This window comes from Erythrobacter sp. SN021 (assembly GCF_021864455.1).
This window is the reverse complement of sequence record NZ_JAKKUW010000007.1, coordinates 54,905-104,875: the sequence shown is the minus strand read 5'-3', so window position 1 is coordinate 104,875 and position 49,971 is coordinate 54,905. Positions and strand designations below refer to the sequence as shown.

At 62.0% G+C, this 49,971-nt stretch carries 56 protein-coding genes and 1 tRNA gene (1 of these 57 running past the window's edge); 29 read left to right on the top strand and 28 right to left on the bottom strand.

The window, feature by feature from the left end:
• The 5 genes from L5849_RS14555 to pspF form a co-directional block, all read right to left on the bottom strand.
• A partial coding sequence (locus tag L5849_RS14555; protein ID WP_236926143.1) for a translation initiation factor IF-2 associated domain-containing protein occupies positions 1–339 on the bottom strand: 339 nt, incomplete at its 3' end.
• Between the two features lie 21 nt (positions 340–360).
• A complete protein-coding gene (locus L5849_RS14550) occupies positions 361–1,086 on the bottom strand; it encodes a DUF448 domain-containing protein (RefSeq protein ID WP_236926142.1) in 726 nt (241 codons plus the stop codon).
• Entirely contained in the window at positions 1,067–2,731 is a 1,665-nt protein-coding gene (gene nusA / locus L5849_RS14545) for a transcription termination factor NusA (protein WP_115417380.1), read from the bottom strand. Before nusA ends, L5849_RS14550 begins: the two co-directional genes overlap by 20 nt.
• Positions 2,731–3,309, bottom strand: a complete 579-nt coding sequence (gene rimP, locus L5849_RS14540) for a ribosome maturation protein RimP (RefSeq protein ID WP_115417382.1) — start codon at positions 3,307–3,309, stop codon at positions 2,731–2,733. The genes nusA and rimP overlap by 1 nt, the downstream gene beginning before the upstream one ends.
• A gap of 136 nt (positions 3,310–3,445) precedes the next feature.
• Positions 3,446–4,474: a phage shock protein operon transcriptional activator gene (pspF, locus tag L5849_RS14535; protein WP_115417384.1), complete on the bottom strand. Its 1,029-nt coding sequence runs from the start codon at positions 4,472–4,474 to the stop codon at positions 3,446–3,448.
• A gap of 167 nt (positions 4,475–4,641) precedes the next feature.
• Here pspF and L5849_RS14530 point away from each other — a divergent pair, with 167 nt between their 5' ends.
• From L5849_RS14530 to L5849_RS14470, 13 genes are all read left to right on the top strand, one after another.
• Positions 4,642–4,794 carry a hypothetical protein gene (locus L5849_RS14530; RefSeq protein ID WP_174223752.1) on the top strand — a complete coding sequence of 51 codons (153 nt, stop codon included), beginning with the start codon at positions 4,642–4,644 and terminating at the stop codon, positions 4,792–4,794.
• A gap of 2 nt (positions 4,795–4,796) precedes the next feature.
• Positions 4,797–5,687, top strand: a complete 891-nt coding sequence (gene pspA, locus L5849_RS14525; protein ID WP_370459236.1) for a phage shock protein PspA — start codon at positions 4,797–4,799, stop codon at positions 5,685–5,687.
• Positions 5,688–5,691: 4 nt separating this feature from the next.
• Positions 5,692–5,988, top strand: coding sequence for an envelope stress response membrane protein PspB (gene pspB, locus L5849_RS14520; protein WP_236926141.1), 297 nt, complete (start codon positions 5,692–5,694; stop codon positions 5,986–5,988).
• On the top strand, positions 5,985–6,362 hold the full coding sequence (pspC, locus tag L5849_RS14515; RefSeq protein WP_236926140.1) for an envelope stress response membrane protein PspC: 378 nt from the start codon (positions 5,985–5,987) through the stop codon (positions 6,360–6,362). The genes pspB and pspC overlap by 4 nt, the downstream gene beginning before the upstream one ends.
• Before the next feature lie 23 nt (positions 6,363–6,385).
• Complete coding sequence (locus tag L5849_RS14510) at positions 6,386–6,694, top strand: hypothetical protein (protein WP_236926139.1); 309 nt, start codon at positions 6,386–6,388, stop codon at positions 6,692–6,694.
• Positions 6,694–7,002: a hypothetical protein gene (locus L5849_RS14505; protein ID WP_236926138.1), complete on the top strand. Its 309-nt coding sequence runs from the start codon at positions 6,694–6,696 to the stop codon at positions 7,000–7,002. The genes L5849_RS14510 and L5849_RS14505 overlap by 1 nt, the downstream gene beginning before the upstream one ends.
• Positions 7,002–7,313, top strand: a complete 312-nt coding sequence (locus L5849_RS14500) for a hypothetical protein (protein WP_236926137.1) — start codon at positions 7,002–7,004, stop codon at positions 7,311–7,313. The genes L5849_RS14505 and L5849_RS14500 overlap by 1 nt, the downstream gene beginning before the upstream one ends.
• Positions 7,310–7,582: a hypothetical protein gene (locus tag L5849_RS14495; RefSeq protein WP_115417394.1), complete on the top strand. Its 273-nt coding sequence runs from the start codon at positions 7,310–7,312 to the stop codon at positions 7,580–7,582. The genes L5849_RS14500 and L5849_RS14495 overlap by 4 nt, the downstream gene beginning before the upstream one ends.
• A gap of 31 nt (positions 7,583–7,613) precedes the next feature.
• Positions 7,614–7,853: a hypothetical protein gene (locus L5849_RS14490; RefSeq protein WP_115417395.1), complete on the top strand. Its 240-nt coding sequence runs from the start codon at positions 7,614–7,616 to the stop codon at positions 7,851–7,853.
• Positions 7,850–8,026: a hypothetical protein gene (locus tag L5849_RS14485; protein ID WP_236926136.1), complete on the top strand. Its 177-nt coding sequence runs from the start codon at positions 7,850–7,852 to the stop codon at positions 8,024–8,026. Before L5849_RS14490 ends, L5849_RS14485 begins: the two co-directional genes overlap by 4 nt.
• 41 nt (positions 8,027–8,067) lie before the next feature.
• Positions 8,068–8,475, top strand: coding sequence for a SufE family protein (locus L5849_RS14480; RefSeq protein WP_236926135.1), 408 nt, complete (start codon positions 8,068–8,070; stop codon positions 8,473–8,475).
• A gap of 1 nt (position 8,476) precedes the next feature.
• Positions 8,477–8,827: a YbaN family protein gene (locus L5849_RS14475; RefSeq protein WP_236926134.1), complete on the top strand. Its 351-nt coding sequence runs from the start codon at positions 8,477–8,479 to the stop codon at positions 8,825–8,827.
• 72 nt (positions 8,828–8,899) lie between these two features.
• Entirely contained in the window at positions 8,900–9,058 is a 159-nt protein-coding gene (locus tag L5849_RS14470; protein ID WP_115417400.1) for a YqaE/Pmp3 family membrane protein, read from the top strand.
• 27 nt (positions 9,059–9,085) lie between these two features.
• Here the strand turns inward: L5849_RS14470 and L5849_RS14465 are convergent, their stop codons facing one another.
• The 3 genes from L5849_RS14465 to L5849_RS14455 form a co-directional block, all read right to left on the bottom strand.
• Positions 9,086–9,415, bottom strand: a complete 330-nt coding sequence (locus tag L5849_RS14465; RefSeq protein WP_236926133.1) for a hypothetical protein — start codon at positions 9,413–9,415, stop codon at positions 9,086–9,088.
• 85 nt (positions 9,416–9,500) lie between these two features.
• A complete protein-coding gene (locus L5849_RS14460; protein ID WP_115417973.1) occupies positions 9,501–10,019 on the bottom strand; it encodes a sterol desaturase family protein in 519 nt (172 codons plus the stop codon).
• 50 nt (positions 10,020–10,069) lie between these two features.
• Positions 10,070–10,495, bottom strand: coding sequence for a thioesterase family protein (locus L5849_RS14455; RefSeq protein ID WP_115417403.1), 426 nt, complete (start codon positions 10,493–10,495; stop codon positions 10,070–10,072).
• 91 nt (positions 10,496–10,586) lie between these two features.
• Here L5849_RS14455 and leuC point away from each other — a divergent pair, with 91 nt between their 5' ends.
• The 9 genes from leuC (at position 10,587) to L5849_RS14410 (ending at position 16,929) form a co-directional block, all read left to right on the top strand.
• Positions 10,587–12,038, top strand: coding sequence for a 3-isopropylmalate dehydratase large subunit (gene leuC, locus L5849_RS14450; RefSeq protein ID WP_236926132.1), 1,452 nt, complete (start codon positions 10,587–10,589; stop codon positions 12,036–12,038).
• 13 nt (positions 12,039–12,051) lie between these two features.
• On the top strand, positions 12,052–12,210 hold the full coding sequence (locus tag L5849_RS14445) for an isopropylmalate isomerase (protein WP_115417406.1): 159 nt from the start codon (positions 12,052–12,054) through the stop codon (positions 12,208–12,210).
• A 26-nt stretch (positions 12,211–12,236) separates the two neighbouring features.
• The gene (locus tag L5849_RS14440) at positions 12,237–13,073 is read left to right on the top strand and encodes an N-acyl homoserine lactonase family protein (RefSeq protein ID WP_236926131.1); all 837 of its coding nucleotides are present in this window, start codon (positions 12,237–12,239) and stop codon (positions 13,071–13,073) included.
• Entirely contained in the window at positions 13,073–13,678 is a 606-nt protein-coding gene (gene leuD, locus L5849_RS14435; protein ID WP_236926130.1) for a 3-isopropylmalate dehydratase small subunit, read from the top strand. Before L5849_RS14440 ends, leuD begins: the two co-directional genes overlap by 1 nt.
• Positions 13,675–14,673, top strand: a complete 999-nt coding sequence (locus L5849_RS14430) for an NADPH:quinone oxidoreductase family protein (protein WP_236926129.1) — start codon at positions 13,675–13,677, stop codon at positions 14,671–14,673. The genes leuD and L5849_RS14430 overlap by 4 nt, the downstream gene beginning before the upstream one ends.
• 147 nt (positions 14,674–14,820) lie before the next feature.
• Complete coding sequence (locus tag L5849_RS14425; protein WP_115417412.1) at positions 14,821–15,147, top strand: DUF1476 domain-containing protein; 327 nt, start codon at positions 14,821–14,823, stop codon at positions 15,145–15,147.
• A 4-nt stretch (positions 15,148–15,151) separates the two neighbouring features.
• A complete protein-coding gene (locus L5849_RS14420) occupies positions 15,152–15,385 on the top strand; it encodes a BolA/IbaG family iron-sulfur metabolism protein (RefSeq protein WP_115417414.1) in 234 nt (77 codons plus the stop codon).
• A 37-nt stretch (positions 15,386–15,422) separates the two neighbouring features.
• Positions 15,423–15,752 carry a Grx4 family monothiol glutaredoxin gene (gene grxD, locus L5849_RS14415; protein ID WP_115417415.1) on the top strand — a complete coding sequence of 110 codons (330 nt, stop codon included), beginning with the start codon at positions 15,423–15,425 and terminating at the stop codon, positions 15,750–15,752.
• A 394-nt stretch (positions 15,753–16,146) separates the two neighbouring features.
• Positions 16,147–16,929 carry an NUDIX domain-containing protein gene (locus tag L5849_RS14410; protein WP_236926128.1) on the top strand — a complete coding sequence of 261 codons (783 nt, stop codon included), beginning with the start codon at positions 16,147–16,149 and terminating at the stop codon, positions 16,927–16,929.
• 19 nt (positions 16,930–16,948) lie between these two features.
• On the opposite strand, the gene L5849_RS14405 is transcribed toward L5849_RS14410, so the two are convergent.
• Positions 16,949–18,112, bottom strand: coding sequence for a CaiB/BaiF CoA-transferase family protein (locus L5849_RS14405; RefSeq protein WP_236926127.1), 1,164 nt, complete (start codon positions 18,110–18,112; stop codon positions 16,949–16,951).
• A gap of 120 nt (positions 18,113–18,232) precedes the next feature.
• On the opposite strand from L5849_RS14405, the gene L5849_RS14400 reads away from it, so the two are divergent.
• The 3 genes from L5849_RS14400 (at position 18,233) to L5849_RS14390 (ending at position 23,070) form a co-directional block, all read left to right on the top strand.
• Complete coding sequence (locus tag L5849_RS14400; protein ID WP_236926126.1) at positions 18,233–19,411, top strand: iron-containing alcohol dehydrogenase; 1,179 nt, start codon at positions 18,233–18,235, stop codon at positions 19,409–19,411.
• Between the two features lie 9 nt (positions 19,412–19,420).
• Entirely contained in the window at positions 19,421–21,046 is a 1,626-nt protein-coding gene (locus L5849_RS14395) for an AMP-binding protein (protein ID WP_236926125.1), read from the top strand.
• 62 nt (positions 21,047–21,108) lie between these two features.
• Positions 21,109–23,070, top strand: coding sequence for an NAD(P)/FAD-dependent oxidoreductase (locus L5849_RS14390; RefSeq protein ID WP_236926124.1), 1,962 nt, complete (start codon positions 21,109–21,111; stop codon positions 23,068–23,070).
• Between the two features lie 167 nt (positions 23,071–23,237).
• Here the strand turns inward: L5849_RS14390 and L5849_RS14385 are convergent, their stop codons facing one another.
• The 4 genes from L5849_RS14385 to L5849_RS14370 form a co-directional block, all read right to left on the bottom strand.
• A complete protein-coding gene (locus L5849_RS14385) occupies positions 23,238–24,137 on the bottom strand; it encodes an MBL fold metallo-hydrolase (protein WP_115417420.1) in 900 nt (299 codons plus the stop codon).
• Between the two features lie 16 nt (positions 24,138–24,153).
• Positions 24,154–26,439 (bottom strand): TonB-dependent receptor, encoded by a 2,286-nt coding sequence (locus L5849_RS14380; protein WP_236926123.1) that lies wholly within the window; start codon positions 26,437–26,439, stop codon positions 24,154–24,156.
• A gap of 90 nt (positions 26,440–26,529) precedes the next feature.
• The gene (locus L5849_RS14375; RefSeq protein ID WP_236926122.1) at positions 26,530–27,114 is read right to left on the bottom strand and encodes a TetR/AcrR family transcriptional regulator; all 585 of its coding nucleotides are present in this window, start codon (positions 27,112–27,114) and stop codon (positions 26,530–26,532) included.
• Between the two features lie 386 nt (positions 27,115–27,500).
• Positions 27,501–27,577 (bottom strand) — tRNA-Arg (locus L5849_RS14370).
• Between the two features lie 61 nt (positions 27,578–27,638).
• On the opposite strand from L5849_RS14370, the gene L5849_RS14365 reads away from it, so the two are divergent.
• Complete coding sequence (locus L5849_RS14365) at positions 27,639–28,367, top strand: queuosine precursor transporter (RefSeq protein ID WP_236926121.1); 729 nt, start codon at positions 27,639–27,641, stop codon at positions 28,365–28,367.
• Between the two features lie 52 nt (positions 28,368–28,419).
• On the opposite strand, the gene L5849_RS14360 is transcribed toward L5849_RS14365, so the two are convergent.
• The 10 genes from L5849_RS14360 to L5849_RS14315 form a co-directional block, all read right to left on the bottom strand.
• On the bottom strand, positions 28,420–31,425 hold the full coding sequence (locus L5849_RS14360) for a TonB-dependent receptor (RefSeq protein WP_236926120.1): 3,006 nt from the start codon (positions 31,423–31,425) through the stop codon (positions 28,420–28,422).
• Positions 31,426–31,628: 203 nt separating this feature from the next.
• The gene (virB11, locus tag L5849_RS14355) at positions 31,629–32,654 is read right to left on the bottom strand and encodes a P-type DNA transfer ATPase VirB11 (protein WP_255704561.1); all 1,026 of its coding nucleotides are present in this window, start codon (positions 32,652–32,654) and stop codon (positions 31,629–31,631) included.
• A gap of 14 nt (positions 32,655–32,668) precedes the next feature.
• Positions 32,669–33,787: a TrbI/VirB10 family protein gene (locus tag L5849_RS14350; protein WP_236926119.1), complete on the bottom strand. Its 1,119-nt coding sequence runs from the start codon at positions 33,785–33,787 to the stop codon at positions 32,669–32,671.
• A gap of 15 nt (positions 33,788–33,802) precedes the next feature.
• Entirely contained in the window at positions 33,803–34,576 is a 774-nt protein-coding gene (locus tag L5849_RS14345) for a TrbG/VirB9 family P-type conjugative transfer protein (RefSeq protein WP_115417430.1), read from the bottom strand.
• Positions 34,573–35,748, bottom strand: a complete 1,176-nt coding sequence (locus L5849_RS14340) for a type IV secretion system protein (protein WP_115417431.1) — start codon at positions 35,746–35,748, stop codon at positions 34,573–34,575. The genes L5849_RS14345 and L5849_RS14340 overlap by 4 nt, the downstream gene beginning before the upstream one ends.
• Positions 35,745–38,183, bottom strand: a complete 2,439-nt coding sequence (locus L5849_RS14335) for a VirB4 family type IV secretion/conjugal transfer ATPase (protein ID WP_236926118.1) — start codon at positions 38,181–38,183, stop codon at positions 35,745–35,747. The genes L5849_RS14340 and L5849_RS14335 overlap by 4 nt, the downstream gene beginning before the upstream one ends.
• Positions 38,173–38,457 (bottom strand): type IV secretion system protein VirB3, encoded by a 285-nt coding sequence (locus L5849_RS14330; protein ID WP_115417434.1) that lies wholly within the window; start codon positions 38,455–38,457, stop codon positions 38,173–38,175. Before L5849_RS14330 ends, L5849_RS14335 begins: the two co-directional genes overlap by 11 nt.
• A 1-nt stretch (position 38,458) precedes the next feature.
• A complete protein-coding gene (locus L5849_RS14325; RefSeq protein WP_255704558.1) occupies positions 38,459–38,761 on the bottom strand; it encodes a TrbC/VirB2 family protein in 303 nt (100 codons plus the stop codon).
• A gap of 4 nt (positions 38,762–38,765) precedes the next feature.
• Positions 38,766–39,395 carry a lytic transglycosylase domain-containing protein gene (locus L5849_RS14320; protein ID WP_236926117.1) on the bottom strand — a complete coding sequence of 210 codons (630 nt, stop codon included), beginning with the start codon at positions 39,393–39,395 and terminating at the stop codon, positions 38,766–38,768.
• A gap of 155 nt (positions 39,396–39,550) precedes the next feature.
• Positions 39,551–39,934: a hypothetical protein gene (locus L5849_RS14315; RefSeq protein ID WP_115417437.1), complete on the bottom strand. Its 384-nt coding sequence runs from the start codon at positions 39,932–39,934 to the stop codon at positions 39,551–39,553.
• A gap of 268 nt (positions 39,935–40,202) precedes the next feature.
• On the opposite strand from L5849_RS14315, the gene L5849_RS14310 reads away from it, so the two are divergent.
• From L5849_RS14310 to L5849_RS14300, 3 genes are all read left to right on the top strand, one after another.
• Positions 40,203–41,771, top strand: a complete 1,569-nt coding sequence (locus L5849_RS14310) for a hypothetical protein (RefSeq protein WP_236926116.1) — start codon at positions 40,203–40,205, stop codon at positions 41,769–41,771.
• Between the two features lie 124 nt (positions 41,772–41,895).
• Positions 41,896–44,643 carry a TonB-dependent receptor domain-containing protein gene (locus tag L5849_RS14305; protein WP_236926115.1) on the top strand — a complete coding sequence of 916 codons (2,748 nt, stop codon included), beginning with the start codon at positions 41,896–41,898 and terminating at the stop codon, positions 44,641–44,643.
• 209 nt (positions 44,644–44,852) lie between these two features.
• Complete coding sequence (locus L5849_RS14300; protein WP_236926114.1) at positions 44,853–46,001, top strand: AAA family ATPase; 1,149 nt, start codon at positions 44,853–44,855, stop codon at positions 45,999–46,001.
• A gap of 84 nt (positions 46,002–46,085) precedes the next feature.
• Here the strand turns inward: L5849_RS14300 and L5849_RS14295 are convergent, their stop codons facing one another.
• The 5 genes from L5849_RS14295 to L5849_RS14275 all read right to left on the bottom strand — a co-directional run.
• Positions 46,086–46,763, bottom strand: a complete 678-nt coding sequence (locus L5849_RS14295) for a response regulator transcription factor (protein ID WP_236926113.1) — start codon at positions 46,761–46,763, stop codon at positions 46,086–46,088.
• A 105-nt stretch (positions 46,764–46,868) separates the two neighbouring features.
• Positions 46,869–47,891, bottom strand: a complete 1,023-nt coding sequence (locus L5849_RS14290) for an aldo/keto reductase (RefSeq protein WP_115417444.1) — start codon at positions 47,889–47,891, stop codon at positions 46,869–46,871.
• Positions 47,892–48,030: 139 nt separating this feature from the next.
• The gene (locus tag L5849_RS14285; RefSeq protein ID WP_162814972.1) at positions 48,031–48,204 is read right to left on the bottom strand and encodes a hypothetical protein; all 174 of its coding nucleotides are present in this window, start codon (positions 48,202–48,204) and stop codon (positions 48,031–48,033) included.
• 72 nt (positions 48,205–48,276) lie between these two features.
• The gene (locus tag L5849_RS14280) at positions 48,277–49,086 is read right to left on the bottom strand and encodes a CPBP family intramembrane glutamic endopeptidase (RefSeq protein ID WP_236926112.1); all 810 of its coding nucleotides are present in this window, start codon (positions 49,084–49,086) and stop codon (positions 48,277–48,279) included.
• Positions 49,087–49,118: 32 nt separating this feature from the next.
• On the bottom strand, positions 49,119–49,971 hold the 3' portion of the coding sequence (locus L5849_RS14275; RefSeq protein ID WP_236926111.1) for a nitronate monooxygenase family protein. The gene runs 152 nt beyond the window's last position; the window shows 853 of its 1,005 coding nt (coding positions 153–1,005); its start codon lies beyond the right edge, outside the window; the stop codon is at positions 49,119–49,121.

Sequence of the window (49,971 nt, the reverse complement as noted above, 5' to 3'; positions counted from 1 at the left end):
CTCGCGCTTGCGCGCTTCCTCTGCGAGACGCAGGCGCTCTTCCTCGGCCTCGCGCTGGAGACGCGCGACGCGCTCTTGAGGGGTTTCTCCGGCAGGAGCCGCTTTCTTCGGCGGAGCCTTCTTGGCAACCGGCGCCGGAGTCGGCTCCGGAGCGGGCGGCGGAGGCGGCGGTGGGGGCGGAGGCGCGGCCTCGCCCGGCTTTACGAGCTTGCGGCGGCGCTTCACCTCGACCGCGACCTTGTTGGTGCGGCCGTGGCTGAAGGTCTGCTTGACCTCGCCCGGCTGCGCGCCCTTCAAGGTCAGCGGTTTACGGGCTGGTTTCTTGTCGTCGTCGCTCATTCTGGCTCGTTTCTCTTCGTCTCAATCGTTCAATTCGTCATCGGCGCGTGCGGAAACGCGCCCATCAGCGGCGGGCAGGTCGTGCCCCAAATAGTGCGTAAGGCGCGCAAAGGCCTTCATCACCCTCGCTGCCGCGGCTTCATCGGCAAGCGCCAGATGGACGACATTGTCGCGGCCCAATGCCACAGACAAAGCGTCCCGGTCCAGAGGCAGTTCGAGACCGCGTTCGCCCGACCCTTCCGATTGGCGCCCCACGCGCCAGGCCTGGTCGAGCTTCTTGCGCCCGTCCTCGCTCGCGTCGCGGGCGTGCAACAGGAGGGCGACCGCCCCGCCGCGCGCCGTTTCGGCGATGCGCTGGGTGCCCAAGATAAGACTTCCCACGCGCATTTCGAGACCCAGCCGGTCGAGCAGGACACGCGTGAGCGCATTCTCGATCAGCTCTGGCAGGTTTTCCGCCAGTTCGAGGTCGCTTGTTTTGAAGGCCCGCGAAAGCGCGCCCTTCAACCTGCCTTTGGCCTGGGCCTCGGCGAGTTCGTCGCGCGAAACCCCGATCCAGGCGCCGCGCCCGGGCGCCTTTTCCTGCGCATCGGGCAGCACCAGTCCAGCGGGCGAGGCCACCAATCGCACGAGCGTGTCGCGCGGGGCCGTCTCCCCGGAGAGGATGCAGCGCCTTTCAGGCTCCGTTTTACGGGGCCGTGGGGCTTCAGCGATGTCGGACGTCAGGCGCTCATTGGGTGGAGTCCGCATCGGCGGCCTCCTGCGTATCGGTCGTCTCGGCGGGGGCCGGAGCTTCCTCTTCGTCTTCGAACCAATGCGCGCGGGCAGCCATGATGATCTCGTTGCCCTGCTCTTCGGTCAGCCCGAATTCGCCCAGCACGCCGCCCTTGTCCTGCTCGCGCATGGGACGGTCGCGGCGCATCGGCGGGCCATCGGAATTGTTGCGGCGGCGCGGCGCTTCGCGCTTCTTCTGAATCAACTCGTCGGTTGCCAGATCGGCCACATCGTCGAGCGTTTTCAGGCCCGCCTTGCCGAGCACGACCAGCATCGCCTCGGTAAGATGCGGCAATTCGGCCAGATCGTCTTCGACCCCAAGTTCGCGGCGTGCCTCGCGGTGCGCAGCCTCCTGGCGGTCGATCGCTTCCTGCGCACGGCTCTGGAGTTCTTCGGCCAGTTCCTCGTCGAAACCTTCGATCCCGGCGAGTTCTTCCAGCTCGACATAGGCGACTTCTTCCAGCTCGGCGAAACCTTCGGCGACGAGTAGCTGCGAGAGCGTTTCATCGACGTCGAGTTCCTCTTCGAACATCTTCGAACGCTCGGCGAATTCCTTCTGGCGCTTCTCCGAGGCTTCTTCCTCGGTCATGATGTCGATCTGGTTGCCGGTCAGCTGGCTGGCGAGGCGCACGTTCTGGCCGCGGCGGCCGATGGCGAGGCTGAGCTGATCGTCGGGAACGACCACTTCGATGCGGCCGTCTTCCTCGTCGAGAACCACGCGGCTGACAGTGGCCGGCTGGAGCGCGTTCACGATAAAGGTCGCGCCATCTTCCGACCAGGGAATGATGTCGATCTTCTCGCCCTGCAGCTCCTGCACCACGGCCTGGACGCGGCTACCCTTCATGCCGACGCAGGCGCCGACGGGATCGATGCTGCTGTCATGGCTGATCACGCCGATCTTGGCGCGGCTGCCCGGATCGCGGGCGGCAGCCTTGATCTCGATGATGCCGTCGTAGATTTCGGGCACTTCCTGCGCGAACAGCTTCTTCATGAAGTCGGGATGCGCGCGGCTGAGGAAAATTTGCGGACCGCGATTGTTGCGTTCGACCTTGGTGATCAGCGCACGGACACGTTCGCCCACACGGGCGGCTTCGCGCGGGATCTGCTGATCGCGGCGGATGACGCCTTCGGCGCGGCCGAGATTGACGATCACATGGCCGAATTCGACCGACTTGATCACGCCGGTGATGACTTCGCCCGCGCGGTCCTTGAACTCTTCGTACTGGCGCTCGCGCTCGGCATCGCGGACCTTCTGGAAGATCACCTGCTTCGCGCTCTGCGCGTCGATGCGGCCCAGATCGACCGGCGGCAGCGGATCGACGATGAAGTCGCCGATCTTGGCGTCGTCCTGAAGCTTCTGCGCCTGTTTGAGGTCGACCTGCTTGAAGTAATCTTCCACTTCTTCGACCACTTCGACCACACGCCACAGGCGCAGATCGCCGGTCTGCGGGTCGAGCTTGGCGCGGATATCGTTTTCCGCGCCGTAACGGTTGCGGGCAGATTTCTGAATCGCCTCTTCCATCGCCTCGATGACGATCGCCTTGTCGATCATCTTTTCCGAAGCGACCGAGTTGGCGATCGCGAGGAGTTCAGCCTTGTTGGCGGAAATGGCACTGGCCATCAGTCGTCTGCCTTTTCTTCGTCAGGAATGTCGGGAGTTTCGACGATTTCGTCGGCACCGCTCGTATCGAGCGGCTGGGTGGCGGCAATAAGCGCGTCGGTCAAGACGAGCTTCGCCGAATGGATCTGATCGCGGGGGATGGATACCTCCCCCGCCTTTCGGTCGTCGATGGCGACCATATCGCCGTCGATGCCCTTCAATTCGCCGCGCATGTTACGCTGCCCGTCATAGCCCTTGACCATCGATATCTTGGCCTCGTGCCCTGCCCATGCAGCGAAGTCCTTCGCGCGGGTCAGCGGACGGTCGATGCCGGGGCTGGATACCTCGAGATGGTAAGCGCCTTCGATCAGCACCTCACCGGCTTCCTCGATCTCGTCGATCCGGTCGGATACACGGCGCGAAAGCGCGGCGCATTGCTCGATGACGAGCTGGCCGGTCGCCGGATCCTCGGCCATGATCTGCAACGCCTCGCCGCCGTCACCGGCTTCGGAGGGCATCATCTTGACGCGCACGAGCTCGAAGCCGAGCGCCTTTGCTTCGGGTTCGATCACTTCGGTCAAGCGTGCCAGATCGGCCATTCAATCTCCAGAATACGCGTTCAATGCGCCTACGGCGTTTCGTGCCGGCCCCTTGCGGCGCCAGCCCCTCCAGTGTCACGACAATGTCGGGATGGGAAGTCAGATAGGCGCGAGTCCCTCGAAAAGCAAGCGACGATCAGCCATCATCGGCGAGAGCATGCTTTTTGATGCAATGGCGTAGTTGGTCGTAAGTCAGCCCCAGCGCCTTGGCGGTCTGTCGCTGGTTCCAGCGATGCTTGCCCAGCGCAAATTCGACGATCTGCCTTTCATGCGCATCGACCGCCGCGCGCAGGTCGTCGATACTCTCGTAATCGGTGCCTTGCAGCGCGGGCTGTGCCGCGGTCGCCGCAATGCCCGCCCTCTCGCCGCTCGGCGGAAGTCCTGCGGGTTTCCAGGGGCTGTCAAAGGGATCGAACACGACGTGTCCGATAGGCTGGCCCCAATCGTCCCAGCGATATGTCGCCCGTTCGACCACATTGCGCAGCTCGCGAACATTGCCGGGCCAATCGTGCTTTTCGAGCTGCTCGGCAACGTGCGGCGCGAATCCGGGCCACCCTTCCCAGCCGAGTTCCGCCGCCATGCGACGGCCGAAATAGTCGGCCAGGACGGCAACGTCCCCATCCCGCACACGCAGGGGCGGCAAGGTGATGACTTCGAAGCTGAGCCGATCGAGCAGGTCGGCGCGAAAATCCCCGCGAGCGGCCTTGGCGGGCAAGTCCTCATTGGTGGCCGCGACGATACGCACATCGACCCGCGTGGGCCGACTCGACCCGATCCGCGTCACTTCCCCATATTCCACGGCGCGCAGCAGCCTTTCCTGCGCGCCCATGGACAAAGTGCCCAGTTCGTCGAGAAATAGCGTCCCCTTGTCGGCTTCTTCGAACCTTCCCGCCCGCACTCTGGTAGCACCGGTAAAAGCCCCAGCTTCGTGACCGAACAATTCGGCCTCGATCAGTGTTTCGGGCAAGGCGGCGCAGTTCATGACCACCAGCGGCTCGTCCCACCGGGTGGAAAGACGATGAAGGCGTTCGGCGATCAGTTCCTTGCCGGTCCCCCGTTCGCCTATGACGAGAACCGGCCGCCGCATAGGTGCCGCACGACTTGCCCGCTCGACCGCATCGAGAAAGGCACCCGATTGGCCGATAAACTGATTTTCCCGCTCCATGACCAAGATATAGGGAAATTTCCCAATGCTTGGCAATAAGAACCAATCCGTGAGTTCGGAAAAATCCTAAAACTGTTGGTTTTCCGCGTTTTTCCCAGTTTGGCACGAGCTTTGCTGAATATTGGACAACAGCAACACCGCCACATGGCCCCAGGGAGGTAACCCAAATGTACAACCGCAGCTTTTTCCGCAGCCAGCTTGGACAGGCTGCCATTGCCAGCATTGCGGCAATGGCCACTTTCGTTCTGCTGAGTTCGCAGATCGCGGTTACCACACCCACACCCGTCGTGGCGGCATACGAACAGGTCGAGATTGCATGACTTTGCCTCCCGACCACGATCCCTTAGGGCCGGAGCGCATCTCCCCCGACAGTCCCAACGGCAACAATGCCGAAGGCGCTTCGGCCCGCCCCCGCTTGTCGCGTATCGAGGAAGAGGTAGAACGGTTGCGCCGCTCCCCGACTCCGACCCGCGACGGCGGACGGTCCAAGGGATCGGACTTTTTTTCCAGTGGAGCACCATTGATGGGCATTTTTAGCCGTACTCGCGATATTATCGCAGCCAATTTCAACGACATGCTCGATAAGGCGGACGACCCCCAGAAGATGATCCGCATGATCATCCTCGAGATGGAGGAGACGCTGGTCGAGGTCCGCGCCAGTGCCGCGCGCACGATTGCTGACCAGAAAGAAATGCATCGCCACTCGGTCAAGCTCGACAAGCTTCAGATCGACTGGAACGAGAAGGCGCAGCTTGCCATTTCGAAGGACCGCGAGGACCTCGCCCGCGCAGCGCTCGTCGAGAAGAAGAAGGCGGCCGACATGAGCGAGCAGCTCAAGCAGGAAATTGCCGTCCTCGACGATGCGCTGCGGGCCTATGAACAGGACATTCAGAAGCTGCAGAACCGCTTGCGCGAAGCACGCAGCCGTCAGACGGCCATCGCCGCCCGGCTCGAAAGTGCGGAGAACCGCGTGAAGCTGCGCAGCCTGATGACCAACGAACGCGTCGACGATGCCCTATCGCGCTTCGACCAGCTCGAGCGCCGGGTCGACTATGCCGAAGGGCGCGCCGATGCGCTGAGCATTGCCGACAAATCGGACAAGCCGAGCCTGTCGGACGAGATCGCCGCGCTGGAGGGCGCCGATGCGATCGACGACGAACTCGAACAGATGAAAAAGGCGCTCGGCAAGAGCAGCGCCGACAAGGAGGACTGAGCCCATGGAAGAGATCATCATCATCCCCGCAATCTTTATCGGGCTTCCGTGGATCATCCTCCACTATATCACCAAGTGGAAGACCTCGGCCACCATCACCACCGATGACGAGGCCCTGCTCGAAGAGCTCTACAGCCTCGCCAAACGTCTCGACGACCGCATGGACACGGTCGAGCGCCTGGTCGCCAGCGACAACCCCGAATTTCGTCCCGCCCGCCTCGTCCATGACAGCGAGCAGGACAATCAGCAGCTGCGCGAACTCGAACAGCTGATGGCCGAGAAAAAAGGAGCAACCAAGTGAACAGCCCCCGTACCACGCTCTACCGCGACAAGCAGAATGCGAAACTGATGGGCGTCTGCTCGGGCATCGCGGACTATACCGGCGTCAACGTTTTCTGGGTCCGCCTGGGCTTCCTCGGCCTGACCTTCATGTCCGGCGGTTCGACCATACCGTTCTATTTCATTGCCGGTCTGCTGCTGAACAAGAAGCCATCGCACCTCTATGTCGATCATGACGAGAGCAAATACTGGCAGCGCGTCCGTCAGAATCCGAAACGCACGGCCCGCGAAATCCGTGCCCGGATGAAGGATGTCGATCGCCGTCTGGCCGATGTCGAGACCTTTTACGTCAGCAGCAATCCGCGGCTGACCGCTGAAATCGAACGCCTCCGCTAAGGCCATCAGGAGGGGGAGGAACCATGGAAAATATCGGCGTATTCATCCCGATCATCGCGCTGATGATCCCGATCGTGGCGATTTGGACCAAGCATCAGCAGAAGCTTGCGCAAATGAACGTCCAGACCACCGCCCAGGCTACCGCCGAAAAGGCCGCGCAATACGCCAGCAAGGTCCAGGACCTTGAAGATCGGGTTCGCGTTCTCGAGCGCATCGTGACCGACAAGGGCTACGACGTGGCGACCCAGATCGAAGCGCTGCGCGACCAGCGCTCTGTCGAGGAACGCGATGGCGGGGTACCGTTGGACATCAAGCAGGGGGAAAGAGCGTAATGGAATTCCTGACCGAAACCGCGATCATCTCCGGCGTCGCCATAATGGCCACAGGCTGGGTGGTTACCACCTGGATGCGGATCAAGAACGGCTACCCGCTCGAAAACAGCTGGGGCAAGGCTGTCTACCCGAAAAACGACCAGGCCGTGGAACGCGTGAAGCTGCTGACCCAGGAGAACGCCGAACTGCGTGCAGAGCTTGGCTCGCTCAAGGATCGGCTCGGTAATGTCGAACGCATCGTGACCGACAGCGGTTATCATCTAACCACCGAATTCGATCGCCTGCGCGATGACAAGGAGGCCAACTGATGGACGGCGATCTGTTCTTGATCTTCGCCTTCATCCTGCTCGCGGGTATCATCATCCTCACTTTCGCCAATGTCACGCACCGGCGCGCCAATGCTCACGAGGAAAAGATGGCCGAGCTGAGGGCGCGCAAGGCCGAAGCCGAAAACGGAGGCGGCATTGCCGCGGCCGACCATCGCAAGCTTGAAGAGCGCATCCGCGTGCTCGAGCGGATCGCGACCGACAGCAATCACGCGCTCGCGTCGCAGATCGAGGAATTGCGCGACCTGCAGGAGATCGAGGACCGCACCGCGCCGCAGGAGTGCACGCAATGAGCGGTTGGGTAATCGTTGCCATTATCGCGATCCTGGTATGGGGTGTAACCCAGTGGAACCGCGCAAGGCATGGTATCGTGACCGATGAATACGGGAATGAAAGCCGTGCAGCATCCGACGATGCCGAAACAAGGCGCGAGATCGAGGAACTGCGCGAACGGATCAAGGTTCTCGAACGAATTGCGACCGACAGCAATTCGCTCGATGCCCGCAAAACGAAGAGGATCGCCGCCGAAATCGAAGCCCTGCGCGACAAGCAGGCGGATTGAGGGCGGCAGGGTTCAAGGAGGACATGAGGTGATGTTCGAACCGACAATGATAATCGCAGGCGCATCGCTGGTCGGTCTGACCATCGTCGCGGGTGCGCTGCTCAGGGCCTGGCATGGCTGGCTTGCCCTGAAACGCCAGGAACTGGAACGCACCCGCGCCAGTGAGGAACACGATGGCGGTTCATCGATCGGTGCCGCACGCATCGAGCTTTCCGACTTGAAGGAGCGGATCAAGAAGCTCGAAGCGATCGCGAGCGGAGTGGATCTGTGAGCGTCGCGCGAACCGACGCCGCGCGAGCGGGTATCGGCCTCGGCAGCGCCATCGCGGTCGCGATCAGTTGGGGCTTGCACAAATCGATCATCTGGGCCGCGATCCAAGGCTTTTTCGGCTGGTTCTATGTGGTCTATTACGCCTTCACCCGTCCCGGCGGCCTGTCCGGCTGAGGCCGATGGACGCTTGCCGACCAGCCCGCTAAGGGCGCGCTATGCGCACACTTTCCGACATTGCCGAAGAATACGAATTTCTCGAGGCCGACGAACGCTATCGGCTTCTGATCGAGCTTGGCCGCGAGCTTGACGACATGCCGCAAGCGCTCAAGACCGATGCCACTCTGGTGCGGGGCTGCAGCGCGCAGGTCTGGGTATATCCCACCGGCACCGACGAGAAACTGCATTTCCTGGCCGACAGCAATGCCGCGATCACGAAAGGGATCGTAGCCTTGGTGATTTCCGCCGTGCAGGACAAGCCCGCAGGCGAAGTCGCGCAAATGGATATCGCCGCGGCACTCGAACCCTTCGACCTCAAGAACCAGCTTTCCAGCAACCGCACCCAAGGCGTGCCCAATATGATCGCACTGGTGAAAGAACACGCCGCGCGCATCGCAGCGGGATGATATGAAGCGCCCGGTCTATAAGGGTCTGGGCTTCGCCGCGCTGGGATTGGGCGCGGTCGGGGCGGCGCTGCCGATCGTACCGACGGTGCCGTTCCTCTTGCTCGCCGTCTATTTCTTTGCCCGGTCGAGCCCGGAACTGGAACAGAAAATCCTCGACCATCCGCATTGGGGCCCGCAGGTGAAGGATTGGCGCGAACGCCGCGCGATCAGTCGCCGCGCCAAAACGATGGCGATCGGCGCCATGGCGACCGGTGCGGTGTTCACATGGTACACGCTGGGCCATCCCTGGTACTGGATATCCATAGCCATACTCGTCATCTGCGGGGGCTGGATCGCAACGCGCAACGAGTAACTCCCGGAACCGGGCAGCTTCTAAGCCGTTGAATCGACGAACGGCGGGAGGGTAGACGAAAGGACACCCTCAATGGCAATTCTCATTCTGATCGCGACCATCTTGCTGCCCCCGCTCGGTGTTGCCCTAAAACACGGCCTCGGCGGGACGACGCTTCTGAACCTCGTGCTCACGCTGCTCGGGTTCATTCCGGGTCTGATTCACGGGCTGTACGTCAATTACGCGAAGTAACCCTGCGCAAGATATGGTCGGTTAAACCTAGAAGAGCATTCCCGAGGCCGGGACCGTTTGCGCGGTCTCGGCCTTTTCCATGGCCGCCACCTGCTCCTCGCGGTACATTTCGAATGTCCCGTTCATATCGAACAGGCTCCACACTCCCGAGACGACCATTCCATCGCCGGAGAGCTGCCCGACATAGTCGACCGGATTTTCGTAGCCTTCCACAGGATCGATATAGGTCTTGGTGAAATCGACCGATCGGCCCTGGCGATGGCCGGAAATCTCGGCACCGATTGTCCGTTCTGGCTGGAACAAATCCGGTTCGATCACCGAGCCGGAAAACCGTCCGCCCTTGTCCGATATACGCACACGAAACGGCGTGATTGCCAGGCCTCCGGGATAGCTGAAGCTGCCATCCCAATCGCCGGACAGGTCGAGCGGGTCGGAGATGGGCTCAGGCTCCGGCGCTTTCGCGGACCACGGCGATCCCTGCTTCGCGCTGGCGCCTGAGTTCCGCTTTCAGCTTGGCCGGATCGCGCGCGAAAACGAAGCCGAAGCTCACCCCGCCTTCCTTGCCGACAGTTGCATGATGCAGCTTATGCGCCTGAACCAGGCGCTTGGCATATCCCTTTTTCGGGACCCATCTGAAATAGCGCTGATGGACGAGCCCATCATGCACCAAGGTATAAATGACGCCGTAAAACAGGATGCCGAGGCCGATCCACGTGCCCGGCCACCAAGCATTTTTCCCCATCACCCACTCGCTGCCCAGCGCGAACATCGAAATGCTCATCGCCGCGCCCACGATAGCGTAGAGATCGTTCTTTTCGAACATGTTATCGTGCGGCTCGTGATGGTCGCGGTGCCAGCCCCAGCCGAAACCATGCATGATGTATTTGTGGCTTGCCCACGCCACCCATTCCATCGCGAAAATGGTGGCGAGCACGAGAAGGGCGGGAACCAGGAAATCCATGATGTCGGTATAAAGGCTATCGCCTCGCAGGCAAAGCCCACTTGCAAGCACTATTCGTCGGCAAAGGGTTCCTGCTTGCGCGGAAGACCAAAGAAGGTTTCCGCCACATCGCGGCTGATGCGCGCAGGCCGCAGGCTTTCGGCATCGATGCAGCACCACATGCTTTTCACCTCGGCGAGCACATCCTCGCCGCGGCGGATCACCGTATTATAGAAACTGCGCGCGCCGGCGATCTTTTCGAGCACCGTTTCGGCGATCACCTCGTCATCGAGAAACGCGGGTTTCCGGTAGGTGATTTCGTGTTTCAGCGCGACCCAGGCCTTGCTGGCCACCTCTTCCGCGGGGGCCAGCTTTTGCCAGTGCGCCAGAACCGTATCCTGCACCCAGTTCAGATAGCGCGCATTGTTCACGTGCCCCATGAAGTCGATGTCCGAGGGAATCACTTTGATCGGGAAGGAAAATGGCTTTGCTGACATGTCTGTTAATAGAGCAGAGATAGGTTAAGTTTGGAAGACTCTGGATTTGCCTTTTTGCAGGCGTGGCAAAGCTGCCGCACACTCCGCCCCGATGGCCAGCAAACCGCGCACACTCTACGAGAAGATCTGGGACAGCCACGTTGTCGAACGGCTCGATGACGGAACCTGCCTGATCTATATCGACCGCCACCTCGTTCACGAGGTCACCAGCCCGCAAGCCTTCGAGGCGCTGCGCCTCGCAGGTCGCAAGGTGCGGCGTCCCGATCTTACCCTTGCCGTTCCCGACCATAACCTGCCCACGACGGCGCGCGTGGCGGCGGACGGATCGCGGCTTCCGATCGAGGATGCGCAAAGCGCCGCGCAGCTTGCCGCGCTGGAACGCAACGCACCGTCTTTCGGCATCGACTATATCGATGCGGTCGCGCCCGAGCAGGGAATCGTTCACGTCGTCGGGCCGGAGCAGGGCTTTTCGCTGCCGGGCGCGACCATCGTCTGCGGCGACAGCCACACCGCCGCGCATGGCGGCGTGGGGGCGCTGGCCTTCGGCATCGGAACGAGCGAGGTCGAGCATGTGCTCGCCACGCAGACTCTCCAGCTACGCCAGTCGAAATCGATGGAGGTGCGCGTCGAAGGCACGCTCGGCCCCGGCGTTACTCCGAAGGATCTGATCCTGCACATTATCGGGGTGATCGGAACCGCTGGCGGCACCGGCCATGTGATCGAATATCGCGGGCGTGTTTTCGAGGAGATGAGCGTCGAGGGCCGCCTGACCGTCTGCAATATGAGCATCGAAGGCGGTGCGCGCGCCGGCCTGATCGCGCCCGACGACAAGGTGTTCGCTTATCTCGAAGGCAAGCCCTACGCGCCCAAGGGCCAGGACTGGAGTCGCGCCGTGGAATGGTGGCGTTCGCTCGCCACCGACGAGGGGGCGACCTTCGACAAGTCGATCGTCATCGATGCCGTCGATGTCGAGCCGACGGTCAGTTGGGGCACGAGCCCCGAAGACGTCGTGCCCGTGGGCGGCCGCGTCCCTTCCCCCGACAGTTTCGCGGATCCATCCAAGCAGGAGGCAGCCAGGAAAAGCCTCGATTACATGGGCCTCGCGCCTGAAACGCTGATCGAGGACATCGCGGTCGAGAACATCTTTATCGGAAGCTGCACCAACAGCCGGATCGAAGATTTGCGCGCCGCCGCGGAAGTGCTGAGCGGACGCACCAAGGCGCCAAGCGTGCGCTGGGCCATCGTGGTGCCCGGTTCGGGGCTTGTGAAGCGACAGGCGGAAGCCGAGGGACTCGATCGCATTTTCACGAATGCGGGGTTCGAATGGCGCGAACCGGGCTGTTCCGCCTGTCTCGCGATGAACCCGGACAAGGTCCCGCCGGGCGAACGCTGCGCTTCGACCAGCAACCGCAATTTCGTCGGGCGCCAGGGGCCGGGGGCGCGAACGCATCTCGTCAGCCCCGCCATGGCCGCCGCCGCCGCTGTCACCGGGCGCCTCACCGATGTACGCAAGCTGCCCCCTTGCCAAGCCGATGACGGCTAACCATTGAGGGAACATGACCAAAAAGCTTTCCGGAAAAGCCGCTATCGCCGGAGCCATCGGCTCCGCCGCCGTCGCCGCAGCCCTGCTCTATGCGAACAAGCGCAAGGAAAGGAAGAACGCCCCGAAACAGCCGGGGCCTATTCCCTCGGGGGAGAATCCCGAAACCGATTGAGTTCGCACGCCAAGGGGGAGAGAAACATGTCGCCGAAATCAATTTTGCTGGCCACGCTGCTGGCGGGCCTTGGCATGCCGGCCGCGGCACAAACCGAACCGGACATCGAGATGTGGCGGCTCGATTGCGGCACGATCGAACTCAGCGACACCGCACCGTTTTCCGACACGCATCTCTACGATGGCGAAACCCGCACCCTGGCGGATAGCTGTTACCTGATACGCAACGGCGACAGGTATCTCTTGTGGGATACCGGCCTGCCCGCGGCGCTGAAGGGTGCCAGCACGACACAGTGGGTTTTCACGCTGAGCATCGACAAGACCATTGCGGAGCAACTCGCCGAAATCGAGCTGACACCGTCCGACATCACTTTCGTCGGCATCAGCCATTATCATGACGATCACATAGGCCAGGCGGCAGGCTTTCCCGATGCAGAGCTGCTGATCGGGCGCGGCGATGCGGAAGCCGTCGCTTCGGGCCGGATGGAAGCAACCCGTGCCCAGCTCGCCCCATGGCTTGCCGACGGTGCCAGTGGTAAAGTGACGCGTATTGCCGCCGATCACGACGTGTTCGGCGACGGTTCCGTGCGTATGGTGGCGATGCACGGCCACACGCCGGGGCATAAATCGCTCGTGGTCGAGCTCCCGCAATCGGGCACCTTCATGCTCACCGGCGATCTCTATCATTTCGAAGAGCAGATCGAAAACAAGGGCGTCCCTGTCTTCAATACCGATCGGGCGGACACGCTCGCATCGTTCCACCGGTTCAACCAGATGGCCGACAATCTCGATGCGACCATCGTGATCCAGCACGATCCCCGCCATCTCGACCGGCTGCCCACCTTTCCCAAGAGCGCCAGATAATGAAAGCTGTCTCGACCATCGAAGGCCGCGCGATTCCGCTCGGCCTCAAGAATATCGATACCGACGTGATCATTCCCGCGCACTGGCTCAAGACCGTCAGCCGCGAAGGCCTTGGCAAGGGTGCGTTCGAAACCATCCGCGCGGCGCCGGACAATCCCTTCGACGTGGGGGATTTCGCCCATGCGCCGATCCTTATCGCGGGCGACAATTTCGGCTGCGGGTCGAGCCGTGAACATGCGGCATGGGCCATGCTCGACATGGGTCTGACCGCGGTCATCGCGCCGAGCTTTTCCGACATCTTCGCGGGCAATGCCTTCAAGAACGGCATCCTTGCAGTCGAATTGCCGCAGGAACAGGTCGACCGCCTGCTCGAGGTCGCGAAGGATCAGCCAATCGCGATCGACCTCGAAAACCAGGTCGTCACGACCCCGTTTCAGGATCGCTTCACCTTCCAGATCGACCCGTTCCGCAAGCGCTGCCTGCTCGAAGGGCTCGACGAAATCGGCCTGACGCTCGGCAGCGAGAGCGCGATCACGAAACACGAACAAATGCGCGAGGGCGCCATGCCCTGGCTCGATAAACCAAGCAGGAGAGATGCAGCGTGAAGGCAGTCCTTTCAAAGGAAGTCGGTGGCCCGGAAACCCTCGTCGTCGAGGATGTCGACGAGCCGACGCCCGGCAAGGGTGAGGTTTTGGTCAAGGTCGCTGCCTGCGCAATCAATTTTCCCGACACGCTGATCATTCGCGATCTGTATCAGTTCAAGCCATCCCGTCCTTTTGCGCCGGGGGGCGAGATTTCCGGCACCATCGAGGCACTGGGCGAAGGGGTCGAAGGCTTCGCCGTGGGCGACAAGGTCATGTGCGGCGTCGGCAATGGCGGCTTGCAGGAAAAGGTCGCCGTGGCAGCCGCCCGCCTGTTCAAGGTGCCCGACGGGATCGACCTGGTGAAAGCCAGCGCCCTGCTGATGACTTACGGTACGACCATTCACGGGCTCAAGGATCGCGGCGAGATCAAGGAAGGCGAGACCGTACTCGTGCTGGGCGCCGCGGGCGGTGTCGGCCTGTCGGCGGTCGAACTGGCCAAGGCCTATGGTTGCCGCGTGGTGGCAGCGGTCTCGACCGAGGAGAAAGGCGAAGTTGCCAGGAAGGCGGGGGCCGACGAAGTCGTGATCTACCCACGCGCACCTTTCGACAAGGACACTTCCAAACAGCTTGCAGGCGACTTCAAGGCGGCGGTCGGTCCGAACGGTGCCGATATCGTCTACGACATCGTTGGCGGCGACTATTCCGAACCCGCGCTGCGTTCGATCGCCTGGGAAGGCCGCTTCCTCGTCGTCGGGTTTCCGGCGGGAATCGCCAAGATGCCGCTCAACCTGACCCTGTTGAAGAGCTGCGACATCCGGGGTGTGTTCTGGGGCGCCTTCACGGCGCGCGAACCTGAACGCAACCAGGCGAATATCGAGGAACTCTTCGATCTGTGGAAGGCCGGCAAGATCGAGCCTCTGGTAAGCGAAACCTACCCCATCGAGCGCGCGCATGAAGCCATCGCGAAGCTGGAGAACCGGGGCGCTATCGGCAAGCTCGTCGTCACGATGGAATAGCTGTTTCCGCTGCTGCGGCGGCGAGAATATCCGGTTCGCATGGCGCGGGATTGTTGCAAGCCGCGCCTTGGCGGGGACTCATCTCTTGTTTCACACGCCGCCCGCGCCTATTCCGGCCTCGCAAGATTCCATCCCGAGAGGACTGACATGACCGATTTCAAGGATCGCGAGCGCGGCGAGGAAGCCAAGTTCGCTTTCGACGAGGAAAATGCTTTCAAAATCGCCGCCCGCCGCAATCGCTTGGTCGGTGAATGGGCCGCCGGGAAGATGGGCCTGACCCAGGAAGAGACGGATGCCTATAAAAAGGCGGTCGTGCAGGCGGACTTCGAGGAAGCGGGCGACGAAGACGTGATCCGCAAACTGCTGGGCGATCTCACGGCTGCCGAATGCGATGTAAGCGAATCCGACATCCGCGCGAAGCTGGAAGAATGCGCCATCGAGGCGCGCCGCCAGTTCATGAGCGAGCGGAACTGACACAATGCCGATGGCTGCGGACGACATCGTGACGCTGATCGAAGAGGCACTTCCGGGCGCGGTCGTGGAAATGCGCGATCTGGCAGGCGATAACGATCACTGGGCTGCGAAGGTCACGGCTCCGCAATTCGCGGGGCTCACTCGAGTTAAGCAGCACAAGCTGGTTTACGATGCCCTCGGAGAGCGAATGGGCGGCGAACTGCACGCCTTGCAACTGACGACTCAAGCCCCCACCTGAACCCGACAGGTCAAATTCTATATAAAGGACGGACCCGATGTCCGACACCAACCAGCGCATCGCCGATATCGTCGGCGGCAACGATGTCGTCCTCTTCATGAAGGGCACCCCGCTGTTTCCGCAATGCGGCTTTTCGAGCCGCGCGGTGGCGATTCTCGACCATTGCGGTGTCGCCTATGACAGTGTCGATGTCCTTCAGGACATGGAAATCCGCCAGGGAATCAAGAGCTATTCGGACTGGCCGACCATTCCCCAGCTCTATGTGAAGGGCGAATTCGTCGGCGGTAGCGATATCATGATGGAGATGTTCGAGGCTGGCGAGCTTCAGCAGATGATGGACGACAAGCAGGTCGCCAAAGCGTCCTGATCTTTTCCGCCCCGCGAGACGGCTCGATCCAAAGCTATATGGGGTAATTGCCTTCGTAGGGTTCCATGGGTGGCGACACGCCTCGCCTCTGTCCCCTTCGAACCATTGCCCTGAGACCCAAACGGGTAAGGCCCGCACGGTTAGACTTCCGTGCGGGCCTTTATGCGTCTCGGGTGTCGGGTTTGGAGACCTTTGGGCTGACACCCCCGTTTGAAGATCTGAACGGGACGTACGGATAGAATGCACAGGGTATGCCAAAATCGGGAAGTCGGACGAATTCCGCGAATTACATGCTTAACGCCCTTTTCGGCGTATCGCTTAATGTAAAGAATGTCGACAGTATCGCGATACCTTTGCCCTTGGCAATGCGCCCGCCTCCGGCCACTACGTGAACATGAATGAGCAAAGCGATACCGGGTCCGAGGGCATCCCCGCAGCAACTGTGGTCATCTTTCGCAATGCCCCGCAAGGCGGTCCTCCGCAGCTCCTGATGACCATCCGTTCGCGCGAAATGGTCTTTGCCGGGGGTATGGCGGTTTTTCCCGGCGGGCGGGTGGATCCGGCCGATTTCGATCTCGGTGCCGCAGTGGGCGGCCCGCTGGACCCGGAGGAAGCCGCCCATCAAGTGGCGGTGGTGCGCGAAACGCTGGAAGAAACGGGCCTGGTCATCGGCCTGTCCGGCGAGATCGACGCTGCAAAGGCGCGTGCGGCCCGCAATTTCCTGCAGGAGACCGGCGAACTCTCGTCGGTGCTCGATCATTTCGGCTGGGAACTGGAGCTCGACCAGCTTGTGCCTTTCGCCCGCTGGTTTCCGAAAAACGAGAATATTCCGCGCGTGTACGATACGCGTTTCTACCTTGCCGATCTGGGCACCGGCGCGGTCGAGATCGAGGCCGATCTTTCGGAAAACACGCATCTTTTCTGGACCACCGCCCAAGGGGCGCTCGACGCCGCGGAGAAGGGCGACATCAAGATCATTTTCCCTACCCGCCGCAATCTCGAGCGGCTCGCGCAGTTCGACAGCTTCGCCGAGGCCAAGGCGCAGGCCGAGGCTATCCCAGTGCGCACGATCACGCCCCATATGGGCGAACGCGACGGGAAGACCTGGCTCGAGATCGGCGAAGATCTCGGCTATCCTGTTACGGCAGAACCCCTGACAACGGTCGCGCGTAGCTGAAGAGCGAATATATCAGCCCCTAGGCGGGCAGGTTCGCCGTCCCGGCCACACCCCACCGTTCGAGAACGGCCCGCACATCCGCGGCCTCCTCGACCGTTTCCGGGGGTGTCCGCACAGGCGATCGGGAAAATCGCGGTGCAGGACGCGGCTGGAAAGCCGCCTTTCCGGAAATCAGCGAACCGCGGGTATCATTCGTCGTGCTCGTCGCGGCTTCTTGAAGCGTGAGAACGGGTGTTACGCAGGCATCGCGATCGGCAAACCGCGTTTCCCATTCCCGCATCGGTCGCCTCTTGATGATGGACGCGATCGATGCGGCACGGTCGGGCCAATGCCGTGGGTTCAGATGGTCGGGAAAATCCTCCGTCCGCAAGCCGAGACCCGCAATGAACGCATCGTGAAATGGTTTTTCCAGCGCGCCAACCGCGATATGGCGTTCATCGGCGGTTCCATAGCAGCGATAGAAATAGGCGCTTCCATCGAGGAGGTTTCCCCCTCGACCCGGAAACCACTGACCCATCTGCATCCAGCCGGCCAATTGCGTCATCAGAACGCTTATTCCGTCTATCATGGCGACGTCGAGCACCTGCCCCATGCCGGACCTTTGGCGTTCTTGCAGCGCGGCCAGCACTCCCATGGCAAGGAACATGCCGCCGCCGCCGAAATTCCCGACGAGATTGAGGGGCGGTGTCGGCGGGCCGTCAAACGGCCCGATCGGAAAGAGCCCGCCGCTCAGAGCAAGATAATTGATGTCGTGCCCGGCTTTCCGGCTGAGCGGCCCATCCTGCCCCCACCCGCTCATGCGCGTATAAACCAGCCGCTCGTTCAGGCTGCATAATTCGTCGGGACCCAACCCCAGGCGCTCCATTGTGCCGGGGCGATAGCCTTCGATGAGAACATCGGCTTTGCGGACGAGGTCGAGGACCAGATCACGCGCCCCTTCCGATTTGAGGTCGAGCGAGATGGTGGGTCTTCCCCGGAAAATGAAATCGAATTTGGCATCTCCGCCCAATGGATTGATCGTTCCGGCGCGTTGAATGCGAATGCATTCGGCTCCGAGGTCTGCGAGCAGCATCGCCCCGAACGGGGTAGGCCCCAGCCCGGAGAATTCGAGAACCCTCATCCCGGCCAGAGGCATCGCCCCCTTCGCCTCCGAATTGGCCACATCGGCCTGCATTTCGCTCATATCGTCTCCCAAGAATATTCCCGTAAGTTGAAAAATATACTAGCCAGTATATACTTTGCCTGTCACTATTCCAAAAGACGACCCGCGAAAAGCGGGCATCGACAGAGGAGAGGATTCGAGATGGGAAGCGTCATACCCAGCGAGCTACGGTTCACCCGAACCGAACGTGTCACCATGGGCCAACCGGCGGCAGATGCCCTGCTGGATCAAGCACAGGCCATGAATTGCCGGAAAGTATTTCTCATCGCCTCCTCTACCCTGAGGGAGAAGACCGAGGAAATCTCCAAGATCGAGAAGGCCCTCGGCTCGCGCCATGCGGGGACGTTCAGCGGCATAGCACCGCACGCCCCGCGCGCCGATGTGCTTGCAGCCACCGAGGCCGCGCGTGATGCCGGTGCCGATCTTATCGTATCGATCGGCGGAGGGTCGGCGACCGATGCGGCCAAGATCGTCAGCCTGCTCGTCAAGCATGACGTCCGCACGGTGGAGGATTTCGAACCCCTGCGCACCTATGTCAGCGAAGAGGGCGAGGTCATCAATCCGATCACGGTTGGCCCCGACATTCCGGTCATCTGCGTGCCGACCACATTATCCGGCGGGGAATTCAACGCTCTTTCGGGCTGTACCGACGAAGGCACCCAGCACAAGCAGGCCTACGAGCATCGCGACATGGCACCGGTCATGGTGGTGCTGGACCCCGCGATCACGATGCACACCCCCGCATGGCTCTGGCTTTCCACCGGCGTTCGTTCGGTGGACCATGCCATCGAAACGCTGTCCTCCGACAAATCCAACGATTTCGCCGATGGGCTTGCCGAAAGCGCGCTCAAACTGCTGGTCGAAGGCCTCCCCCGGGTCAAAGCCGATCCGAATGATCTGGAGGCGCGCCTGAAATGCCAGATTGGCGCCTGGCAATCGATGATCAGTATCATCGGGGGCGTGCCGATGGGGGCCAGTCACGCGATCGGCCACATTCTGGGCGGGACATGCGATGTGCCGCACGGCCACTGTTCGTGCGTCATGGCGCCTTACGTCCTCCAATGGAATGCGGAATATGACGATAGCCGCCAGCATCGCACGCTGGCCATTCTCGGCAACACGCATCCTACCGCGGCACAAGCGCTGGACGCCTTCATTCGCGGGCTCGGCATGCCCCGCACGCTGGGCGAGGTCGGAGTGGACCAGGCGCAATTCCGGCAAATCGCCGAATACACGCTGCTCGACATCTGGGGCCGGACCAATCCGCGCCCGGTGAGAACCGCCGAGGACGTAATGCAAATCCTGAATCTGGCAGCTTGAGGGGGCGGTATGACCAAACAACGCGATTTCACCGATCCACGCGTTCCGAACCGCGACGAGTGTGTCCTGCGATACCTGCTCGACAAATGGGCGGACGAGCGGACCGACAAGGCGCATGTCGTCTTTGCGGACGGAGAGGAATGGACCTTCGGCGAATTGCAGGAGAAGGTCCGCGCCAAGGCCGCCGGCCTTCGCGAACTCGGCGTTCGGCAGGGAGAACACGTTGCCGTGTGGCTGCCCAACGGACGGGAAGCGCTGATCGCCTTTTATGCGATCAACTATATCGGCGCAGTGTTCGTGCCCTTCAACACGGCCTATCGCGGCAGCCTGTTGCAGCACGTGATCGCGAATTCGGGTGCCCGCTTCCTCCTGGTACATCCGGACTTGCTTCCTCGCCTGTCGGAAATCGATCTCGCCAAGGTGGAGAGGTTGGTGGTGACGACGGACAACCAGCCATCTTCCGCACCGCGGCCGGTCACGGCGTTCGGCAGCCTTTCGGGCGATCCGCAGGACCCCCTCCCGCTGGAACGGCCGATCGAACCGTGGGACATCCAGTCGATCATCTACACCTCCGGCACCACGGGGCCGTCCAAGGGGGTCCTGTCCTCCTATCTGCACATGTTCTCCAATGCCGGCCCCGAATCCTGGCCGATGGTGGGCGAGGACGATCGCTATATGTGTGTTGCTCCCATCTTCCATATCGGCGGGATGGGGCCGCCCTTCGTCATGCTCGCCCGTGGCGGTTCGGTGGCGATGATCGACAATTTCTCGACCGACGAATTCTGGGCGGTGGCCAAATCGACCAAATCGACCGTGGTCTTTCTGTTGGGCGTCATGGCCACCTTCCTGCTGAAAGCCGAACCGGGGCCGGCAGATCGCGATCACACGGTCAAGAAGGCTTTCATGGTGCCACTAACCGGAGACGCGCCCGCCTTCACCGAACGGTTTGGCATCGACATCTATACGATCTTCAACATGACGGAGATTTCATCTCCGGTCGTGTCCGAAGCGAACCCGACCAAGATCGGCACCTGCGGGAAGCCCCGAAGTGGCGTCGAGGTGCGGCTGGTCGACAAGAACGATTGCGAAGTTCCGGTCGGCGAAATCGGCGAAATGCTGGTCCGCACCGATCGTCCGTGGGCAATGAACAGCGGCTATAACGCCAATCCCGAGGCCACCGCGGAGGCCTGGCGCAACGGATGGTTTCATACCGGAGACGCCTTTCGCCGCGACGAGGATGGCTATTTCTATTTCGTCGACCGCGTGAAGGACGCCATCCGCCGCAGGGGGGAGAATATCTCCTCTTTCGAAGTCGAAACCGATGTGTGTCGCCACCCGGCGGTGCGTGAAGCTGCTGCCATTGCCGTCCCCAGCGAGTATTCGGAAGACGAGGTCATGGTGGTCGTCGCACCGGTTCCCGGCCAAGCGATCGATCCGCGCGAACTGGCCGAATTCCTGATCGATACCATGCCGTATTTCATGGTGCCCAGATACATTCGTCTGCTCGACGAACTACCCAAAACGCCTTCGGCGAAGGTCATGAAGACCGAACTGAGGGCGGAAGGGATCACCGAGGACACTTGGGACCGTGAAGCCGCGGGCCTGCGCGTCAGGCGCGAAAGTTTCGGCGAATGAACCGTCTCACCACCGAAATCCAGACAGCAGCAGGCTGCCCAAAACCATAGGACATTCCTTTCATGAACCATCCTTTCACGCACCGCCCGGTCTCTCCAGCCGATGCGGATCGAGAACTCCTGCGAGAGGGTATCGCCAAGGCCAATATTCCGGCTCTTCTGCTGGTTCTCTACCAGATGACGGGCGAGGAGCGCTGGCTGGACGAACCCTATGCTCCCAAGCGTTCGCCCGGGCTCGACGACAATGACAGCGGCCAGTTGCCCGAGAATATCCAGAACGAAATTCGCGATGCCGCAAGCGCCGCCATCGACGCCTGGCTCGAAGGCCGGGAGCTCGCCGTTCCGCGTCCCGACAACCGGCGCCTCGCGGAAATGTTGACCGTCGCCATGACCGAACATGTGCCGCAGGAATATGGCGACATCATCGCCGCGGGCATGGAGTTCGACGAAGCGGAAAACGAGGCCGATACTGTCATTCCCGCCGATAAGAGTGCGATTGTCATCGGCGGCGGTGTCTCGGGCATTTGCGCGGGTATCGAGCTTCAGAAGCTGGGCGTTCCCTACATTCTGTTCGAAAAGAACGAGGATTTCGGCGGGACATGGTTCGAAAACAAATATCCCGGATGCGGAGTGGACACGCCGTCCCTGACCTACACCTTCTCGTGCCGACCGAACGACTGGTCGATGTATTTCCCGCTGCGCGATGAAATCGAGGAGTATCTGCTCGACACGGCGAAAGAGTTCGACCTCTATGAAAGCGCGCGGTTCCAGACCCATGTGGAGGAGGCCCGCTGGAACGAGCAAACCGGCAAATGGGATGTGACCGTCACCACGCCGCAGGGCAACCGCGAAACCCATAGCGCCGACTATTTGTTTAGCGCGGTCGGCATCCTCAACATTCCCAAATATCCGAAGATCGACGGCCTCGATGATTTCCGGGGCGATGTCTACCACACCAGTTGCTGGCCGGACGATGTCGACCTGATGGACAAGCGGGTGGCGGTAATCGGCAATGGCGCCTCGGGCATGCAGGTCGCCCCCGCGATTGCCGACGAGGTGGAAAGCCTGACCATCTTCGCCCGGTCCAAACAATGGGCGGCACCTTTCCCGCAGTTTCGCAAGACCATTCCCGAAGGTGTCCGCTATCTCATGCAGGTGGTTCCGCTATATCGCGCATGGCTGGAACAGCGTTTGTCCTGGACCTTCAACGACCGTGTGCATGGCACGCTGTTCCGCGATCCCGAATGGACCCACCCCGACCGTGCGGTCAACGAGATCAATGACGGTCATCGCCGTGCATTCACGCGCTATGTGAAGGAGCAGTTGGCGGACAGGCCCGATCTCATCGAACATGTGCTGCCCGATTACCCGCCCTTCGCGAAGCGCATGCTGCTGGACAATGGGTGGTACCGGACCATCAAGAAAGACAACGTGGAGCTCATTCCCGAGCATCTCGCGAAGATCGAGGGCAAGACGCTGTATTCATCTTCCGGCAAGAGCGTGGATGCCGATGTCATTATCCTTGCGACGGGTTTTGAGACGACCCAGGTGCTTGGATCCTACGACATCGTCGGTCGTGAAGGGCAGCTTCTGCACGACAAATGGGGCAAGGACGACGCAGCCGCCTATCTGGGAACGCTGGTCCCCGGTTTTCCAAACTTCTTCATCCTTCTCGGCCCCAATGTCGGCTCCGGTCACGGCGGCAGCATGATCCGTAACATCGAGAACCAGATGCACTTCGCCGGAGAAGTGGTGCTTTCCGCAAGCGAGCACGGCGCGCGAACCGTGGAGGTCCGCGACGCGGTCTATGAGGATTACCTCCACCGGATCGACGAAGCCCATGAGAAGCTGGTCTGGACGCATCCTGGAACCGAGAACTGGTATCGCAACTCGAAAGGCCGCGTGATCGCCATCACCCCCTGGCGCAACGATGCCTTCTGGCGAATGACGCGCAAACCGAAGGAAAGCGATCTCGTTTTCAGCAGCGATAGCGCGGGGGCGGCCCACACGGCGAAGACGGGCTGAAATCCCGTCGACGCGCCCTGCACCCCCAAACCGACCCCGGACCGGCATCCCGCCGGGTCGGCCCGTCGGATACGGCAGCATGCCGGAGCTGCGCGAACGCAGCTCCGGTTGCAAAACGTCTTCGGGGCTATGTCGGCACAGGATTGAACCGATGATGCGTCAGGAGGCTACGCTCTCGATCCGGCGCGGAAGAGTGGGCGAAAATCCCCGCCGATACGCTCGACGAAAACCGAATGCGGGGCCGCGAAATGCGCGGGCACGATGCGGGCGCCCCGGTCGGCGGCACGCCCCAGTATCGCGCGCCGCGTCCGCACGGCTTCCTCCCGGTTCTCGCAATACACGCTGTTCCAGTCAGGCCGCTGAATTTGAACCGGGTGGTGCAGTATGTCCCCCGTGAACAGCGCGATTGCACTCTCGCTCTCCACTTCCAGGACCATATGCCCCGGCGTGTGGCCGGGCGAATCATGCGCGATCATGCCCTCGGCGATCGTCGCACCATTTTCGATCAGTTCCGCCTGTCCGGCAGCGATGATCGGCGCCACGCTGTCTTCGAAAACATTGGCGTTTACCGCCGCCCCTGTCAGCGAGCGGTAGGTTTCCTTTTCGGGATTCCACGCCTCTTCATCCAGAGCGGGGAAATAATAGGTCGCGTTGGGAAATGTCGGTTCCCACGCATCCCCGATCAGCCTGGTGTTCCAACCGACATGATCGATATGAAGATGGGTGCAGAAGACCTTGTCGATGTCCTCGGGGGTAAAGCCTGCCTCGCCCAACCGGTCGAGAAAATCGCCTTCCAGATCGCCGAAGATCGGGATGCCTGGCCGCTCCTTGCGGTTTCCCGCTCCGGTATCGACCAGCACCCGCTGGGTCCCGGTATCGATCACCCAGCTCTGCAAATAGCCATAAACGAGCCCGGTGCGCAGAAAGTCCGGCACGATCCCGGTCCATCCTCCGGCGAAGACGCCGGGATCGTATTCCGCGAAGAGAGCGTCGGGCGGGCTGAACCCGCCCTGCCATTCCTCGATCCGATAGACCTTGTGGCGGCCTATCCTGAATGCCTCCAACATCCGATGTTCCCGCGACTCAGAAGTCGAAGCCGACGGTCACTCCGTAGGTTCTCGGCGGCCTGAGCGATCCGACCGACACGAAGCCGTAAAGCGGCGCGGTGATGATCGTGTTCGCCAAGGCGTATTTATCGAAGATGTTCTTGCCCCAGACGGATACCGACCATGTATCGCCGGGCGAGCGATACGTGACGCTGGCATTCGCCATGGCAAAGGCTTCTTGCCTTGCATCGTCATTGTTGAATTCGGTGAAGAAGACTTCGTCCTGGAAGTTCAGATCCGCCGAAAGATCGATGGCCCCATTGCCACCCATGTCGATCGTGTGATCGGCAAACAGGGCCACCGTGAACTCCGGCGCATTCGCCAAGCGGTTGCCGGAAAGGTCGGACAAGGCGGGATTGTCGGCACAGACGGGGAACTGCCTGCGCGTCGTATCGCCGGCTGCATAATAGCCATTGCAGAAATCGGTATATTCCGCATTCAGATATGTCCCGAAGAGGCGGAAGGTGGTGTTGGGAGCGGGACGGATCGTCGCCTCGACCTCAAGCCCGTAATTGCGGGCCGAAGCGGCATTGATCGTTTCGACGATGCTGTTCTCGTTGACGAAACCGACCTGCAGATTGGTGTAGTCGTAATAGAAGGCCGCAGCGCTGTAGCCGAAGGTTCCATCGGCAGTCTCGCCCCGCAGACCCAGTTCGTAACTCCACACGTCTTCCGGATCGATGACGGCGTTCAAGCTGCCGATGTTTACCACACCGGATTTGAAACCCTTGGTGACCTTGCCGTAGAGCAGCGTCCCGCCAGGGGTCTCATACTCGAGAACAAATTTGGGCGTAATTGCATCCCAGTCGCCGCTCTTGTCGGTCGGGATGTCGATACCCTGGGCATCGAAGGTGAAGCGCCCGGTGCCGGATCGCTTTTCCCAATTGTACCGCGCGCCAGCCGTGAACGACAGGCTGGGTGTGATATCGACAGTACCTTCCAGGTAAACGCCGGCGGCCTTGGTATCCACCGTCCCACGCTGAAGATAATTGCCGCCATCGAAGAGATCGGGCGGCAGGTTGGTGCCGAGAACGATATTGAAATACCGGGCGAGATTGACCGTCGGCACCCTGACCTCGCCGAACAGCTCCTCTTCGAAATACATCGCCCCACCCAGCAGCGAGACGCTGCCCAGATCGGCCGTGAAGGTCAGCTCCTGGCTGAAGGATTCACTGTCCTCGGTATAGTTGTTCTGACCGAACGCATTCACATTGGTGACATCCAGATCGTTCCGGTTGAAACGTTCGAACTTGCGATAGGCCGTGGTCGAAGTGAGCGTGAAGCTGCCCTTGTCGAGTGTCGCGATAGCTTGGACGCTGGTACCTTTGCGATCGTTGATCGCGTCTTCGTTCGAATAGACATTCCGGTTGTCGACCCGCTGGCCGAGATTGGCATAGTAATCGTTGATCGTCTCTCCGCCCAATAGGGGACCGGGCAATGCCGCCTCGGGTGCCACCGTGGGGCCGAAATAGTGGAACGCGTAATTGTAATCGTCTTCCCGGAAATGGTCGGCCACCACCAGCAGTTCGAGATCGGGTGTGACATTGGCCCGAAGCGAGCCGCGCAAGGCATAGGCGTCCCTGTCGTCGACCGGGTTTCCTGTGACAAGGTTGGCCCCGTAGCCATCACGGCTTTCGTATTTTCCGGCCACTCGGAATGCCAATGCGTCGCCGACGATGGGTCCGCCCACGGCGCCTTCGAGCGTTATGGCATCGTAGTTCCCATAGGTCGCCCGCGCATAGCCTTCGAAATACGATGTCGGCCGAGCCGTCACAATGTTGATCACACCGCCCGTCGCCCCGCGTCCATAGGTCGTGCCCTGCGGACCACGCAGAACCTCGATCTGCGCGATATCGTAGAATCCGCTCAACTGGGCCGCCGGTCGGCTGTTGATCGCGCCGTTCTGAAGGAACGCCACCGCGCCGTCGGCCCCCAGATCGATGCTGGTAAGGCCGATGCCGCGGATAAAGGTCCGGTTGACGCCGAATTGATCTCCGACCGAAACATTGGGTATGGCCGCCGCAAGATCACCCGCATTCTCGATGCCGCCCGCGCCCACGGCAGATGCGTCGATCACCGAGATGGCGGCGGCGGTATCTTCCAGCGATTGACCCGACTTCGTCGCGGTGACGACGATCACATTTTCCGAACTGCCGCTCGATGCTGTCTGCGAATCCCCGTCTTGCGCCACTGCCTGACCCGCAGAGGCGAGCGAAACGACGGCGGTGGCCGCCAGCAATGCGCACTTGGTGCTCTTCTTCATTCTCTTCTCTCCCAAAATACCAAGCCTCTTAATTTCTACTGGCCAGTATACGTTTGCAAAATTCGGACCGATTCCGTTTCTGGTATGGTGTTAGTTCGTGGGTTTTTCGGCACCCGCTAAACGCAAGGCCGCCGTGACCAACTGGTCGATCACATCGTCGGCGGATCGCTGGCCGCCCGGCGAATACCAGGTCGGTATCCAACTGATCAGCCCCCCGATCCAGACGGCAACGAAGGAGTCGGTATCCTCGCGAAACTCGCCGGCCTCGATACCTTCGCGGATCAATTCCGCAATCTGGTGATCGAAAGAGTGCCTCAGCCGCAAGATGCGTTCGTGGTCGTCAGCACTCAGATGCTTCATCTCGCGCTGGTAAACCACGACGTATTCCTGCCGATCGATCACGATCCTGCCGACCTGCCGCACGACCTCGGCAAGCAGGTCGCGATGGTTCTTGTGATCGCCGGCCAAGGTGGCCTCGAGAACCGCCAGCGCTTCGCTGATCCCCACTTCGCAGATCGCGGCGAGGATGGCTTCCTTGTTCTTGAAGTAGGAATAGAGGAACGGCTTGGTGACGCCGAGCTGTTCGGCGACATTGTCCAGCGTGCAGCTGCTGTAGCCGCTCTGGTAGAACAATCGGCTCGCAACCTCGACAATGCGATTGGTCTTGAAGGCCACGAACTCGCTCTTGAGAGAGGCATTCTCCGCCCCCAGGGCCCTGCGCGTTTTTCTGGCTACAGCTGACATAGCCGCACCATCGCTGATCTGGAGCGTTCGAGCAATTCCATCTCCCGTGCGGTGGATTTTCCTCCACCATCGAGAAGATGATGGCAAAAAATCGATATACTGGCCAGTATTTTTTTCAGTTTATGGGTATGAAGGGTTCGAGCCGATGGACTACAGGGTGTAAGGTGCCCTGATCGACGAGGCCGATCGCCCCCTTGTTTGGGCAGACCGAAATGCCCCGAAGCTGGGCGTCGGCACATCGAAGAGAAGGCCAACCGCCGAGAACCATCCCGGATACACTCGCACCCGATGCCCTGCCGCCGAAGAACTGCCTGAAATGGCGCGCCCGGCAGGACTCGAACCTGCAACTCCAAGCTTAGAAGGCTCGTGCTCTATCCAGTTGAACTACGGGCGCGCGCTATGTGTGCCATAACGTGCCTTTCGCCACTGGCCAATCGGCTCTAACCCACTTTGTCATGGAAAACCCATCGCAGGCCCCCGCGACCACCACCCGTTTCCGTTACTACGATCTGGTGATGGCAGCCTTTGTCACCATTCTGCTGCTGTCCAACCTGATCGGCGCCTCCAAACCGAGCTACGTCACTTTGCCAGTGATCGGCGAGTGGTCCTTTGGCGCGGGCGTGCTGTTCTTTCCGGTCAGCTACATCATCGGCGACATCCTGACCGAGGTTTACGGCTATGCCCGCGCGCGCCGGGTTATCTGGACCGGCTTTGCCGCCCTGCTATTCATGGCCTTCATGGCCTGGGTGGTCGTGCAACTGCCCCCTGCCGATGGCTGGCCGGGACAAGAAGCCTATGAATTCGTCTTCGGCAATTCCTGGCGCATCGTGCTGGCTTCAATGGTCGCCTTCTGGGCGGGCGAATTCGCCAACAGCTACGTGCTCGCCAAAATGAAGGTCTGGACGCAGGGGCGGCATTTGTGGATGCGCACGATCGGCTCGACCGTGGTGGGGCAAGGTCTCGACAGCATGATTTTCTACCCGCTGGCCTTTTGGGGCCTCGTCGGCTGGCCGGTCGAGCTGCTGTGGCAGGTCGTGCTGTCGCAATGGGCGATCAAGACCGCGTGGGAAGCGCTGCTGACCCCGGTGACCTACGCCGTGGTCGGCACCCTGAAGCGCGCGGAGGGCGTGGAGGTTTTCGATACCGACACCGATTTCTCACCCTTCGCATCATCGGCGAGATAGGAAAAAGGGGCGACCCGCAGGCCGCCCCCTCCCTCCCCCATTGAAGGTGTGATCAGAACTTCGCGCCAACCGCGATGCCGTAACGCCGCGGGTCGAGCGTGAAAATGTTGGTGAAATTGCCCGACGAGGCGTCGGTCACATAGAGACCCGTCACGGAATTGCTGTCGAAGATATTCTGGACGAAGCCACGGACGAACCAGCGATTGTCGCTGCCATTGAGCTGAATCGACGCGTTCGCCTGAACGAAGGGTTCGATCCGATTGACGTTGCCGTTGAAGACATTGCCGTACTGTTCGCCCGTATAGGCGAGATCGAATCGCGGCACGAGCGACATCCCATTGTCGAATTCGGCCGTGTACTGGACCCCGATCGAAGCCTTGTACTCAGGCGCCTGAGGCAAGCGATTACCGCGCAAATTGACCTCTACACCCGGGCTCAACACGCTGAATGGCAGAGTTCCGTCTGCGCGAGTGCCAAATATGTTGGCCAAGACTGCCGGAGGTGCATCGATGGTGTCCTGCAAAGCCTGACAGATGCTAAAGGCACCGTTTGAAGCGATGCCACCGTCGGACGGGAATGGTGTCGGTCCCTGTAGACCGAGCGCCTCGTTGAAAGCGCCGACAAAGCCATTGGTAGCCACAGCGCTTCCCGCATCGGATGTCACTGCGCATAGCGAGCCGTTCGAAATGTCCTTGATGATGACGGCGTTCGGATCGCCGCCGCCCGGATCGCGCGGGTTGCTGAAGAACTGATCGCCTGCCACCTTCGCATTCAGGTAGCTGATGTTCATGTTGATCAGCCAGTTATAGCTGGGACGCAGAATCGTCTCCAGCTCGAGGCCCCAGATATTGGCATCGATCGTATCGTTGACCGAGGTACGCGCTACGATGCGGCTGAGCTGCAGGTCCTTGTATTTATAGTAGAAGCCCGTGAGATTGATCTGTGCGGCGCCGTTCAGGAACGTGTTCTTGGAACCGATTTCGAACGCGTCGATCTGCTCCGAACCGAAACTGTCGGTCACGGCGAAAACCGGCGAAAGCGGCGGGTTGATGCCGCCCGATTTGTAGCCCCGCGAATAGGAGAAATAGAGCGTGTTGTCGGGTGAAATTTCGTAATCGAGCACCGCGCGCCCGGTGATCGCATCGAAGTTGACCTCGCGTTCCTGCAACAACTGGTTGCCCGGCAGTGCGTCATCGGCGTCGAAACCGCCGACGAACGGCGATGTGAACGGGTCACCATTGCCGAAGGGGTTGAGGAAATCTGCCAGCGTGGTGCGCGCAGAGACACTCTTGCTGTCGTCATTATAGCGGAGGCCGCCAGTGAACTGCAGGCGATCGGTGATGTCGAAATAGACCTCGCCGAAAATGCCGAAGCTCTTGAGTTTGAAATCCGTCGTATTGTTCCGGTACATCGATGTCGCCAGATAAGACGGGGGCAACGGCGCGGGATTTCCGCCACCATCGACATTGGCAAAGGCCGCGAATGTTCCCAGCAAGGCCGTTGCGTAATCCAGACCGAAGGAATTTACGTAGTAGCTGTTCTCACTGACATCGGTCTCGGCATAAATGCCGCCGACCAGGAAGTTGAACGGCCCGTCGAAATCGCTCGACAGGATCGCCTCGCCCGACCAGGCGGTCTGATATTGAACCGAGCGGTCGAAGCTGAGCGGCACATCCGAACAGATCGAATTCCCTTCGAAGGCACCGAGATTGCCATCGTCATTGTCCGAAGTGCACAGCACGCCGTTCGGACCATTGGGGATCAACGCGGCCGCGATCGGCGCGAAATAGGCGCTCGATCCCGGGAAGAAAGCCGGAGCCGGGGCCGGCAAACCGGTGGGTACGCCGTTGGCGGCAAAGAAAGCGAGCGTGTTGAGCCCGGTCGCATATGCCGACCGGTCGAGTATTCCCAGGTTATAGTCCTGTCGTGAATCGACCGTGGTTTCCTGATAGATACCCGTCAGCGACAGATTCATGCTGCCCAGCCCCTGGTCGAGATGAGCTTGCAGTTGCAGTTCGTCGGCGAAATATTCCGGCGTAAATGCGGTATTCACCGTCCGCACGTCGTTGGGCTCTACGAAGTTGGAATAGCCATCGCCATCGGTGTCGTACACACTGCCCAGTGCCAGTGCTTCGGGCAGTCCCTGAATGCGGAACAGTTCGACAGAGGTCAGCACGCTCGCCAGCGTGGAATCGGCATTCGTACTGTCGAAATCGCGGCGGGTGTTGAGACAACCCAGAACGCCGGTCGGATCCCGCTGGCAGGTCTGCTTCTGGATACGCAGTCGATCGTCATTCTCACGGAAGTAGAAGGCCATGAGGTCGAGCGTCGTGCTGGCCGTGGGTTCGAAGCGCAGCGAACCGCGCACCGCGTACATGTCACGACCATCGATGTCGCTGTTATCGTATAGATTGGTCGTGAAACCATCACGGTTCAAATAAAAGCCAGCCGCGCGAAAGGCGATAGTATCGCCCAAGGGCACATTGACCATGCCCCTTGCCTTGATGCTGTTGTAATTGCCGTATTCGAAATCGGCCGCGGCACTGAAGGTCCCGAGTTCGGGCTTGGCAGTGACCACGTTGACGACGCCCGAGGTCGCATTGCGCCCGAAAAGGGTGCCTTGCGGCCCTCGCAGGACCTCGACACGTTCGAGATCGAAATATTCGGTTTCGAATAGCCGCGTACCGAACAGCGGCGATCCATTGGTGTGGATCGCAGTAGCGCTGTCGCAGGTCACACCGACGCACAGATCGCCGATGCCCCGAATGGTGAAGCTCGAACTGGTGAAGTTCGATTTGGTGAAGGATACGTTGGGCAGAGTTAGTTGAAGATCGCTGGCATTCTCGATCTGCTGTGCTTCCAGCGCCTCGGCATCGAAGGCGCTGACCGCAATCGGCACTTCCTGCAGGCTTTGTGCCTGGCGCTGTGCGGTAACGATGATGACGTTGCTGCTGAGCCGCGGATCTTCGAGATCGTCGTTAGTCGCCTCTTGCGCAAATGCCGGAAACGAAATCGCGCTCGCGCAGATACCCGCGAGCAGGGAAGCCCTTACCCTCATTAACCCTCTCCTCTCCATGTGACCGTCTTTGCGGCCTATGGTCCAGAAGCTACCACACATTTGCATGCACGCAAGGGTTCGCGCATGATTATTGCGCAAAACCCCATGGTTGTTTAGCAAGTATTGTCCGTTCGTGTCGATTGCGTGCGCAATTGACGCTACGGCATACTGGTGTTGTGAGAAGTCGCGGAAAGGTGTCGCAGTCAGACGAGCGTGGCACTTTCGGCAATCTGGGAGATGCCGCGCTTGCCCGATCCGTCGCGTCCGAGTTGTACGATCACGTCAATCACGCTCGCGGCATAGGCAATGGTATCGCTGCGGGTAAGACCGATTCCCGTCTGCATAACCATCAGCGAAAGCTGCTCGAGCGCACCGCGAAGCGAGTTGGCGTGAATGGTGGAAAAACTACCCGGATGGCCGGTGTTGATCGCGCGCAGGAAGCTCACGCTTTCCGCGCCGCGCAATTCGCCCAAAACGATGCGGTCGGGGCGCAACCGCAAAGCCGCCTGCAGCAATTCGTTGGCCGTGACCTTGGCTTCACCCAGCTCCCCTTTCACCGCGACAAGGCCGACGCCATTTTCGCCCGGCAGCTTGAGTTCGGGTGTGTCTTCCACCAGCACCACGCGCTCGTGCTTCGGTATCTCGCCCAGCATGGCATTGAGGAAGGTCGTCTTGCCGGTGCTGGTGCCGCCCGAAACCAAAATTGTCCGCCGCTGGCGGATCGCTTCGCGCAGGAAAGCCACCGGTTCCGCCTGGGAATCCGGCATGGCACCGCGACGCGACGGAGTCAGCGGCCCGGTGTCATAGGCGTCGAGCGGCAGGTCGAGGCGGCGATGGCGGCGGATGGCCATGGCCCAGTGCTTGCGCGCGGCAGGAGGTCCGCAGAACTGGACGCGCGCGCCGCCCGGCAGAGTGGCGCCAAGCAGCGGGTGTTCGCGGTTGATGCCCTGATGGCTGACACGGGCGACCTGTTCGGCGAGCCGCTGGATCAGCCGGTCGTCGATATCGGGCCGCGCGAGTTTTTGCATCCCGCCCGCCGCAGCATCCTCCACCCACACCTCACCCGGCCGATTGACGAGGATTTCGGTCACCGTGTCGCGGTCCAGCCATTCGCGAAACGGGGCCAGATAAGCATCGAGATAGACGCTGCGTTCGCCGTGGAGGTCCACGTTCGGCGCGTCCTCTCCGGTTTGGCCGTCCGGCTGGAAGGGATGGATGTCGGCGCTCAACGATTCGGCCCTGCTCAGCTTACCGAGGAGAAATCGAGGTCGCGCGCGGTGAAGATGCGGATCGGTTCGCCCTGCCGCACTCTCACGGTCGGCCCGCGCTGTCCGTCCTGCTGCGCGGCGGTGGCTGCCGCCGAGGAACTGGCCCCGCCGATCAGCACGCCTGCCGCGCCGCCCGTGGCTAGCGAGCCGACACCGCCGACGACCGAGAGCAGCATGGCCGAGCCGAAGCGCTTGAAGAAACTGTTGCCCGAAACCTTGCCTGCAAGACCCGTCGTTCCGTCGAAACCGATGGCCGGCGAGGCGAGGTTGACCGAGGCACCATCCGGGCGGATCAACCGCGTCCAGATGACATAGGCGCGTTTCTGGCCGTTCTGCAGCCCCGACTGATATTGGCCGATCAGCCGACTGGATCGCGGGACCAGAATTTTCGTCCCATCGAAACTGCGCACATCCTGGCTGACCACCGCGCGGACATAGCCGGGGACGTTGGTATCGATGGCGGTTTCGAGAATTGCGGGAATCAATGTGCCCTGGGTGACGGTGGTCGCCGGATTGACCATGGCCTTGGCCTGCGCCGGAGCGCCACCGACGCCGCCGATACGGCTGGCGAAATCGTTGGCGGAATTGCCCGTAGCATTGGCGGCCCCTGCGCCGCCAGTTGCTCCCGGTTCGGTTATGGCGAGCGTCGCGGGCGAATTGCCCGCATCGAAGACCACGGTTGGATTGGCATATGGATTGGCGGCGAGACCCGGCTGGGGCTGCGCGGCCAGAACCGGCTGCGGGGCCGGATCCGGGCGGGGCGCGGGGGCGGCCATTGCGGCGGCCGGGGCCACCGGCGTCACGGCTTGGGGAGGCGCCGCAGGCGCGGCCTCGACCGGAGCCTGCTGGCCGCCGATACCTTCGGGCGGGGCGACACGAGCCGAATTCATGCTCCACAGCGTCACCAAGCCCAGCCCGGCGACAAGGGCGATGCCCGCGACCAGACCAAGCGCGTCGGATTTGCCCGCAGGACGCGACACCGCCGGGAAAGCGTTGCGCTGCGCCAGATCGATGACCTCCGCATCGGTCTGGTCGCGCGGATCGACATCATTGGCGATCCCGGTATCGCCCGCGTTCTTTTCGGGCAGTCGCATGGCTAGACGCATCGTTTACCTCCCCTTCGAGGCGAGAGCGGGCTTACCGCTCGCGGAAGTCGCGGGCCGTTCTGGCCCCGTATTGACCAGTTGGGCGCTGTCCTTGCCCGATCGCAGCACTATCGTGCGCGGAACGCCATCGACGACAATGGTATCGCCGCGCACGGTGAAATTGACCGGGCCTTCCACACCTTCGCTATTGGTCACGAGAATGGCGGGCACATCCTTGCCATTGGGCCAGGTAAGGAAGGTGGCGGTCCCGTCGTCATAAGTGTTTTCGGGCAATAATTCGGGAGCGCCCGAGGCATTCCAGGCGAAGTTGAGATCCGCCGGATCGACCACCGCATAGGGATCGCGCGCAGCCTGTGCTTCGAGCGAATTCGGCCCGGCAGCCATCTGCACGTCCTGTTCCTCTTCCGGCTCGTCCGGATAGGCGAAGCGCATCAGGTAGAGCGGCTTGGCATTGGGATTGGCGACGAGATCGAACAGATAGGTCCGCTTGCTGGTGATGACGGTGAGATTGGTCGAGGCGCGCGGCTCCAGCGGTTTCACGAACAGGATGTTCGCGCGCTTGTTCGGGGTGACCTGCCAGCTCGCGCTGTCGCCGATGGCGACGTTCTCGATCACTTCGTCGTCACCGAACAGGATGCTGGCCTGTACCGTCACCCGGCCTTCGACGCGAACCACCCTGGCTTCGTCATACATCACCTCGACGAGGCGGGAATCCTGCGCTGCGGCGGGCGCGGCCAGCAGGGCGAGAGCGAGCGCGGGAATGAGCGCGCGGGTCATGCGTGTTTCTCCATAGAACGGTCCAGGGCCTTGGGCGTCGCGGATTTGAACCGGCTGCCGATGCCCGACCCGCGGGCGCGGGCCTTGCTGGTGGGTGATTGCGGGGCGGAACCCGAAGACGTCGCATAAACCTTGGTGACGCGCGCGCCTCCGCCTGCGCCCGGGGCAGCGCCATCATTGGCGGCATGCGCGGTCGGCACTGCCGAAACGTCGATCCTGCGCGCCTGCGAGCTGGCCTGGCTGACCGCCTGCGCCTGCGTGAGTGCGGCGGCAGGTGCTGCCTGATGCGGCACCGCGACAGGGGCCGATTTCTCATCCCGGTCGGAGGCGAGGCCGAAGACAGTCCAGCCCGCAACCATGGCCCCTGCAACCTTGAGGACGAGAACCATCAAAGCGACATGGACCGCGCCGATCATGAAAAAGGCCATTCCGGCCTGCGGATCGACCTGGCCGGGCGTGGCGGTCAATGCGGTGAGGATCGGCACGGCGAGTTCGAGCATGATGCTGCCGCCAAGCACCGCGAACAGCGGGGCTAGCGCGCACATGGTCAGCCCCTTGATCCAGCCAGTGAACAATCCGCGGGTGCCGTTGAACAGCGCCAAGACCACGAAGATCGGCCCCAGTGCGACAAGAACGCCGAGTGCGATCTTGGTCGTCACCAGCAGCCCGACCGTGCCGAGCATGAACAGCATCGCGCCCAGCCACATCATGCCTTCGGGCGAGAAGGCGGAGAATTCTTCATTCGCGCCGCTCGCTTCCTGAATCGCGATGAAAACGACATCGATCTTCTGCGCGAAGGTGTCGGTGGCCGACCCCTTCGCCCCGGTCAGGATGCCAGCGAGATAATCGGGAGTGGCCACTGCGAGGTTCCAGACCACGCTCTGATAAGCGATCCAGCTCGTCGCGAAGGTGAGTACGAGGCCAAGCGTCATCATACGCGGGACGAGGCTGCGAATGCCGATATTGGTGCGCCCCGTCAGCAGGGCAAAGGCGAACAGCGCGATGAACAGCGTGAGGACCAGCGTCAGAACCGTGCCAAGCGAGCCGCCCGGCGCGAACAGGCGGCCGAACGCGGCAGCGCTCGCTTCACCCGCGATACAGTCGACACCGCGCAGTGCCGCCGCGACACCGTTGCCGACCCCTTCGGCGGCCTGCTGGCAGTTCACGCTCATTCGGCGGCCAGGCCGAGGGCTTCGACCCCCGCTCCGCCCTCATCGTTCGCCCCGCCCGGCCACTTCGTCCCGGTGAGTGCGGGGAACCATTCGCTGGGCGCATCGCCGAGCGCTTCGCGCAGCAGGTCGAGGCGGCGAACCGAGCTTTCCCGGCCCGAAAGCAGCGTCAGCACTTCGGGCGCGCCCGACAGATCGAGCCGCACCACCACGCTCGCGTCTGGCTGCCGGACGAGAAAACAGCGGCTGTGCGCGGGCAGCGTACGGATCAGCGCCAGCTCGTGCTCGGTCAGGCCGAAGCCGTCGCAATAATCCTCGGGCCGCGCGCGGCTGTTGGGCATGAACACCATGGTCGCAGTCTGCTCGACCAATGCGGTCGAAATGCGGCTTTCGAGCGCGTCGCGCGCCGACTGCGTCGCAAAACCGACCAGCGCGTTGCGTTTTCTGAGCGTCTTGAGCCAGTCGCGGATGCGCGCGGCGAAGACCTCGTCGTCCAGCGCCTTCCAGCCCTCGTCGATCAGGATCATGGTCGGTTTGCCGTCCAGCCGTTCCTCGATTCGGTGGAAGAGATACATCATGGTCGGCGTGCGCAGCTTCGGGTTTTCGAGCAGCGCTGTCATGTCGAAGCCGAGCACGCGGCTCGTCAGGTCGAGCCGATCTTCGGCATTGTCGAACATCCAGGCATGTTCGCCCTCCCCGATCCAGGCACCGAGACGATCGGCCAGATCACCCGGCTGCGGACGACGGCTGCCCGACAGCAATTCCTTGAAGTGGCGCAGGCGGCGCAGCGAGGCGTCATTGGCATAGGCCGCGTCGACGGCGCCGGCGATGGTCTGTTCTTCCTCCGGCCCCTCGGCCTTGAGTAGCACGCCCAGCCAGTCGCGCAGGAAGGCCTTGTTGCCCGGCGTATCGGGCAGGGAGAGCGGGTTGAAGCCGGTCGGCTCGCCCGCACGGATGCTGTCGTAGCGCCCGCCGATGCCGCGCACGAACAGCTCCGCGCCGCGATCCTTGTCGAACAGGATGGTGCGGGGGCTGAACTTTTGTGCCTGCGCGGCGAGGAAGTTCATCACCACGGTCTTGCCCGAGCCCGACGGCCCGATGACCGAGAAGTTGCCCAGGTCGCCGTGGTGGAAATTGAAGAAGAACGGCGTCGCGCTGGTGGTCTCCAGCAGCGTCACCGCTTCACCCCAGTGGTTGCCCTGCGCCTGACCGAGCGCGAAGCCGTGCAGGCTCCCGAAGCTGGCCATATTGGCGCTCGAGATCAACGCACGGCGGACGAGATAGCTCTCGTTGCCCGGGAACTGTCCCCAGAAGGCGGGCTCGCAATTGGTATCCTCGCGCACCGCGATCGCGCCGGTATCGGCCAATGCGGCGGCGCAGGCAGCCATGGCATCGTCGAGACGACCGAGCCCCTGTTCCTTGACCATTACGGTCAGATGATGATCGCCGAAGCCGACCGCGCCATTACCCAGCGCATCGCGCGCGGCAAGCATGTCGGCGCGTTCTGCGGCGGCTTCCTCGTCCGCGCTCTTCAGGCGGCGGATGGCCAGGTCCATCCGCTCGCGCGCGGTCTGACGCTCGGTCGGCGCATAGCTTTCGCTCACCACCATTTCGAACGGCAGGCGCAGCAGGCTGTCGAGCAGGCCGGGAGAGGTCGCTTCGGGATAGTCCTTGAGGCCCAGGATTGCGGCAAAATCGGGCGTGCCCGAACCGCGCATCTCGATCGCATCGAGGCCGAAGCTGACCCGGCGATAGGGTAGCATGTGCCCCAGATCGACATCGTCGGCAGGCTTCCGCACGGGGCGCATCTCGCCGTTGTAGAGCGCGCTCAAGAGCTCGAGCATTTCCGAATTGGTATGACCCTGCGGCCCGATGTAATCGCCGAGCAGGGTCGCACCGTAAGCCGATAGCGAAGCCACCAGCCCTTGCGAGGCTGCGCGCAGGCTGCGCAAATCCTTCGGATCGGCGTCGAGCCGTTCGCCGCCACCGCGCTTGAATTTCTTGCTCACGCGTTCGGCAAGCCCCGCCTTGCCACGCGCCGGGCGGCGGATCAGCGTAATGAACTGGTCGTTGACGAATAGCTGGCCCGAGCCGAGCCGCTCGCGCCAGCGCTCGTCGATATGGCGGCTGATCGGATCGGGAAACTGCGCCTCCAGCTCCACCGAAACACGGCGCCGGATGACGTGATGATAGAGTACGAAGCGCGCATCGAGCGTGGAGCGCAGCACCACTTCGCGCGTGGCCGCATGGGCGTTCAGCGCGTCGCTGTCCTCGGTCTCGAACAGCAGCCCCGGCACCTGGATCGCGGTCATCACGCTGCCGTCGCGCAGCAGCATGGTGCTTTCATCGATCAGGCGAAGATACGGAAGGCGATCGCCGGCGCGCGCTTCCTTCGCGCTCCAGGCAGCGGCGCCTTTCCACTTGTCCTTACGCGGCATAGGAATTGCACCCCCAGCGCTTGTAGTTTGCCACCCGCGGGCATTTCGAAACCTTGGTGATCCACAGGTCGAAGATGCGCGGTTCGCGCAGGCAGGCGAAATAGCCCACGCCATGCATCACGGCGAAAACCAGCAAGGCCAGCCAACTGCCGGTGATAAGGAATGCCTCGGTCGTCACCATCCCGTTGATGATGAAGTAGTTATAAGTCACCCCCGCGAACATCTGCGGACGCGTCAGCGCGCGGTGAACGGGATGGCGGACGAGCGCGGTCACGTCAGCCTCCTGCCACGCCCTGGATGCCCGCGACGATCGAAGCGGCACCGAACAGGATAAACACGCCGATGATCACGGTTGCCCCGAAGCGCCAATTGAGACGGCCGGTCAGCATCATGAAGCCGACGGCGGCTACGGCCATGACGGCAACGGCGGTCGCGACATTGCCGAGCAAGGTCCCCTGCAGCCAGCCAAGCGCGGCGACGATCGGACCCGATCCGGCCGGATCGGTGCCTTGCGCAAAGGCGGCGCTCGGGATCATCAGTGCGGCAAGCGCCGCCGGAAGGGTGATTTTGCGACTCAAGTATCTACTCCCGTGAATGGTCGGAAAGACGGCCCATGATGGCCGCCACGTAATGCTGTGTTTCGCGGATGCGGGGAATGCCGCCCGCGCGAATGACGCGCCCCGGCCCCGCATTATAGGCTGCCAGCGCCTTTTCGAGATCGCCGTCGAACCGGTCGAGCTGTTCGCGCAGATAGCGTGCACCCCCTTCGAGATTGGCGAAGGGATCGTCGGGATCGACACCGAGATCACGCGCCGTACCCGGCATCAGCTGGGCGAGCCCGCGTGCGCCAACGGGCGAAACCGCGTTCGCGCGCCAGCGGCTCTCCTGCCACACCAGCGCTTCGATGAGCGTCGGGCTGAGATCGAAGCGGGCGGCAAGTTCGGCCACCTTGGCCTTGTAGCTTTCCGGTACGAAACGCGCATGCTGGCCAGGATCGGCGACAGCGGCATCCGGAATCACGATATCGGCAGGGACTTCGGTCAGCGGCCCCGCGGATGCCAATTCGGTTTGGGCGGCAGCCGACGCGGCGCCTCCGCCGGTTACCCAGCGCGCTCCGTCAGCGTCGACTTCCATGACATCCGCCTTCACAGGGAAGGCAGTCAGCACCGCGCAGGACAATCCCGTCACCAGCGCCAAGCGTGCGAGAATCATTGCACCCTCCGTCCGGTCCCGATGGCCATGATACATGACAAGCGAGTGACAGGAAGGGCAATGTACTGTCGAACTGTCGCAAGGTTACAACACACATAAAAAAGGCCCGCCTTCCAAAGAAGGCGGGCCCGGTGGCTCTGCAGTCTTGCGAAGAATTAGCGGAGCGAGAGTGCATAATAGCGAGCGAATTCGCCCTTGTCGAGCATGGCCAAAGCCTTGCGCGCGAGACGGCGCGAATCCACCCATTTTCCATCGGCGGTTTCGAGTTCGACACTGTCGCGCGCGTTCGCGGCAGCCGCAAAATCGGCGCGGGCCGCCTCATAGTTGCCCGTGCGCGCGAGCGCGATACCGTGATTGATCAGGCGTGCCGGGTCGTCCGCAGCCAGCTCGTCGCATTTCTCGATGGCCGCACGGGCCGCGGCATTGTCGTTCGCGACTAGCTCTTCATAGCCCACATCGAAATCCGAATGCGGGTCTGCGACCACCTCGACCGGACCCTGCGCCATAAGCGCCAATGCTACACTTGCGATGATCGCCATTTCGGCTCTCCCATATCTGTTCTGCGGCTATGGGTGCCCTGCTTCACCGCATTCCGCAACAAAACTGTAACACTGTCATATTTCTGCAATCCATGGGTTTGGGATGCGGTTTTCGACGAAGCCCCGGTACTTCGTCGCATTAGTGGTCGAAACTGCAACACAACGGTCATGAAGCGACAAAAACTGTCACGAAGCCCCCCTAGCGGACGAGTCGCGATCAACGAATTCGCGAATCCAGTTCATCCGGTTTTTGAGGGGACCGTTACCCGTGACCAATCTTCATCGCTCGCTCGTCCTCGGCTGCTCGGCTCTGGCTCTCGCCAGTTGCGGCGCCGACGAAATCGTCTCGCCGGGAACCGGCGGGAACATCACCATCAACAATACCAATACGCCTGCACCCACGCCGACACCGACCCCGACGCCCACGGCCACGCTGGTCACTCCGGCAGCCGGCTGCCCGACGATCTCCGATCCGGTCGGCCTGACCGACAGCGGCACGATCAACGGGCCGACCGGTGAATACCGCGTCTGCACCCTGCCTTCGCGCTTCACAGCGTCGTCGACGCTGCCCTATATCGAAGGCCTGCTCTATCGCATTGATGGCCGTGTCGACGTCGGCACCGATGGCGGCCCGGTCGACACCGGTGCGGATACCGATGTCGAACTGACCATCGAACCGGGCGTAATCCTGTTCTCGCAGGGCTCGGGCTGGATGAATATCAACCGTGGCAACACGATCCAGGCCAACGGCACCGCATCGCGTCCGATCATCTTCACCAGCCGCGACAATGTGCAGGGGCTCAACACGATCAACTCGTCGGGCCAATGGGGCGGTCTCGTCCTCTCCGGCCGCGCCCCGGTCACGGACTGTATCGCTCCCGGCGCGACACCGGGCACGGCAGCCTGCGAACGCCAGGTGGAAGGCGCGGTACAACCCGCCCTGTTCGGCGGCGCAACCTCGGACGACAGCTCTGGCAGCCTTCAGTTCGTCCAGCTCCGTTATTCCGGCTTCGTCCTTTCGGGCGACAACGAGTTGCAGGCCCTCACCACGGGCGGCGTGGGAAGCGGTACAACGATCAACAACATCATGAGCTACAACAGCTCGGATGACGGCGTCGAATTCTTCGGTGGCCGCTTCAACGTTCGCAACCTGATCGTGGTCGGTGCGGAAGACGACAGCCTCGACACCGATACCGGCGTGAAGATCAACATGCAGAACGTGATCGCTATCCAGCGTCCCAACGTTGGCGATACGATCATCGAGGCCGATTCCAATAACGGTCTGGAAGAGCAGACCCCGCGCCAGAAGACGCAAATCTCCAACGCGACCTTCATCCACAACGGTGCCGAGCAGGACCAGGCCATCCGTATCCGGGGCGGCACCGATTTCGCGATCGTGAACTCGGTTCTGGTCGATGCCACGGGCGGCACGCCCTGCCTGCGTCTCGACCTTCCGGAAACGATCCGTGCGGCCGGCGCCGGCCCGGACGAAGACGGTCCGCCGGTCTTCGCAAGCTTCGTGATGGATTGCGCGACCGATTTCCGTGACGGTAGCGGCGGTGTCACTGCTGCACAGACCCAGGCGATTTTCGATGGTGGTTCGAACAACGATGCAGCCTTTACCAACACGCTGACGATGACCTTCATCAACGGTTCGAACGAGAACGGCGTCGCCGTCTTCGATCCGAAGGCATTGGCCGCGTTCTTCAACACCCCGACGAATATCGGTGCCGCATATCCGGGCAACGACACCTGGGTGCAAGGCTGGACCTGCAACTCGGCCACGGTGACTTTCGACTCGAACGTGACCGACTGCTCGAGCCTGCCGGTCTACTGATCGGCTCCAAAGGCCGCGGGATGCGCACCGAGGCGCATTCCGCGGCCTCATTCGCTTTTCGCACAGGAGCCATCGCAGAGCTCCGCATCCGTTATCAGGCCTGAACATGAGGGGGTCTCGTATCATGTCGACCGGCAAGCAGCTTACCGCGCTGCTCCTGCTCACCACCGCGCTCACTATTCCCGGGGCCGCTTTCGCCCAGGATACCGGTGTGGGCACCGGCGCCGAAGGCGTTCCCGCCGAAGCCGATCCCGCAACCGACGCCGTCCAGGCACAGCAGGTCGAGGGCATCGAGGATACGCCCGAAGAGGAGCAGTTCGAGGAGCCCGAAATCTCGGTCCCCGGTGGCGCCATCGTCGTCACCGGCCGCCGTCGCCAGGACGTGACCCGTGCCTCGTCGCAGGTCGTCTCGGTGCTCGACAGCGCCAGCATCGCCCGCACCGGCGAAGGCGATATTGCCGGCGCGCTGACCCGCGTCACAGGCCTTTCCACCGTGGGCAATGGCCTCGTCTATGTCCGCGGCCTGGGCGATCGCTATTCGCTCGCGCTGCTCAACGGCCTCCCGCTCCCCTCGCCCCAGCCGCTGAGCCGCGTGGTGCCGCTCGACATCTTCCCGACCAGCATCATCGCCTCCAGCCTGGTTCAGAAAACCTACTCGGCCAATTTCCCCGGGGAATTCGGCGGCGGTGTGATCAACCTCACCACCCGCGCCGTGCCCGACGAAAGCTTCGTCAAGATCAGCGCCGGCATCTCCGGCGATAGCGAAACCACTTTCGGCACCGGATACAGCTACTACGGCTCGAGCTACGACTGGTTCGGTTTCGATGACGGGCGGCGCACCACACGCCCGGCCCTGCAGAATTACCTCGACAGCGGCCTTGCCCTGTCCGATCCCAATGTCGACCAGAAGGCGATCCTGCTGGAACTGGGCGATCCCAACCTGATCCTGCTCCAGAGCACGGACACTCTCCCCGTCAACTGGTCGGCGGGCATAACCGCAGGCACCAGTTTCGATGTCTTTTCCGATGGCCGCTTCGGGATCATCGCAACGGCATCGCTCAGCAATAAGTGGCGCAACCGCTTCATTACCCGCCAGACGGCGGTCAACGCGGATCTGGATCTCGACACCGACTTTCGCCAGTTCACCACCGACCAACGCATCCTTGCCAACGCCATGCTGGGCTTCGGCCTGGAAGTGGGCGAGCATCGCTTCCGCGTGGTCAACCTGTTCATTCGCGACAGCCTCAAGCGCGCCTCGCTTGCAGAGGGGACGGACTTCCAGAACGACGATACCGACCAGGTGCAGAACACCGGCTGGTACGAACGTCAGCTGTTCGACACCCAGTTCACCGGCGAATTGGAGTTCGGCGACCTCTCGCTCGACCTGCGCGCCGGATATGCTCAGACCCAGCGTGAAGCCCCGTATGAGTGGGAGTTCACCTATACCCGCACCAACAACGCCAACGATCCGCTCGGCAATATCTTCCTCAACACGCTCGATCCGCAGCGCGGCGGCGCGGTTGTCGCCCTCTCGGACCTGACCGAAGACCTTTATTACGGTGGGATCGACCTCAGCTATCAGCTCGCCAACTGGCTGGGGGTGACGGTCGGCGGTGCCTATACGGACACGCAGCGCCTGTCCTCGCGCCGCGAATTCGATATCCGCGCATCGAGCGGTTACCCCGACATTTTCGGCGCCTTCCGCCCGGATGCCCTGCTCGGCGATTCGCTGATCGAACTCGGCTACGATCCCGATGCGCAGGACGCGGCGGGTATCGGGCCGTTCACCTACAATATTTTCGACACCACGGGCTCGGACCCGGCCTTCGAGGCGGGGCTCGAAATCATCGCCGGCTATGTTCAGGCGCGCCTCGAGCCGACGCCGGGTGTCTCGCTCGATCTCGGCGTGCGTTACGAAGATGCCAGGCAGCAGGTGGTTCCGCTGGGGCTCGACGGAACGCCCAGCGGGTCCGGCAATTCGACGCTGCTCGAAAACGACTATTTCCTCCCGGGGGCAACGCTGACCTGGGAAGTCACCGACAGCTTCCAATTGCGGTTCAATGCATCGAAGACCATCGCCCGCCCGCAGTTCCGCGAACTGATCTTCCAGACCTATTTCGATCCGGAAACCAACCGTCAGTTCAACGGCAACCCCTCCCTGATCGACAGCGAGCTGACGAACTACGAGGCGCGCGCCGAATATTACTGGGGGTCGGGCAGCAAGGCCAGCCTCGCGGGATTCTACAAGGATATCGAGAACCCGATCGAAGTCTTCTCCAGCTTCTCGGACAACGACCAGATCAGCGGCTTCGCCAATGCACCGTCGGCCAAGCTCTACGGTGCCGAATTCGAATTGCAGTGGAACAAGGACCTCTACAGCCTCGGTGACTGGTGGGAGAGCAAGCGTCTCGTGGCGATTGCCAACTACACTTACACCCAGTCCGACTTGCAGGTCGGGGCCGTCGATATCGCCAGGGTCTTCCCCTTCGCGGACCAGCCGGCGACCAATTTCTTCCGCGACGGCGTGCCGCTCACCGGCCAGTCGGACCATCTGGTCAATCTGCAACTGGGGATCGAGGATCTCGACAAGGTCAGCCAGGCCACTTTCCTGCTCAGCTATGCCAGCGAGCGCGTCACAAGCCGCGGAACGGCCGCGCTTCCGGACATCGTCGAGGATCCGGGCCTGCGCCTGGATTTCGTGGTGCGTCAGGGCTTCGAACTGGCGGGAGCCGACATGGAGCTTAAATTCGAAGCCCGGAACATCACCGGCCGCGACCATTTCGAATTCCAGACCAACGGCACCAACCGGATCGAGATCAACAGCTACGACGTCGGCCGCAGCTTCGCAGTGTCACTTTCCGCCGAATTTTAGGCCGAACTGGACTTCACACCCGGAAGGGCCGCCCCCGGGCGGCCCTTTTCGATATGAGGCGGAAATCAGCCGCGCGAACTGCCCGCCCTGTGGGTTGGGAGCAGCCGGACCGCCATCGAAACGCCCATCGCCTGGGCAGATATTCTCGCCCCGACTTCACAAGCTCTTTGAAGCTGGCTCAACCGGGCATGAAGCGCTAGCTCCATGGCATGATTACGTGCCTTGCCGTTTCTGGCTATCGCTCGCTTCGAGACGTAAAGCTGGAGCTGGGACCGCTGAATATCGTTACCGGAGCGAACGGCAGCGGCAAGTCCAGTCTCTATCGTTCGCTTCGGCTGCTATCGGAAATCGCGCAGGGTCGAGCGATCGCCTCATTGGCGGCGGAAGGAGGGCTAGGTTCAACCTTATGGGCCGGCCCGGAAAAGATCAGTTCCCGGATGCGTACGGGAGAAGTGCCGGTCCAGGGAACGGTAAGGCGCGACCCGGTAAGCCTTAAGCTCGGCTTTTCGTCGGAGGATTACGGATACGCTATCGACCTCGGATTGCCGAGGCCATCTACCACGCGATTTGGCCACGATCCCGAGATAAAGAGCGAAGCTCTTTGGACAGGGTCGCACCTGAAACCCTCGAACTTGCTGGCGGATCGGCGCGGCTCTCTTGTCCGCATTCGCAGCAACGATAGCGGCGTGTGGCGGGACAGCATAAAGGACCTGCCCGCCTGCGACAGTATGATGACGCACTGCGCCGATCCCGTCGATGGCCTCGAGCTTCTGCTCTTGCGCGAGCGCATGCGTGCCTGGCGCTTCTATGACGATTTGCGCACGGACCGCGATGCTCCGGCGCGCCGTCCAAGAATTGGAACGTTTACGCCGATCCTCGCCAGCGACGGTTCGGATGTAGGGGCCGCGATACAGACCATTGTCGAGATCGGCGATTCCGCCGCGCTTGAAGAGGCAATTTCGGACGCTTTCGACGGGGCATCGCTACAGGTGAACGAACATTTCCAAGTCGAGATGCGGCAACATGGGCTTCTCCGCCCGTTGAATGCGGCAGAACTCTCCGACGGCACACTCCGATATATCTTGCTCGTCGCTGCGCTGCTCTCGCCGCGTCCGCCAGAACTGATGATTTTGAACGAGCCGGAAGGCAGCCTTCACCCCGAACTGCTTGCACCGCTGGCGCGTCTGCTTCGCAAGGCGTCCGAGCGAAGCCAGATTCTCGTGGTATCTCATTCGACGCATCTTGTGTCGGCACTCGAAAAAAGCCCGGCAAGCACATCGATCGAACTTCACAAGGATCTGGGCGAAACCTTCATTGCAGGCCCGCAAGATATCGACTGGAAGTGGCCGACCCGTTGAACGTGCGCTTCAAAGCACCTTCTCAACGAGACACATCCCAAGAGAGGCGCCACCAGACGGCCCGCTACCGGTCCAGCCCGCCGCTCAGTCGTAGCTGTCGTAGACATAGCCGAGCGAGCGGACGGTCCGCACTCTTTCGCCCGCCGATACGGACCGCAGCGCGCGGCGGAGGCGGCCGATCCAGACATCGACGGTGCGTTCGTCGATTGGCGGTTCCTGCTTGCCCAGCGCCGCGATGAGATCGGCCCGCGACAGGACCCGGTCGGGATTCTGGGCCAGGAAATGCAGCAGGCGGAATTCATTGGGGCGAAGGTTCAGCGGATGGCCGTTCCACCGTGCCTGCAGCGCGGCGAGATCGACCAGCAGCGGTCCGAGTTCGAGACGTTCGGTCACGCGCGTCCTTGCGCCGCCGGGCTCCAGGGCCATCACGCGATCGAGAATGGCGGTGCGGTCGATCGGCCCGATCAGATAATCGTCGGCCCCGGCGCGCAAGGCCCGGCGCTTGTCGTCGGCATCGTCCTCTTCGAGCAGGATCGTGACATGTGCATCTTCCATCCGCGCGTCCGAGCGCAGGCGCCGGCACATCTCCAGCCCCGAAAGATCGTCCATCACCCAGTCGACAAAGACGCAGACCGGCCCTTCGACAAGGCGCCGTGGCCCGTCGGGATAGAGACGCCCGAAAGCATAGCGGATATCGCCGTTCTCGAAATCGGTCCATTCGCCAACAATCGGATCGGTCAGGAAGATATTGATCGTTCGCACGTGGTCTCGCCCCACCCTGTCCCGAGGAGCGATGGCGCAGCGATGTGACTTGTTTGTGACCCCCGGCGCGCGATTGTAACACTCGGCCGGAAAGCGGCCGTGCGCTCAGCCCTCCAGCAGCGAAAGCGACCAGTTGCGCGGCGCGGTGGTTTCCACGCCGACGGGCGCCTTGGGGAGATAAGGCTCTTCCAGCCGGGCCACTTCTTCCTCGGACAGTCCGAGGTCCATCGCGGCAACGGCTGCGGCGATATGGCCGTCCTTGGTCGCCCCGATGATCGGCGCGGTCACGCCCTTGGCGACGTGCCAGCCGAGCGCCACCGTGGCGCGCGACACGCCGCGCTCGCTTGCGATGGCCCCCACCGCCTCGACGATCGCCCGGTCGGCCTCTTCCTGCTGGCGGTAGAGCGTCTTGCCGAACCCGTCGGTCTCGCTGCGCAGGGTGCTCTCGTCCCAGGCGCGCGCCAGCTTGCCGCGTGCGAGCGGGCTCCACGGAATGACGCCCACGCCCTGATCGGCGCACAGCGGCAGCATCTCGCGCTCTTCCTCGCGGTAGAGCAGGTTGACGTGGTTCTGCATCGATATGAAGCGGGTCCAGCCATTTGCCCGGGCGACCTCCTGCGCCTTGGCGAACTGCCAGGCCCACATGGACGAGGCACCGATATAGCGCGCCTTGCCTGCCTTCACGATGTCGTGCAGCGCCTCCATCGTTTCCTCGATCGGGGTCGTCTCGTCCCAGCGATGGATCTGAAACAGGTCGACATAGTCCATACCGAGCCGGACCAGACTGTCGTCGATGGCCTGAAACAGGCTCTTGCGCGAATTGCCGCCGGTGTTGGGCGCCTGCCGCCAGGGCAGGAAAGCCTTGGTCGCCAGCACGATCTCGTCGCGCCTGGCATGTTCGGCCAGCAGCCTGCCGACGACTTCCTCCGATGCGCCGAGCGAATACATATTGGCCGTATCGAAGAAGTTGATTCCCGCTTCCAGCGCCTCGCGGATGAAGGGCCGGCTCTCGTCCTCGGACAGCACCCAGTCGCCGTGCCATCCCCTGGTCGTATCGCCATAGCTCATACAGCCGAGGCACAGGCGCGAAACCTTGAGGCCCGAGGGACCGAGATTGACGTATTCCATTGGCAAATCCTTCCGATCTGTGCGCGCGGTGGGCGACAAAGGCGACACTGTGTCACCCGCATCTTGCGTCGCCCAGCCCTTGATTCAAAACACAGATTTCACAAATCCGGCGGGTGACACTTGGCTGCCCGCGGGGGGGCTATGCGATCAGCGGCGCTGCACCGTCGCTATCGCAAATGAGCGCCCTGTAGGAAAGCCCGGCCACCCGCCCCGCGCGCGAAAGCGGTGCGCGATACTCCTGCCGATATCGCTCGTCCCGCAGGATGGCCTCCTGGTCCTCGTTATAGGCGGTGCGATGGCTGGTATCGAGCATGGAAGAGCTCCACAATTCTGGTGCGAGTGGCGGGCCGTGGCCGACAATGGCCGACGCCGACGAGCCAGTAAATCACGCATCCTGCGGCGTCTCATCGATCTGCGCCTGGCGGCGGCGCAGCATGACCAGGCCGGGGATTGTCGAGACGACGAAAATGACCGCGATCGCGGCGAGATAGCCCGACGCGCTGCCCGCCTCCGCGGGTGCTTCGACGCCGAAAAACACATCGAGATCGCCCATCGCATTGATAAAGGCGTGGATGCCGATCACCGGCCACAGGCTGCGCGTATAGGCTGCAATCCCTGCGAAGCCGATGCCCAGCAGGGTGGCGTAGACGACCTGCGGGACGACATCGCCGAGCGGCGCCTGGAAGATGTTGTAGGTATGCGCGAGGCCGAAGATCAGCGCCTGCGCGAGCCCCGCTTTGACCAGCGCATTGGGCTGCGCCTGCCAGGCGCGATAGAGGTAATAGAAACAGAACCCTCGCAGCAGGATTTCCTCGAACAGACCGGTCGATATGCTGCTGTAGAGCCAAGCAGCGGTCCTCGGCAGGTCGAAGGTGAGCGACTGGAAATCGACCGACAGCACATTGATCAGCCCGATGAGCGCCATGGGGATTACTGCAAGCGGCCAGGCACGCGGCCAATCGCGCATGGGCCGCGTGAGCCCTGCCTCGCGGGCAAGTCCAGTCCGGTGCAACAACACAAAAAGCCCAGCAGCGATCGCCATCTGCGCGGTGCTGCGGCCCATCTTTTTGGCAACCTCGCCGGGATAGTCCGCCGCCCCGACGGCGGCTAACAACAGCATGCTAGCCGCCAGCAAGGCGATCGGCAGAACCAGCGCCGCCCATGCGGGCCGGTCGGCCGAAGCAATCGAATTCATCCTGGTCGTATCCTTGTACTGAAAAAGACGTCTCAGCCGTCGAGCATGGCGGCGTCAGCCCCCAAGTTCAGGAAACCGGCAAGGCGGCCACGGATGATTTCTTCCGCTTCGGTCATGATGCCGTCGATCAGTTCCTGGCAGGTCGGGATATCGTTGATGAGGCCCGCCACCATGCCGCAGGACCAGGCGCCTGCGTCCATGTCGCCTTCCATCATGATGCGCGGATAGACGCCCGCCACCTGTTCGATAATGTCCTCGAACTTGAGATCGGCGCCCTTTTCCTTCTCGATCCTGAGCAGTTCCTCGACCGCATCGTTGGTCATCACGCGCTCGGTATTGCGAAGGGGGCGCATGACGAGGCGGGTGTCGAGTTCGCTGGCAGCGACGATCGCCTTCTTCACGTTCTCGTGCACCGGCGCTTCCTTGGTGGCGATGAAACGGGTGCCCATGTTCATGCCTTCCGCGCCCATGGCGAGGCTGGCGACGAGGCTGCGCGCATCGGCCATGCCGCCGCTGGCAACGAAGGGGATTTCCAGTTCGTCCGCCGCGCGGGGCAGTAGGATCATGTTCGGGATGTCGTCCTCGCCCGGGTGGCCGCCGCATTCGAAACCGTCGACGCTGACCGCGTCGCAGCCGATCGACTGCGCCTTGAGGCTATGGCGCACGCTGGTGCATTTGTGGATGACCTTGACCCCGGCATCCTTGAAGAAGGGCAGCACCTGCGCGGGATTGTTGCCCGCGGTTTCGACTACTTTCACCCCGCCTTCGATGATGACGCGCACGAGACCCGGATAGTCGGGCGCATTGACCGTGGGCAGGAAGGTCAGGTTCACGCCGAAGGGCTTGTCGGTCATATCGCGGCATTTCGCGATCTCGTCGGCGAGC

Excerpts from the sequence above, each read along its gene's own strand:
- L5849_RS14550 (WP_236926142.1), bottom strand. The coding sequence starts at position 1,086 with ATGCGGACTCCACCCAATGAGCGCCTGACGTCCGACATCGCTGAAGCC.
- nusA (WP_115417380.1), bottom strand. The coding sequence starts at position 2,731 with ATGGCCAGTGCCATTTCCGCCAACAAGGCTGAACTCCTCGCGATCGCC.
- rimP (WP_115417382.1), bottom strand. The coding sequence starts at position 3,309 with ATGGCCGATCTGGCACGCTTGACCGAAGTGATCGAACCCGAAGCAAAG.
- pspF (WP_115417384.1), bottom strand. The coding sequence starts at position 4,474 with ATGGAGCGGGAAAATCAGTTTATCGGCCAATCGGGTGCCTTTCTCGAT.
- L5849_RS14530 (WP_174223752.1), top strand. The coding sequence starts at position 4,642 with ATGTACAACCGCAGCTTTTTCCGCAGCCAGCTTGGACAGGCTGCCATT.
- pspB (WP_236926141.1), top strand. The coding sequence starts at position 5,692 with ATGGAAGAGATCATCATCATCCCCGCAATCTTTATCGGGCTTCCGTGG.
- L5849_RS14510 (WP_236926139.1), top strand. The coding sequence starts at position 6,386 with ATGGAAAATATCGGCGTATTCATCCCGATCATCGCGCTGATGATCCCG.
- L5849_RS14505 (WP_236926138.1), top strand. The coding sequence starts at position 6,694 with ATGGAATTCCTGACCGAAACCGCGATCATCTCCGGCGTCGCCATAATG.
- L5849_RS14500 (WP_236926137.1), top strand. The coding sequence starts at position 7,002 with ATGGACGGCGATCTGTTCTTGATCTTCGCCTTCATCCTGCTCGCGGGT.
- L5849_RS14495 (WP_115417394.1), top strand. The coding sequence starts at position 7,310 with ATGAGCGGTTGGGTAATCGTTGCCATTATCGCGATCCTGGTATGGGGT.
- L5849_RS14490 (WP_115417395.1), top strand. The coding sequence starts at position 7,614 with ATGTTCGAACCGACAATGATAATCGCAGGCGCATCGCTGGTCGGTCTG.
- L5849_RS14480 (WP_236926135.1), top strand. The coding sequence starts at position 8,068 with ATGCGCACACTTTCCGACATTGCCGAAGAATACGAATTTCTCGAGGCC.
- L5849_RS14475 (WP_236926134.1), top strand. The coding sequence starts at position 8,477 with ATGAAGCGCCCGGTCTATAAGGGTCTGGGCTTCGCCGCGCTGGGATTG.
- L5849_RS14470 (WP_115417400.1), top strand. The coding sequence starts at position 8,900 with ATGGCAATTCTCATTCTGATCGCGACCATCTTGCTGCCCCCGCTCGGT.
- L5849_RS14460 (WP_115417973.1), bottom strand. The coding sequence starts at position 10,019 with ATGGATTTCCTGGTTCCCGCCCTTCTCGTGCTCGCCACCATTTTCGCG.
- L5849_RS14455 (WP_115417403.1), bottom strand. The coding sequence starts at position 10,495 with ATGTCAGCAAAGCCATTTTCCTTCCCGATCAAAGTGATTCCCTCGGAC.
- leuC (WP_236926132.1), top strand. The coding sequence starts at position 10,587 with ATGGCCAGCAAACCGCGCACACTCTACGAGAAGATCTGGGACAGCCAC.
- L5849_RS14445 (WP_115417406.1), top strand. The coding sequence starts at position 12,052 with ATGACCAAAAAGCTTTCCGGAAAAGCCGCTATCGCCGGAGCCATCGGC.
- L5849_RS14440 (WP_236926131.1), top strand. The coding sequence starts at position 12,237 with ATGTCGCCGAAATCAATTTTGCTGGCCACGCTGCTGGCGGGCCTTGGC.
- leuD (WP_236926130.1), top strand. The coding sequence starts at position 13,073 with ATGAAAGCTGTCTCGACCATCGAAGGCCGCGCGATTCCGCTCGGCCTC.
- L5849_RS14425 (WP_115417412.1), top strand. The coding sequence starts at position 14,821 with ATGACCGATTTCAAGGATCGCGAGCGCGGCGAGGAAGCCAAGTTCGCT.
- L5849_RS14420 (WP_115417414.1), top strand. The coding sequence starts at position 15,152 with ATGCCGATGGCTGCGGACGACATCGTGACGCTGATCGAAGAGGCACTT.
- grxD (WP_115417415.1), top strand. The coding sequence starts at position 15,423 with ATGTCCGACACCAACCAGCGCATCGCCGATATCGTCGGCGGCAACGAT.
- L5849_RS14410 (WP_236926128.1), top strand. The coding sequence starts at position 16,147 with ATGAATGAGCAAAGCGATACCGGGTCCGAGGGCATCCCCGCAGCAACT.
- L5849_RS14405 (WP_236926127.1), bottom strand. The coding sequence starts at position 18,112 with ATGAGCGAAATGCAGGCCGATGTGGCCAATTCGGAGGCGAAGGGGGCG.
- L5849_RS14400 (WP_236926126.1), top strand. The coding sequence starts at position 18,233 with ATGGGAAGCGTCATACCCAGCGAGCTACGGTTCACCCGAACCGAACGT.
- L5849_RS14395 (WP_236926125.1), top strand. The coding sequence starts at position 19,421 with ATGACCAAACAACGCGATTTCACCGATCCACGCGTTCCGAACCGCGAC.
- L5849_RS14390 (WP_236926124.1), top strand. The coding sequence starts at position 21,109 with ATGAACCATCCTTTCACGCACCGCCCGGTCTCTCCAGCCGATGCGGAT.
- L5849_RS14385 (WP_115417420.1), bottom strand. The coding sequence starts at position 24,137 with ATGTTGGAGGCATTCAGGATAGGCCGCCACAAGGTCTATCGGATCGAG.
- L5849_RS14380 (WP_236926123.1), bottom strand. The coding sequence starts at position 26,439 with ATGAAGAAGAGCACCAAGTGCGCATTGCTGGCGGCCACCGCCGTCGTT.
- L5849_RS14365 (WP_236926121.1), top strand. The coding sequence starts at position 27,639 with ATGGAAAACCCATCGCAGGCCCCCGCGACCACCACCCGTTTCCGTTAC.
- L5849_RS14360 (WP_236926120.1), bottom strand. The coding sequence starts at position 31,425 with ATGAGGGTAAGGGCTTCCCTGCTCGCGGGTATCTGCGCGAGCGCGATT.
- L5849_RS14350 (WP_236926119.1), bottom strand. The coding sequence starts at position 33,787 with ATGCGACTGCCCGAAAAGAACGCGGGCGATACCGGGATCGCCAATGAT.
- L5849_RS14345 (WP_115417430.1), bottom strand. The coding sequence starts at position 34,576 with ATGACCCGCGCGCTCATTCCCGCGCTCGCTCTCGCCCTGCTGGCCGCG.
- L5849_RS14340 (WP_115417431.1), bottom strand. The coding sequence starts at position 35,748 with ATGAGCGTGAACTGCCAGCAGGCCGCCGAAGGGGTCGGCAACGGTGTC.
- L5849_RS14335 (WP_236926118.1), bottom strand. The coding sequence starts at position 38,183 with ATGCCGCGTAAGGACAAGTGGAAAGGCGCCGCTGCCTGGAGCGCGAAG.
- L5849_RS14320 (WP_236926117.1), bottom strand. The coding sequence starts at position 39,395 with ATGATTCTCGCACGCTTGGCGCTGGTGACGGGATTGTCCTGCGCGGTG.
- L5849_RS14315 (WP_115417437.1), bottom strand. The coding sequence starts at position 39,934 with ATGGCGATCATCGCAAGTGTAGCATTGGCGCTTATGGCGCAGGGTCCG.
- L5849_RS14305 (WP_236926115.1), top strand. The coding sequence starts at position 41,896 with ATGTCGACCGGCAAGCAGCTTACCGCGCTGCTCCTGCTCACCACCGCG.
- L5849_RS14300 (WP_236926114.1), top strand. The coding sequence starts at position 44,853 with ATGATTACGTGCCTTGCCGTTTCTGGCTATCGCTCGCTTCGAGACGTA.
- L5849_RS14290 (WP_115417444.1), bottom strand. The coding sequence starts at position 47,891 with ATGGAATACGTCAATCTCGGTCCCTCGGGCCTCAAGGTTTCGCGCCTG.
- L5849_RS14285 (WP_162814972.1), bottom strand. The coding sequence starts at position 48,204 with ATGCTCGATACCAGCCATCGCACCGCCTATAACGAGGACCAGGAGGCC.
- L5849_RS14280 (WP_236926112.1), bottom strand. The coding sequence starts at position 49,086 with ATGAATTCGATTGCTTCGGCCGACCGGCCCGCATGGGCGGCGCTGGTT.